General features: G+C 59.6%; 47 protein-coding genes and 3 pseudogenes. 26 read left to right on the top strand and 24 right to left on the bottom strand.

The features are described 5' to 3' along the window. Positions 1–110: 110 nt before the first annotated feature. Entirely contained in the window at positions 111–866 is a 756-nt protein-coding gene (gene istB / locus ABIE33_RS32900; protein ID WP_429132874.1) for an IS21-like element helper ATPase IstB, read from the top strand. A gap of 61 nt (positions 867–927) precedes the next feature. On the opposite strand, the gene ABIE33_RS32905 is transcribed toward istB, so the two are convergent. From ABIE33_RS32905 to ABIE33_RS32940, 8 genes are all read right to left on the bottom strand, one after another. Next, a complete protein-coding gene (locus ABIE33_RS32905) occupies positions 928–1,383 on the bottom strand; it encodes an ATP-binding protein (protein WP_429132877.1) in 456 nt (151 codons plus the stop codon). A gap of 12 nt (positions 1,384–1,395) precedes the next feature. Further along, positions 1,396–2,949 carry an IS21 family transposase gene (gene istA, locus ABIE33_RS32910; RefSeq protein ID WP_429132880.1) on the bottom strand — a complete coding sequence of 518 codons (1,554 nt, stop codon included), beginning with the start codon at positions 2,947–2,949 and terminating at the stop codon, positions 1,396–1,398. Between the two features lie 177 nt (positions 2,950–3,126). Next, complete coding sequence (locus ABIE33_RS32915) at positions 3,127–3,510, bottom strand: c-type cytochrome (RefSeq protein WP_429132882.1); 384 nt, start codon at positions 3,508–3,510, stop codon at positions 3,127–3,129. 57 nt (positions 3,511–3,567) lie between these two features. Next, entirely contained in the window at positions 3,568–6,033 is a 2,466-nt protein-coding gene (locus ABIE33_RS32920) for an arsenate reductase (azurin) large subunit (protein ID WP_429132884.1), read from the bottom strand. A 12-nt stretch (positions 6,034–6,045) separates the two neighbouring features. Continuing rightward, positions 6,046–6,552 (bottom strand): arsenate reductase (azurin) small subunit, encoded by a 507-nt coding sequence (locus ABIE33_RS32925; RefSeq protein WP_429132886.1) that lies wholly within the window; start codon positions 6,550–6,552, stop codon positions 6,046–6,048. 171 nt (positions 6,553–6,723) lie between these two features. Then, the gene (aioR, locus tag ABIE33_RS32930) at positions 6,724–8,055 is read right to left on the bottom strand and encodes an arsenic response regulator transcription factor AioR (protein ID WP_429132887.1); all 1,332 of its coding nucleotides are present in this window, start codon (positions 8,053–8,055) and stop codon (positions 6,724–6,726) included. Further along, complete coding sequence (locus ABIE33_RS32935; RefSeq protein ID WP_429132889.1) at positions 8,045–9,508, bottom strand: sensor histidine kinase; 1,464 nt, start codon at positions 9,506–9,508, stop codon at positions 8,045–8,047. Before ABIE33_RS32935 ends, aioR begins: the two co-directional genes overlap by 11 nt. Then, complete coding sequence (locus ABIE33_RS32940; protein ID WP_429132891.1) at positions 9,505–10,419, bottom strand: PhnD/SsuA/transferrin family substrate-binding protein; 915 nt, start codon at positions 10,417–10,419, stop codon at positions 9,505–9,507. Before ABIE33_RS32940 ends, ABIE33_RS32935 begins: the two co-directional genes overlap by 4 nt. Before the next feature lie 141 nt (positions 10,420–10,560). Here ABIE33_RS32940 and ABIE33_RS32945 point away from each other — a divergent pair, with 141 nt between their 5' ends. The 15 genes and pseudogenes from ABIE33_RS32945 (at position 10,561) to ABIE33_RS33015 (ending at position 21,850) form a co-directional block, all read left to right on the top strand. Further along, positions 10,561–10,914, top strand: a complete 354-nt coding sequence (locus ABIE33_RS32945) for an ArsR/SmtB family transcription factor (RefSeq protein ID WP_429132893.1) — start codon at positions 10,561–10,563, stop codon at positions 10,912–10,914. Continuing rightward, positions 10,911–11,438 (top strand): arsenate reductase ArsC, encoded by a 528-nt coding sequence (locus tag ABIE33_RS32950; RefSeq protein WP_429132895.1) that lies wholly within the window; start codon positions 10,911–10,913, stop codon positions 11,436–11,438. The genes ABIE33_RS32945 and ABIE33_RS32950 overlap by 4 nt, the downstream gene beginning before the upstream one ends. Beyond that, positions 11,435–11,866 carry an arsenate reductase (glutaredoxin) gene (arsC, locus tag ABIE33_RS32955; RefSeq protein ID WP_429132896.1) on the top strand — a complete coding sequence of 144 codons (432 nt, stop codon included), beginning with the start codon at positions 11,435–11,437 and terminating at the stop codon, positions 11,864–11,866. Before ABIE33_RS32950 ends, arsC begins: the two co-directional genes overlap by 4 nt. A 79-nt stretch (positions 11,867–11,945) precedes the next feature. After that, positions 11,946–13,025, top strand: coding sequence for an ACR3 family arsenite efflux transporter (gene arsB, locus ABIE33_RS32960; RefSeq protein ID WP_429132898.1), 1,080 nt, complete (start codon positions 11,946–11,948; stop codon positions 13,023–13,025). A 9-nt stretch (positions 13,026–13,034) separates the two neighbouring features. Continuing rightward, positions 13,035–13,790 (top strand): arsenical resistance protein ArsH, encoded by a 756-nt coding sequence (arsH, locus tag ABIE33_RS32965; protein ID WP_429132900.1) that lies wholly within the window; start codon positions 13,035–13,037, stop codon positions 13,788–13,790. A 91-nt stretch (positions 13,791–13,881) separates the two neighbouring features. Then, entirely contained in the window at positions 13,882–14,205 is a 324-nt protein-coding gene (locus ABIE33_RS32970) for a hypothetical protein (RefSeq protein ID WP_429132902.1), read from the top strand. A gap of 234 nt (positions 14,206–14,439) precedes the next feature. Next, entirely contained in the window at positions 14,440–14,805 is a 366-nt protein-coding gene (locus ABIE33_RS32975; RefSeq protein ID WP_429132962.1) for a copper chaperone PCu(A)C, read from the top strand. 133 nt (positions 14,806–14,938) lie between these two features. Next, positions 14,939–16,423 carry an alkaline phosphatase gene (locus ABIE33_RS32980; RefSeq protein ID WP_429132903.1) on the top strand — a complete coding sequence of 495 codons (1,485 nt, stop codon included), beginning with the start codon at positions 14,939–14,941 and terminating at the stop codon, positions 16,421–16,423. A 70-nt stretch (positions 16,424–16,493) separates the two neighbouring features. Then, entirely contained in the window at positions 16,494–16,925 is a 432-nt protein-coding gene (locus ABIE33_RS32985) for a hypothetical protein (RefSeq protein ID WP_429132905.1), read from the top strand. A gap of 6 nt (positions 16,926–16,931) precedes the next feature. Then, a complete protein-coding gene (locus ABIE33_RS32990; protein WP_429132907.1) occupies positions 16,932–17,603 on the top strand; it encodes an ATP-binding cassette domain-containing protein in 672 nt (223 codons plus the stop codon). Next, positions 17,600–18,817: an FtsX-like permease family protein gene (locus tag ABIE33_RS32995; RefSeq protein WP_429132909.1), complete on the top strand. Its 1,218-nt coding sequence runs from the start codon at positions 17,600–17,602 to the stop codon at positions 18,815–18,817. The genes ABIE33_RS32990 and ABIE33_RS32995 overlap by 4 nt, the downstream gene beginning before the upstream one ends. 113 nt (positions 18,818–18,930) lie before the next feature. Then, positions 18,931–19,130: pseudogene (locus ABIE33_RS33000) on the top strand (sulfite exporter TauE/SafE family protein); the annotation flags it as partial. 255 nt (positions 19,131–19,385) lie between these two features. Continuing rightward, positions 19,386–20,396 carry an IS30 family transposase gene (locus tag ABIE33_RS33005; protein ID WP_429132911.1) on the top strand — a complete coding sequence of 337 codons (1,011 nt, stop codon included), beginning with the start codon at positions 19,386–19,388 and terminating at the stop codon, positions 20,394–20,396. Between the two features lie 682 nt (positions 20,397–21,078). Further along, positions 21,079–21,291, top strand: a complete 213-nt coding sequence (locus tag ABIE33_RS33010; protein WP_429132913.1) for a hypothetical protein — start codon at positions 21,079–21,081, stop codon at positions 21,289–21,291. Continuing rightward, entirely contained in the window at positions 21,245–21,850 is a 606-nt protein-coding gene (locus ABIE33_RS33015) for a hypothetical protein (protein ID WP_429132914.1), read from the top strand. The genes ABIE33_RS33010 and ABIE33_RS33015 overlap by 47 nt, the downstream gene beginning before the upstream one ends. Before the next feature lie 53 nt (positions 21,851–21,903). Here the strand turns inward: ABIE33_RS33015 and ABIE33_RS33020 are convergent. The 3 genes and pseudogenes from ABIE33_RS33020 to ABIE33_RS33030 all read right to left on the bottom strand — a co-directional run. After that, a pseudogene (locus tag ABIE33_RS33020) lies at positions 21,904–22,029 on the bottom strand (DUF1275 family protein); the annotation flags it as partial. Positions 22,030–22,191: 162 nt separating this feature from the next. After that, a complete protein-coding gene (locus tag ABIE33_RS33025) occupies positions 22,192–23,790 on the bottom strand; it encodes an MFS transporter (RefSeq protein ID WP_429132916.1) in 1,599 nt (532 codons plus the stop codon). After that, complete coding sequence (locus ABIE33_RS33030) at positions 23,787–24,230, bottom strand: DoxX family protein (protein ID WP_429132919.1); 444 nt, start codon at positions 24,228–24,230, stop codon at positions 23,787–23,789. Before ABIE33_RS33030 ends, ABIE33_RS33025 begins: the two co-directional genes overlap by 4 nt. Positions 24,231–24,242: 12 nt before the next feature. Between ABIE33_RS33030 and ABIE33_RS33035 the strand changes: the two genes are divergently transcribed. Then, positions 24,243–24,407, top strand: a complete 165-nt coding sequence (locus ABIE33_RS33035) for a hypothetical protein (RefSeq protein WP_429132921.1) — start codon at positions 24,243–24,245, stop codon at positions 24,405–24,407. Here ABIE33_RS33035 and ABIE33_RS33040 read toward each other — a convergent pair. The 5 genes from ABIE33_RS33040 to ABIE33_RS33060 all read right to left on the bottom strand — a co-directional run bounded on the left by ABIE33_RS33040 (position 24,404) and on the right by ABIE33_RS33060 (position 30,112). Continuing rightward, positions 24,404–26,386, bottom strand: a complete 1,983-nt coding sequence (locus ABIE33_RS33040; RefSeq protein ID WP_429132922.1) for an amidohydrolase — start codon at positions 26,384–26,386, stop codon at positions 24,404–24,406. The genes ABIE33_RS33035 and ABIE33_RS33040 overlap by 4 nt on opposite strands. Continuing rightward, positions 26,386–26,673 (bottom strand): XapX domain-containing protein, encoded by a 288-nt coding sequence (locus ABIE33_RS33045; RefSeq protein WP_112853634.1) that lies wholly within the window; start codon positions 26,671–26,673, stop codon positions 26,386–26,388. The genes ABIE33_RS33040 and ABIE33_RS33045 overlap by 1 nt, the downstream gene beginning before the upstream one ends. A 66-nt stretch (positions 26,674–26,739) precedes the next feature. After that, positions 26,740–27,429, bottom strand: a complete 690-nt coding sequence (locus tag ABIE33_RS33050; RefSeq protein ID WP_429132925.1) for a hydrolase — start codon at positions 27,427–27,429, stop codon at positions 26,740–26,742. A 669-nt stretch (positions 27,430–28,098) separates the two neighbouring features. Then, on the bottom strand, positions 28,099–29,016 hold the full coding sequence (locus ABIE33_RS33055; protein ID WP_429132928.1) for a LysR family transcriptional regulator: 918 nt from the start codon (positions 29,014–29,016) through the stop codon (positions 28,099–28,101). 163 nt (positions 29,017–29,179) lie between these two features. Further along, complete coding sequence (locus tag ABIE33_RS33060; RefSeq protein ID WP_429132964.1) at positions 29,180–30,112, bottom strand: VOC family protein; 933 nt, start codon at positions 30,110–30,112, stop codon at positions 29,180–29,182. 118 nt (positions 30,113–30,230) lie between these two features. Between ABIE33_RS33060 and ABIE33_RS33065 the strand changes: the two genes are divergently transcribed. Next, complete coding sequence (locus ABIE33_RS33065; RefSeq protein ID WP_429132931.1) at positions 30,231–31,130, top strand: LysR substrate-binding domain-containing protein; 900 nt, start codon at positions 30,231–30,233, stop codon at positions 31,128–31,130. An 86-nt stretch (positions 31,131–31,216) separates the two neighbouring features. On the opposite strand, the gene ABIE33_RS33070 is transcribed toward ABIE33_RS33065, so the two are convergent. The 3 genes from ABIE33_RS33070 to traA form a co-directional block, all read right to left on the bottom strand. Further along, the gene (locus tag ABIE33_RS33070) at positions 31,217–31,828 is read right to left on the bottom strand and encodes a gamma-glutamylcyclotransferase (protein ID WP_429132967.1); all 612 of its coding nucleotides are present in this window, start codon (positions 31,826–31,828) and stop codon (positions 31,217–31,219) included. Positions 31,829–31,910: 82 nt separating this feature from the next. Continuing rightward, positions 31,911–32,747, bottom strand: coding sequence for an alpha/beta fold hydrolase (locus ABIE33_RS33075; RefSeq protein WP_429132934.1), 837 nt, complete (start codon positions 32,745–32,747; stop codon positions 31,911–31,913). A 1,163-nt stretch (positions 32,748–33,910) separates the two neighbouring features. Beyond that, positions 33,911–37,183: a Ti-type conjugative transfer relaxase TraA gene (gene traA, locus ABIE33_RS33080; protein ID WP_429132936.1), complete on the bottom strand. Its 3,273-nt coding sequence runs from the start codon at positions 37,181–37,183 to the stop codon at positions 33,911–33,913. 223 nt (positions 37,184–37,406) lie between these two features. Between traA and ABIE33_RS33085 the strand changes: the two genes are divergently transcribed. The 5 genes and pseudogenes from ABIE33_RS33085 (at position 37,407) to ABIE33_RS33105 (ending at position 40,288) form a co-directional block, all read left to right on the top strand. Beyond that, a complete protein-coding gene (locus ABIE33_RS33085; protein ID WP_429132939.1) occupies positions 37,407–37,700 on the top strand; it encodes a mobilization protein in 294 nt (97 codons plus the stop codon). Next, complete coding sequence (locus ABIE33_RS33090) at positions 37,697–37,996, top strand: hypothetical protein (RefSeq protein WP_429132940.1); 300 nt, start codon at positions 37,697–37,699, stop codon at positions 37,994–37,996. Before ABIE33_RS33085 ends, ABIE33_RS33090 begins: the two co-directional genes overlap by 4 nt. Then, a pseudogene (locus ABIE33_RS33095) lies at positions 37,947–39,275 on the top strand (type IV secretory system conjugative DNA transfer family protein); the annotation flags it as partial. The gene ABIE33_RS33090 and the pseudogene ABIE33_RS33095, both read left to right, overlap by 50 nt. A 126-nt stretch (positions 39,276–39,401) precedes the next feature. Then, positions 39,402–39,887, top strand: coding sequence for a ProQ/FINO family protein (locus ABIE33_RS33100; RefSeq protein ID WP_429132942.1), 486 nt, complete (start codon positions 39,402–39,404; stop codon positions 39,885–39,887). A gap of 146 nt (positions 39,888–40,033) precedes the next feature. Further along, positions 40,034–40,288, top strand: a complete 255-nt coding sequence (locus ABIE33_RS33105; RefSeq protein WP_429132945.1) for a WGR domain-containing protein — start codon at positions 40,034–40,036, stop codon at positions 40,286–40,288. Between the two features lie 116 nt (positions 40,289–40,404). Here ABIE33_RS33105 and ABIE33_RS33110 read toward each other — a convergent pair whose 3' ends face one another. Continuing rightward, positions 40,405–41,346 (bottom strand): ArdC family protein, encoded by a 942-nt coding sequence (locus tag ABIE33_RS33110; RefSeq protein WP_429132947.1) that lies wholly within the window; start codon positions 41,344–41,346, stop codon positions 40,405–40,407. Between the two features lie 391 nt (positions 41,347–41,737). On the opposite strand from ABIE33_RS33110, the gene ABIE33_RS33115 reads away from it, so the two are divergent. Beyond that, a complete protein-coding gene (locus ABIE33_RS33115; RefSeq protein ID WP_429132950.1) occupies positions 41,738–41,941 on the top strand; it encodes a cold-shock protein in 204 nt (67 codons plus the stop codon). Positions 41,942–42,395: 454 nt separating this feature from the next. Here the strand turns inward: ABIE33_RS33115 and ABIE33_RS33120 are convergent, their stop codons facing one another. Next, on the bottom strand, positions 42,396–42,623 hold the full coding sequence (locus ABIE33_RS33120) for a helix-turn-helix domain-containing protein (RefSeq protein WP_429132968.1): 228 nt from the start codon (positions 42,621–42,623) through the stop codon (positions 42,396–42,398). A gap of 146 nt (positions 42,624–42,769) precedes the next feature. Between ABIE33_RS33120 and ABIE33_RS33125 the strand changes: the two genes are divergently transcribed. Together ABIE33_RS33125 and ABIE33_RS33130 are read left to right on the top strand one after the other, a co-directional pair. Continuing rightward, positions 42,770–43,429: a hypothetical protein gene (locus tag ABIE33_RS33125; protein ID WP_429132952.1), complete on the top strand. Its 660-nt coding sequence runs from the start codon at positions 42,770–42,772 to the stop codon at positions 43,427–43,429. 54 nt (positions 43,430–43,483) lie between these two features. Next, positions 43,484–43,930, top strand: a complete 447-nt coding sequence (locus ABIE33_RS33130) for a hypothetical protein (RefSeq protein ID WP_429132954.1) — start codon at positions 43,484–43,486, stop codon at positions 43,928–43,930. Positions 43,931–44,081: 151 nt separating this feature from the next. Here ABIE33_RS33130 and ABIE33_RS33135 read toward each other — a convergent pair whose 3' ends face one another. The 3 genes from ABIE33_RS33135 to ABIE33_RS33145 form a co-directional block, all read right to left on the bottom strand. Next, positions 44,082–44,603, bottom strand: coding sequence for a hypothetical protein (locus tag ABIE33_RS33135; RefSeq protein WP_429132956.1), 522 nt, complete (start codon positions 44,601–44,603; stop codon positions 44,082–44,084). Between the two features lie 40 nt (positions 44,604–44,643). Continuing rightward, positions 44,644–45,186, bottom strand: a complete 543-nt coding sequence (locus ABIE33_RS33140; RefSeq protein ID WP_429132958.1) for a hypothetical protein — start codon at positions 45,184–45,186, stop codon at positions 44,644–44,646. Positions 45,187–45,275: 89 nt separating this feature from the next. Further along, complete coding sequence (locus ABIE33_RS33145) at positions 45,276–45,677, bottom strand: SyrB-like regulator (RefSeq protein ID WP_429132959.1); 402 nt, start codon at positions 45,675–45,677, stop codon at positions 45,276–45,278. Between the last annotated feature and the right edge of the window lie 317 nt (positions 45,678–45,994).

Genomic DNA, 45,994 nt, shown 5'->3' on the forward strand with positions numbered 1-45,994 from the left:
TCGCTCATCGCCACCCACAAGAGCGCACGGCATTCCACCGAACCCGCCGCCGTCATGGAGCACGTCAATCTGCGCGGTCCCGGCTACTTTCATTGAGGAGACACCCAACGATGCTGATCAACCCAACCATCGACATGCTGCGCGAACTCGGCCTGACAGGCATGGCAAGCGCCTATCAGGAACTCGAGATGCAAACGGAAGCCAGAAGCCTCGAGCATGGCGAATGGCTTGCCCTGCTTCTCGAACGCGAGGCGACCACCCGCCGCCAGAAGCGCTTCGAGGCGAGAGCCCGCGCCGCCAAGCTGCGCCACGACGCCCAGATCGAGAATATCGACTTCCGCGCCGCCCGCGGCCTCGACCGCAATCTCTTCATGAAGCTGGCCGGCTGCGACTGGGTCAGGCAGCGCCACAGCCTGCTGTTGATCGGACCCGCCGGCGTCGGAAAGAGCTGGCTTGCCTGCGCTCTTGGACACAAGGCATGCCGAGAGGACCTCTCCGTTGCCTATCATCGCCTCCCCAGGCTCTTTGCCACACTCGCCCTGGCGCGCGGCGACGGCAGATATCCGAAGGTCCTAAAGGCCCTGGCCAGGACCGACCTGCTCATCCTCGACGACTGGGGTCCAGAGAAGCTCAACGACGAGCAGCGTCGCGATCTCCTGGAAATCATCGAGGACCGCTACGAGAAGCGATCCACCATCGTCACAAGCCAGGTTCCCATCGATCACTGGTACGACATGATCGGCAACCCAACCATTGCCGATGCCATCCTCGACCGCCTCGTACACAATGCCTATCGCATCGAGCTCAGCGGCGAGAGTATGCGAAAACAGAAAGCCGTGACCACCGGTCAAGCAACCCAGGCTTGACCGCGAAACGCGGTTCAGGTCAAAAACACATACGACCCAGGGGCACGCCAACTGTCCGGCTTCAAATCGGAATCGTGTCCGGCATGAGATTGGAATACCTGTCCGACTTCAGATTGGAATAGCCGTCCGGCATCACCGGAATACGCACCTGTCGTGCGAAGGCACAAGCAATCCACGTCTTTCCGGTGCCTGTTTGGCCGGTCAGGATTAGGTTCTCGTTTGCCTTCAGCCATGCACCTTGCGCCAGAGATAGGACGTTTCGGCGATCAAGACCGCGGTGAGATCCAAAATCGATGTCTTCGATCGAGGCATTGGCAAAACGAAGCTTTGCTGTGGCGAGCCTGTTTGTCAGCCGTCGGTCCGTTCTCACGGCGATCTCTCGGTCGAGCATCAACCCCAGCCGTTCGTCGAAGCTAAGGTCGTTTCCATGCGCCTGCTCGATAAGCTCGCGATAGGCGGTCGCCATCCCGGCAAGACCAAGCGCATTCATCTGATCCAGTGTTGGATGTGTCAGCATCTGATGTCCTCTTCATTGGTAGTAGGTTTTGCCGCGGATATTGCCGTGCGGCGGCGTCGGCTTCACAGCCTCGCTCATGGCCGGAGCCTGATCGAGACCAGATCTGAGAATGTTGGCGACAGACGAATAGCTGAGCGCGTTGATGACCAGCGCCCGCTCGCAAGCCAGTTCCAGCCGATCGGATTCGTAACGGCGCGCCAGGGAAAGAACGCCTTGAGCAGATCGGTAGCCTTGCTCGGGATGTGGCCGATCGCACAGCAAACGTTCGATAAAAATCGCCGTGTTGGTCCCGACCTTTGCTGCTTCCTTGCGCAATGTATGGGGTGTCGTGTTTGCGTAGCGCTGGTGAGCCTTGGGCATATGTTCATTGACGGTAATGTGCCCCGAGCGCTGCGAGCTTCGGATGTGGCTGGCGACACGCTTGTGGTCAAAGAAGATTTCGACTGCCCGATACGTCAGCCTGATATCGACCCGTCTTCCGATGAGACCGTGCGGCACGGAATAGAACGTCTTGTCGACCTCGACATGGTAATCGGGATGGACCTTGGCGACCTTCCATTCCGCATACTCAAACGGCGTTGAAGGCAGCGGCTTGAGCTGGGAGCGCTCGACTTCATCGAACAAAGCACGCCGAGATTTGCCATATCGCCGCATCGTTCGGGTGTTGAGGTCCTCGATCAAAGCGCTGATGCGGATATTGAGATCGACAAGGCTGAAGAAACGGTCGTTTCGAAGTCTGGCCAGAACCCACCTCTCGACGATTAAAACCGACCCTTCGGCGGAGGGTTTGTCGCGAGGACGCCTCGGGCGTGCCGGCAACACCGTCGTATCGTAATGATCGGCGAAGGCCGCAAATGTCGCATTCAACGTCGGCTCGAACCAAAGAGCCTTGGCCACCGCAGACTTGAGGTTTTCGCAGATAGTGGTCTTCGTCACGCCACCGAAGTAACTGAAAGCCCGTTGGTTCGCTTCGATCCAATCGGGCAGCTTTTGGCTGAAGCTGGCATAACAGAACGTCAGTTGTGACGCGCTTAGCACCGCCACATAGATCTGCGCTTCGCGGATCTCGCCGGTAGACGGATCGATGATCGGGATCGTATGGCCGGCATAGTCGCATTCCATCGCCACGCCACCAACGTGACGGCTGCGATAGGTGGGCTTGGCTCGGCTTTCGTGATCGGCAAACCGGCAGCAAAACCACGTATAGCCATAGCCATCCGGATGGGCTTCCCGATATTCCTGCCATAACAGATTGAGCGTCACGCCTTTGCGCTTCACTTCACGCGCAACCGTCGGCCAATTCGGCTCATCGCTATCGCGCGGAGGTCGCCCCATTCGGCGGAACAGTCGTTGCTCGAGAACATCGTCCTCATCCAGGCCTGGTGGAAGGGGCCAGACCGCAAGCCCGGCTTCCCGCGCCCGCAGCAGATACGTCGAAACCGACGTCTTGCTCATCTTCAGCCGTTCAGAAACGGCGCGTATCGACAATCCCTGCTCGAACGTCAGCCGCAGGATCGATCGGATGTCCTTCACGTCGGTATGTCTCGCTTGCTTCCGTCTGCGCATCATGTCCTCGCTCAAAAACACGAGGGCAAAGTGCCAGATCGGCGCTCACGAAAATCGATCTAAATCCGCCGCTATGCCTGTCCGCGACTTAGTGAAATCGCTGTCCCGTACTTTGTGAAACCCGCAATTTGTCCGATGAGATGGCGGCCGCGTTTCGGCAGGGCCGCCGAACTCTGTTCAAGGGGAGGGAAACGTCTTCAGATAGGCGATGATGTCCGCGATCTCTTCGGGTTTCTTCAGGCCGGGGAATGCCATCTTGGTACCCTTGATGTACGCTTTCGGGTTGGCAAGGTATTCGGTGAGATGCGTTTCATCCCAGCTCCAGCCTTCTTCTGCTTTCGCTTTGAAGGCCGGAGAATAGTTGAATCCTTCTACGGCAGCCACCTTCCGCCCCAGGATCCCGTTCAGTTCGGGTCCGACCTTGTTCTTTGCACCTTCGCCGACCGCGTGACATGCCGCACATTTCTTGAACACTGCTGCACCGGTTTCCGCATTGCCATCGGCGAGGGCGGGCGTTGTGGACAGAAGACATAGGACTGTTACAGCAAGACGTTTCTGCATTGTTACTTCCATTTTGGATTGGAGGCGGCGGGCGGCTTTCGCCACCCGCCATTGGGCTCAAGCGGACTTGTATTCCTGCGATTTGAACGAGAGGTGAGCGACGTTCCGGGGGGCATCGGCGATCTTGCGGATGTCCCCCCATGTCTGCTTGTAGTTCGGCAGTATGAGCTCGTTGGTGCCCGCATTCACGACATTGCCCTGAACACCGGTCGGATAGCCGAAGAGCATGAAGGTCTCGCCGCGTCTGGCAGTCGGCGTGGGATAGACCATCGCCTGTGTCGCGCCAGCATCGTTGAACACTTCCACGAGGTCGCCTTCCTTCAGGCCTGCATCGCTCATGTCCTGCGGGTTCATCTGGATGAAGGGGTAGGGCCAGCGATCCATGACGAAGTCGTTCTCCTGATCGAGATAGGCCGATTGCCAGACGTGGTTCGCGCGGCCGTTGTTGATCAGGTAGCGGTACTTGTCTTTCTGCTCCTGTTTTCCAGGGGCCTGCAGACCGCGCCACTCAGAAACCATGAACTTGGCCTTGCCGTCCTCCGTCCCGAACTTCCCGTCTTCATAGAGCCGTTTGGTTCCGATCAGCTTGCCGTTCTCGAACCCCGTTGGCGGTTCCTGCACGCCATTGGTTCCCATCGCCTTCAGACGTTCATAGGTCACGAACTCCCCGCCATGGGCGACCTTGTGGAACCCATCCATGAACGCGTCTTCTTCGGTCTTCCAGTCAAAGCCCTTGAATTTGTCCGCATAGGTTGCGTCACCCATGTCGCGCAGCACTCGCTCCATGTGATTGGCGAGTCTGGCAGCAATCAGGCAGTCGGGCATCGATTGCCCCGGCGGGTCCATATAGCGCTCGGTCAGCCGAAGACGCCGCTCGCCGTTCATGGATGTGAGGTTCATCTCGCCTGCGGTCGCGGCTGGAAGGATCACATGGCAGGCCTGTCCGATCTTGGTCGGGATGATGTCAACATTGACCGCGAAGAGACCGCCTTTGTTGATGGCATCAACTATCGCTTTCACCATGGCATCGCGATCACCATAGGGAACCGCGCTCATCGCGTCTTTCACGATATCGGTGCGCTTCTTGTAGACCTTCTTGAACTCATGCGCGTTCAAGGTCGTCTTGTAGTGGTCACAACCCCAGATGTGGTGGACGCCGCCCTGGCCGCCGATCAACAATTGGTCGACATAGGCCGCAGGCTTACCCACATGCGCGTCGGAGGGGCGGGCATAACCCTCCTGGTGGCCGCCGAGGCGCACGCACCCGCCACCCGGCCGCCCGATGTTGCCTGTTGCCAGTGCGATGTTCACAAGAGCCGCGTTGGTGCGGTAGTTGTCGTTGCCCCAGATGAGGCCTTTCTCGTAGGGCAGCATGGAACGTCGCCGTTTGCCGTCAGCCTTGGGTTCGGCAATCCATTGGACGGCCTTCTCGATGTCGGCTGCTGGCACGCCGCAGATTCTCGATGCCTCTTCGAGGGTGACCTTGTTGCCCTTCACGGCTTCATCGAAGCCACTGGTGCTGGCTTCTATGAAAGCCTTGTCGACCCATCCCTTCTCTACGATGTGCGTGAAGATCGCATTGAACAAGGCGAGGTCGGTGCCCGACTGAATTGCGAGGTGCAGGACGTTCTCGGTACCCGCTTCTGCTTCGCAGGCGTTGATGGAGACAGTTCGGCGTGGGTCGACGAAGACGACTCGACAGGCTGCATGTTCCTCGCCTGGAATTTGTTCCTTTTTCTTGTCGACCGTTGCGCCCCGCATGTTCGGGACCCAGTGGTTGAGGAAGTAGTTCGTCTGGGTCTCGAGCGGATTTGCACCTACACAGAAGATGGTATCGGCCAGTTCTGCGTCTTCGTAGCAATTGTTCAGTTCGCCCACACCCATGTCGCGGGTGGCGTGGACTTCCGAATTGTAGGCGGGCCGGTTGTGGATCCGGATGTTCTTGACCTTCATCGCCTCGAAATAGAGCTTGCCCGTGCCCCAGGTGTTCTCATACCCGCCACCTGCACCACCATGGTCGTAGGCCGACACGTACAGAGCGTCCTCGCCTTTCTCCTTGACGACGGCAGCGGTGACACGTGCGACGAGGTCCAACGCGTCTTCCCAACTTGTCGGCAGCATCTGTCCGTACCGCCAGACGAGCGGGTCGGTGAGACGCTGCTGCTGAGTGTTGCGAGCCTCGGAGAAGCTCATCTCCGCCATACGAGCACCGCGCACGGAACCAAGACCCGAGTTCACGACGCATTCGTGATCCGGCTTGATAACGATATGAACGTCCTCGCCATTCTGCTTGACGAGGTTGTACATGGCAGGGGAATACCACGCGTCGGTTTCGGCCTCCTGCTGCTTGGCGAGATCGACACCGAAGATGTTCTTGCTTGCATCGGTGCCGCCCTGCTTGTTCACCGGCCAGGTGTAGGCATGGTAGCCGCAGCCGACGATGCAGAAATGGCACGTGACATTGTGTTGTTTCGCGTCTGCGGGAATGATCGGCAGACGGTCGATATGACGTTTGTAAGCCATCTGATCTCTCCCTCAGAGCACGTTTGAAAGGCGGCCGTAGAGCAATTCGTCCACGCCCTCGGCAAAGATGTCGCCATTGTCCGCGATCCGAAGCGCATACTGCGGAAGGTTCTGGGTCGACTGGCCCCAGACCTGCTGACCGCCTTTTTCCGGATCAAAGACCGAATAGTGGCCAGGACAGTTGAATGTCTTTTCTTCAGGTGAATAGGTGAGGGGGAATCCCTTGTGCGGGCAGATTGTCGAGAAGCCGACGATGTCTCCATCGGGACCGATACCACCTTCAACCCGGACGCCGAGCTTGAGTAGGACGCCTGCAGCGTCATCATCGGGATAGGTGACATTCAGTGGTTCGTTCACAACAAGGTCGGAAACATTGGCCAGGCGGTTGGAAGGATAATCGACCCGTGCGCCAGGAACGGCAGCTCGTGCTTGCGGCGCAGCTCCAGCAGCAGCAACAGTAGCACCTGCCGCAACCAGTGCGCTTCCGCGCAGAAATTGACGGCGACCGAGATCGACCATGTTTCGACAGCGTGACATTCAAGCCTCCCTTGTTCTCGTGTCCACGTGAACAGGTCAGCAATTCCCATGCCATGTCGGATTAAGGTCGGTTTTCCCGAACGACGTAGTCATCGTATGGTCGAACACACGCTCTGGTGTCCGGAATTGCGGACGTTTCGAAGCATCCGATGTTCAGTTTTCCGGACGTGCCGAGCTTTCGATACCGAACCGGGTCATCTTCTCCCACAGTGTCGTCCGTGACACGCCAAGATGGCGCGCCGCCCGCGATATCTGCCCGTTTGTCATGGTGAGAACCCTAAGTATCTGTCTTCGTTCGGCGGCGTCTCGCGCTTCCGAGAGGGTTTCCACGGGTGGTGCAACAAACGCTACACGCTTCTCGGGAAACAGGTCAATCGGCATCAGAAGGGTGTTCTCCGAAAGAGCTGCTGCACGTTCCAGGCGGTTACGCAGTTCGCGGGCATTGCCTGGCCACTGGTGTTCAAGCATGGCGTCCTCCGCGAGCGCGCTGATGCCGCGGACGGGCGTGTCGCGAACTTCGGTGATTTCCTCGAGAAAGCGCTGCGCTAGCCAAAGGACGTCCTCGGGTCGGTCTCTCAGGGGATGTAAATTTATCGGCAGGGCCGAGAGCCGGAAATAGAGGTCCTGGCGGAAAGCGGAGCGGCTCTCATCCTCGATCTCCTGATGGGTCGCGCATACGATGCGGGCCTTGAACGGAATCGGCTTTTCACTTCCCAGGCGATGGAAATGTCCATCTTCAATGAGACGCAGCAACTTCACTTGCAGAGGAAGCGGCATGTCGCCGATCTCGTCGAGGAACAGGATCCCGTCGCCAGCCCTTTCTGTATACCCGCGATGGAGTTGGTGCGCTCCGGTGAATGCACCCTTCTCGTGGCCGAACAGTTCGCTTTCGAGCAACTCTGCAGGGATGGCGGCGCAATTGACGGCCATGAACGGCGCGGTGGGCCGAGCCGAGGCCTGATGGAGGAACCGGGCGCACACTTCCTTGCCCGTACCGGTCTCGCCTTGGATGAGGACAGGGAGCGTGTGGGACGCATACCGCCGCAGGACCATCTCGACCTGACGCATCGACGGCGAAATGCCGAGCTCCCCGTCAATGGAAGAGCCTGAACTAGACCTCAAGCTGGAGGCGATCCTGTCCAGCAGCGTCGCCATGTCGAATGGCTTCGTGATGAAGTCTACAGCACCGCTGCGCATGAGCCGGACCGCCTGGTCGATGTCTCCATAACCGGACATGAACAGGAACGGTGTGGTTGTTTCCCGACAGCTCTGCCGAAACACATCTTCTCCATCCATATCCGGAAGGCGAATGTCGCATATCACTAGGTCGAAATCGGCCGTACTGCTCGACAGTCCCCGTACGGCATCTTCCCCTCGTGTCCACCATTGAACTTTGTGTCCTTCCAATGAAAGGCGCTGAACCAAGGATTCACCCATGATCGGGTCGTCCTCAAGGAGTCCAATTCGACCCGCGTCACGCTGCATGGCTTACCTCCAAGGTATCTGTGAGAGGCAGGTGCAATTCTACCAACGCCCCTGCAAAAATGCTCTCTTTGACTTCGATGCGCCCGCCTGCCTCTCCGACCATCCCTCGAACCATCCACAGGCCCAACCCGCTGCCAGCGCGATGCGCAGGCTCAATCTCGTTCGACGTCAGCATATCGAGGGCCGGCTGCCCTAAGCCCGGCCCGGAGTCGCCGACGGCTAGAACGAAGGCTCCGTGTTCAATCCGCGATTCGACAATCACGGTTCCATCATCTCCCGCAGCGGAGCTCGCATTGAGTGCTAGGTTTAGCAGCGCTTGTCTCACTGCGACGCCTGAAAGGGCCGCAAGGGACAGCGTGTCGGGACATCGACGCTCCCAGATCAATGTCTGATGACGCCTTGCTATCTCCGGGGCGATGAGAAGACGTACATCATCCAAATCCTGCAGGGTCACCGGCTTGCCCATGCGGTCCGGTCGATAAGTTGCCAGCGCAGCGCGCACCACGTCGCGTATTCCGGTTAGGCCGCGTTCGAGCAGCGACAGACTGCTTCCTCTCACCTCCTCGTCGCTCCCATGGCGCTTGAGCGTGTCTATGCAATTGAAGAGCCCGCCAAGCGGATTGTTGATCTCGTGGGCCATGCTGGATGCGAGCCTGCCCAAGCTGGCGAGCTTTTCTTCCTCGGCAAGCTTCAACGTGAGGGCGTTGCGTTCGCTTTCCGCCTGCACCAGTGCGTTGAAGCCGTGGAACAGTTCCGCAAATTCGCCCTCGCGCCTTGGAAACTCTTCCAACGCGATCGGTCTTGGTGTCGCGCTCGCGCCTGAGCGCATGTGATCGGCAAGAGTCTTGACGGGTTGAACCATGCGCTTGGCGAGGAGATAGCCGACCGTTGCGAATGCTACGGCAAGTGCCGCGTTCGTGGCCAGCAGGGTGTTCAATACTTGACGACGCTCAGCGATGAGGTGGGATATGTCGAAGGAAGCGTGTATCGCGCCGACCGTCTTGCCCTGGTACTCGAGTGCCCGCTTCCCGAAACCTGTGTGCGTCTCCCAGTCTATTTGCATCCCGTCCATCATGGGTGGCCGCTCAGAATAATCCGGGGGGAGTTCCGCGAGTGGTGCTATCGACTTCGGATCGCTTGAAGCCAGCACCCGTCCGTTACGTCCCGTGACAATCGTTTCAACAGGGGCGAGAGAGCCGTAGATCGATCGGGTCCTGTCCAGCACGTCATATGTCTCCCAAATATCTCCGCGGAGAACCGTGGGAATGAGCGCGGTGGACAGCCCGTCCAGATATGTGCCGACGATTGCTGCCATGTGCTGTTCCTGGGTTTCGTGCAGTCTTGTAAGGACGCGCTCCGATATGATGACGCTGATAACGATCATCAGGGTCGCCACCAGTGCGGGGACACGAAACGTCAGGGGGATGCGTTGATAGTAGGCGGCAAATCTCATCCGAGTCTCCGCACCAGCTCGATATTGTCAGAGATGCTGTCAAACGTGGATTCCGGCGCATCTACGAAGCCGTCGAGCTCCAGCCTTGCGAGCACCGACCGTCCGACCGGATCATAAGCCATGTTGAGGAAGGCTGACTGAAGTTGTGCAAGAACGGCCGTCCCCTTGATCCGGGCGGGAGCGGCGATCGGAGGAAACCCGTACCATGGCGATCGCAGGATCACCTTCGTCCTGGCTACCAGGTCGGGTTCGATATGCCGCATCACCTCCCAGACATAGCCATCGACGCTGCCCGAGTTTGCTAGGCCAGAAGCCACAGCACGGATCACGTTTCGATGGCCATAGGTGAAGAAGGTTTTGCGGAAGAACATCTCCTCGCTGAGACGCTGCGCCGCCAGGTACGCTTTGGTTACGAGATATCCGGAGTTGGAATCCGGATCCGAGAAGGCATGGAGGTCTCCTTTGCAGTCTTCAAGCCTGGTCACTCCACGGTCTGAACCAACGATAAGATAGGATTGATAAAGGGGCTTTCCCCGCCACACGGGTGTCGACACCAGCGCGAGTTCGTCCTGGAACTTTCTGTAGGGGTATCCGCAGATCCAAGCGGCCTCGAGGCTTCCTGCTACCAGCAGCGCGGTCACCTCCTGATAGGTTCGCTGAGTGACGAGTTGGACCTCATGACCCGTCACCCGTGTCAGATAGCTGCGCAGATCGTCCAACACTTCGAGATCGTTCGAGAGGAAAACGGGCGTAAGGCCGAAGCGAAGGAAACCCTTCTCGGTGCCGAGTTCATCGGCCACCACACTGAAGGGTGCAGCCGCGGCTGCAAGTATTCCGCCGACGAACGATCGCCGGCTCATGCTGGCGAACGTGCTCGCTCCCGCGAGATGCTCGCACACTTTCTTCGCCATAGAATCCTCCCGTCGGGCACTGCCCGGACGAGCTTTCCGTCTCCCGTCGGAAAGCGCTTTGGCGGAGCAGAACAAGTCTGCCCCGCCCCAAGACGTAGCACTTGCGCTTGACGTTGTCCATATTTCTAGTATTCTGGATATATGGAACAAGAAAACGCAATCCTCGCTCTGGCCGCGCTCGCTCAGTCCACTCGGTTGGATACATTTCGCCTTCTCATCCGACACGAACCGGAAGGTATGCCGGCGGGTGAAATCGCGCGGGCTCTGGCCGTTCCTCAAAATACGATGTCCGCCCACCTCAACATACTCGCTAGGGCAGGGCTGGTCTCCTCCGAACGCCGGAGCCGCCTCATCGTCTATCGTGCAGATACATCACGGCTGCGCGATCTCATGCTGTTTCTCATCAAGGACTGCTGTGGCGGCGACGCCAACCTGTGTGCTCCCTTGATTGCTGAGCTCAATCCCTGCTGTTTACCGGAAAAGGTGTCTTCATGACAAAATCCACCTTCAACGTAATGTTTCTTTGCACGGGCAACTCCGCCCGTTCGATCATTGCCGAAAGCGTCCTGAGAAAGGACGGGGCGGGCAAGTTCAAGGCTTTTTCCGCTGGCAGCCAACCGAAAGGCGAGGTGAACCCTTTCGCGATCGAGACGCTCGCTGGACATCACTACCCGGTCGAAGAGCTGCGCTCCAAGAGCTGGGACGAGTTTGCAGTACCAGGCGCTCCGGAGCTCGATTTCGTGTTCACCGTCTGTGACAATGCGGCAGGCGAAGCCTGCCCTGTCTGGCCAGGTCAACCCATGACAGCGCATTGGGGCATCGAAGACCCCGCGGCGGTCGAGGGCACTGATGCTGAAAAGCGCGTCGCCTTTGCAACGACGCTTCGCCACATGAAACTCCGCATTGCCGCGTTTGCTGCGCTTCCCGTCGAAAGTCTGGAGCGTCTGAGCCTGAAGGCCAAGCTGAACGAGATCGGTCAGATGGAAGGCTCTACGTCAAAGAGGTCCGACGTCGCATGAGCAATCCAATCGATATCGTCATCTACCACAATCCGGATTGCGGCACGTCCCGGAACACACTGGCCATGATCCGCAACGCTGGTATCGAGCCCCATGTCATCGAATACCTGAAGACGCCGCCAAGCCGAACGTTGCTTGAGCAACTCGTTGTCCGCATGGGCATTTCGGTCCGGGAACTGATCCGCGAAAAAGGCACACCCTACGAGGAACTGGGGCTTGGCGATCCATCCCTTACCGACGCGCAGCTCATCGACGCGATGATGGAGGAGCCGATCCTGATTAATCGCCCAATCGTCGTTTCTACGCTCGGCGTGAAGCTGTGCCGTCCTTCCGAGGCCGTGCTCGACATCCTTCCGCAAGAGCAAAAGGGCGCGTTCAGCAAGGAAGACGGCGAAGTCGTCGTCGACGCGAGCGGCCGGCGCGTCTAGCCGCCCATGGCATTACTGGAACCAACTGACGCGGCCTCCTGTGAGGCCGCGATGGACATTTTATTTCAAGGAGCACTCAATGCGTGCGGCTCAACCCACATTACGTCTATCGTTCCTCGACCGCTATCTCACAGTCTGGATCTTTGTCGCTATGGCGCTCGGGCTCCTCTTGGGCACGGTATTCACTGGTCTGCCTGCTGCGATCGACAGCCTTTCGATTGGAACGACCAACGTTCCGATCGCGATCGGGCTCATCCTGATGATGTACCCGCCGCTCGCCAAGGTGCGGTACGAAGAACTTCATCTGGTTTTCGAGGACAAACGAGTTCTGGCACTCTCGCTCATCCAGAATTGGCTGATCGGACCGGCACTCATGTTTGGGTTGGCGGTGCTCTTCCTACGCGACTACCCGGAGTACATGACTGGTCTTATCCTCATCGGTCTCGCTCGCTGCATCGCGATGGTGCTCGTTTGGAACCAGCTTGCCAGGGGCGACAATCAGTACGTAGCCGGCCTCGTCGCCTTCAACTCGATCTTCCAGATCCTATTCTTCAGCGTCTACGCCTGGTTCTTCCTCACCTTTCTGCCGCCTCTGTTCGGGCTTGAAGGAAGCGTGATCGACGTTTCCTTCTGGACGATTGCAGAAGCCGTGCTGATCTACCTCGGCATTCCCTTCCTTGCCGGATACATGACGCGTCGTTTTCTGACGAAGGCGAAGGGGAACGACTGGTATGAGAACACCTTCCTTCCGAAGATCAGCCCCGTCACGCTCGCGGCGCTTTTATTCACGATCGTGGCGATGTTCAGCCTGAAGGGCGCTGATGTGGTGCGTCTGCCGTTCGACGTCGTGCTCATCGCGATACCGCTGACAATCTACTTCGTCATCATGTTCACGGTCAGCTTCTTCATGGCCAAACTGATCGACACCGACTACCCGCGCACCACCGCCGTTGCCTTCACGGCCGCTGGGAACAACTTCGAACTGGCTATCGCTGTCGCCATCGCGGCATTCGGCCTGGCATCGCCAGTGGCTTTCGCAGCAGTCATCGGACCGCTGGTCGAGGTGCCCGTCCTCATCCTGCTGGTGCAATTCGCCCTGTGGCTCGGACGGCGCTATTTCAATGAAACGGCTCCGGCGGCCGTCACGTCGAAGGTATAGGAGACTGACATGAGACTACGCACCCTTTCCGACGTCAGACATATGCCGGCCCTCGATCCAGCCTACTTGTATCGCAATCCGGCTGAGGGGTTGGGACCGCTGGATCACAAGCCGCGTATCCTGCTGCTTTATGGTTCGCTTCGCGAGCAATCCTATTCCCGACTGGCGGTTGAGGAGGCAGCGCGCATCCTTGAGTACTTCGGTGCGGAAACCAGGATCTTCGATCCGTCGGACCTCCCGTTGCCGGACCAGGTGAAGGGCGACAACCATCCGGCTGTGAAAGAGCTTCGCGAACACGCGATCTGGTCGGAAGGCATGGTGTGGTGCTCGCCCGAGCGCCACGGGCAAATTACCGGCATCATGAAGGCGCAGATCGATCACCTTCCCCTGAACATGGGCGGCATCCGGCCGACGCAGGGACGTACGCTCGCGGTCATGCAGGTCTCCGGCGGCTCGCAGAGTTTCAATGCAGTGAACACTCTACGACTCCTTGGTCGATGGATGCGGATGAACACGATCCCTAACCAGTCGAGCGTCGCTAAAGCCTGGCAGGAATTCGACATCCATGGCCGGATGAAACCCTCCAGCTACTACGATCGTATCGTCGATGTGATGGAAGAACTGTTCCGATTCACCGTTCTGCTGCGACCGCACGCCCAGCATCTTGTTGACCGCTATTCTGAACGCAAGGACGCGGGCAAGCCGATCAATCCTGAGACAGATCTTTCGGCGATCGCCATCGCCCCGCAGAAGGGTGCGGCTTGAAGGCGGAGCCTCGGTCGAAGGTGACGGAGCGAGGCGAGGTTCGGCACTTTGGGGAGCCGTTTGCCGGAGGGTCGTCGCAACGGAGGAAGGGATGAAGTGGTTTAAGAAACGAAGCGGCCAGGAAAGGGTCCAAAGGCAGCGCCACTCGGATGATGGAGGGGCCGTGATCATCGTTGCGGTGGGCCTTATCGCTCTTTTGACAGTAATCAATCTGGGTACCTGGTTCGTTGGAGATTTCTTTGCCGGTGCGCAGGCGGGTTCGGTCGCTTTCCTGATCGGATGGTCAACATTCGCGCTCTATTCGGTCAAAACCCAGGGTACTGAGCGCGTGCGGCTGCTGCCTTCGTTTGAGACTTGGCTCAAGTTTGCAGCACCAATAGTCGCTGCCGGCGGTGTGATCTGGCTAGCTTCTTGACGCTGGGACTAGGATGGCGCTTGCGCAAGTGAATCCTTAACCCGCGTGGGCTGTCACACCAGTGACAAGGCCCGTTGCTATTTCGCAGGCAACGGGGTGGTCGGAATGCGAACTGGGCAAACACTCGGATTGGTAATTTGGGCTGCCGCAGTCGGCGGCGTTTCGTATGCGCTGGCGGAAGGTCACGACCGCCACGTCGCGTCCGCCGGCAGCATTCGCGTGATCCATCCATGGATGAGGGCGGCCGATGCAGATGGCTCAACGTTGGTCTTCATGGATATAGTGAACACGGGCTATCCCATCAGACTGACACGCGCCAGAACCGACGCCGCAGAGCGTGCAGACGTCGTGGGCATAACAATGAACGGGACTGAGCTTTCGACGGCCGCTGTTGGTGCGGTTGATGTCCCGGTCGGAGAGCTCCGGCTTGACCCAGGCGGACTCGCTATTAAACTCGATGGCCTGTCGGAAGAACTAGCGGTCGGAGAAGAAGTCGACATCGTCCTCACCTTCGAACCGGGCGGTGAATTGACGGTCCATGCCGAGGTCGAGCCTGCCGACGCAACCGAGCACCGCCACTCCGGCCATTCCCACCAGTGAGTGTCATATAGCTGAAATGAACCCTCAATAGGGTCCCTCCGCGCGGCACTTTCGGTGCCATGAGTTTCAGGTTCTTCGAGGGGTTCTACTGATGATCAGGACACTTTTTTCCGGCGTATGCTGTGCAGCTCTAATGACAGCGTATGTCAGCGCCGCCGATCTCCCGCAAGCCAGCGACAGCTATTTTACAGCGGCAAAGGCCGCACTCGAGTCGAAGCTCTCAGTTCAGCCCATCACGGGCAAGGCGAAGAACATCATCATCTTCGTCGGCGACGGCATGAGCGTGGCCACGGTCACGGCCGCCCGTATTCTTGAGGGCCAGAAGCGCGGCGTTGACGGCGAATCCAACGTCCTGACGATCGACACCTTCCCTTACACGGCGATGTCTAAGACCTACAGCCATGACGGACAGGTTTCGGATTCAGCGCCGACGGCCACAGCGATGGTTGCCGGCGTGAAGACGCGCAACGACATCATCGGCCTGAACCAGGATGCGGTTGTTGGCGATTGCGACGCCTCGAAGGGCAAGGAAGTCAAGACGATATTCGAGATGGCGGAAGAAACCGGCCTGGCGACGGGCGTGGTCTCCACCGCCCGCATCACGCACGCAACCCCAGCAGCCGCTTACGGCCACACACCCGACCGCGACTGGGAAAACGACAAGGAAGTCGGCGACGCGATCGCCAAGGGCTGCAAGGACCTTGCCGACCAGCTCGTCAACTGGCGCGCGGGCGATGGTTTCGAGGTCGTGCTCGGGGGTGGCCGCAGCAACTTCGTTCCCACCGAGACCGCAGATGCCGAGGACGAGGGCAAGACCGGCAGCCGCACCGATAAGCGCGACCTGACGGCCGAATGGGCGTCGAAGAGTAACAACCACCTCTATGTCACGGACAAGGCGGGCTTCGATGCGGCCGACCTTTCCTCCGGTGCCAAGCTCCTCGGTCTGTTCGAGCGCAGCCATATGGAATACGAGCTGGATCGCGCGAAAGATGCCAAGGGCGAGCCTTCGCTTGCCGAGATGACCGCCAAGGCGATCGAGCGGCTTGCCCAGAACGAAAACGGTTTCGTGCTGATGGTCGAGGGCGGCCGCATCGACCACGCCCATCACGCAGGCAATGCCGCCCGCGCGCTCGAAGATGCGATCGCCTTCGATCAGGCGATCAAGAAGGCCCTGGAACTGACCAAGCGCGAAGATACCCTCATCGTCGCAACGGCCGACCACGGCCACACCATGACGATCAACGGCTACCCGAAGCGCGGTAACCCTCTGTTCGGTCTCGTGGTGGATGTCGACGGCTCGGTTGCCAAGGCCGCCGATGGCAAGCCCTACACAACCCTCGGCTATGCCAACGGTCCAGGATCGGTGTTCCCCGCACTGGAGAAGGGCAAGACGGACGCTCCGCCTGCCGGCACGCGTCCCGACCTCAGCACCGTCGATACGCAGTCTCCCGACTTCTTGCAACCCGCCCTGGTGCCGATGGAATCGGAAACGCACGCGGGTGACGACGTGGTGATCTACGCCTGGGGGCCGCAAGCCCACCTGGTCTCGGGCACCGTCGAGGAAAACTACATCTACCACGTCCTCTCGAACGCCTCGGGTCTCGGCCAGCAGGACTGACGGTCCATCCGTCCAGATAATGCTCACGCAACCCGGCCTTGACCGGGTTGCCCTTTCTAGCAGGTGACGCATGCGACGGCTGATCTCGGTTGCTTTATTGATGTTCATCTCCGTTGCCGTTGCCGCGGGCGCTGCCGTGGCCGCGGCAAGCACGCTGACCTTCGCGGAGCTCTATGAAAAGGGCAGTGATCCGTCTGCGAAGACCAAAGCCCTAACAGGCCGCGAAGTCTCCATCGTCGGATACATGGCTCCACCGCTCAAAGCCCAGGCGCCTTTCTTCGTTTTGACCAAGATGCCCATGGCCGTCTGCCCGTTCTGCGACTCGACGCTGGACTGGCCGACCGACATCGTCCTGATCAAGACCTCTTCGATTGTCGAGGCCACGCCTTTCAATTTCCCGATCAAGGTTGTCGGCAAGCTCGAAGTTGGCTTCGAAAAGGACCCGGAGACTGGCTTTGTTAGCTTCCTTCGGCTCTCCGACGCCACTTTCGAACGGCTCTGAACCCCCATGGTCTCGCTTCAACGGATTCGTGTCGAAGTACCGGATACCCCAAACGACCAACGCGCGATTCTCGCCATCGAGGATCTGTCGTTTTCACCCGGAGAACTGACCGTGGTGGCGGGGCCGTCCGGATCGGGAAAGTCCACCCTCTTGAACGTCATTGCCGGAATCACGCCCATTACGAGCGGCTCCGTCACGGTTCTCGGGGAGAAGGTAACCGAGTTACAGGGAAGCCGTCGTGACGCGTGGCGGCGGTGGACAGTCGGCATGATCTTTCAGGACTTCAATCTGATCGGGGAGTTGTCGCCGCTTGCCAACATTCGTTTGCCTGAAAGCTTCGGCAAAGTTGCTGGCGCCGCCACGAATGCGAGCTCGCTCATGAAGCGGTTCGGCATCCCGGAAGATCGAGCGACCGTTTCGCATATGTCGCGGGGGGAGCAGCAGCGCGTTGCAATCGCCAGGGCACTTCTGTTTGATCCGCCTCTCATCTTGGCCGACGAGCCCACCGCCAGCCTCGACACCAAGAACGGCAATTTCGTTATCGATGCGCTGATCGAGGAAGCGGCGAAGGGGAAAACGGTCATTGCCGTCAGCCACGATCCGGAATTCAATGCGCGCGCTGCGACCACCATCCATCTCGATCACGGAAGAGTAGTCCGGAAGGATAGCGCGCGATGAACCCCTTTCCGATGGTCCTCGCGATGATGCGCGCGGACCGCCGTCTTAACCTGATGCTCGTGATCCTCATAATGATTGCCACGGGGCTGGGCGTCGCCATCATTTCGCAGGAGCGCGCCCTGAAGCAGGCGAGCGCGCAGGCTGTCGACAAGTTTGACCTGATCATCGCCGCTCCCGGAAGCATCACCGACGTAACGTTGAAGTCGCTGTTCCTGCGGCCTGGCTCGGTCGAGCTGCTGAACCCCGAGGTCGTCCGACAGGTCCTGGCCGAGAAGCGTGTGGCGTTCGCCGCGCCACTTGCCTTCGGCGATAGCGTCAATGGCGATCCGGTCGTTGGGACGACGCGCGACCTCGTTTTGCACCTGGCGGATGGCCGTTTGGCAGAGGGTAGGGGCTTTCAAAATTGGGAAGAGGCCGTCGTCGGGCAGGCTTCACCACTGAAAGTCGGCGACACGTTTCAAACAAGCCATGGCCATGGTCCGGAGGAAACGACGGGCGGTCTGGTTCACGCCCGTACGTTCACGGTGGTCGGCCGCCTTCCGGTCCAAGGTTCGCCTTGGGATCGTGCGGTAGTGATCCCGGTAGAACAGATATGGAAGCTGCACAATCTCCCGGCTGGGCATGCGCCGGAAGCGGGATCAGCGCTCGGGCCCCCTTTCGACGACGCTTATCTGACCGGAGTGCCGGCGATGGTGGTGAAGCCGGAGAATCTCGCTGCCGCATACGGCTTGCGGAACCTGTTCCGCACGGAAACGTCGACCGCGTTTTTCCCGGCGGAGGTTCTGGTCGGGCTCTACCAAGTGCTTGGCGACATCCGCTTGATGATGACAGCGCTCGCCGGCGGCACGCAGGCTCTCGTCGTTGCCGCAGTAATCGCCTGTGTGTCGGTGTTGCTGCGTGTCCATAAGCGTCGCTTCGCTGTGCTTCGGGCGCTTGGCGCGCCAAGAACCTATGTGTTCACCTGCATCTGGCTCTATGTCATGGCCGTCATAGCAAGCGGCGCAATCGCTGGGCTTCTCCTGGGATTCGCGGCTTCTCACCTGGCCGGACTGTTCGTTGCGAGCCAGACGGGCGTTTCCTTAACACCGTCAATAGGTCTCAGCGAGGTATCGCTGACCGCCCTTATCGTCGTAACAGGATGCGTGTTTGCGATAGTGCCCGCACTTGCGCTTTATAAAGACCGATTGGATCGCGCCCTGCAGACGGTATCCTGATGGGCCAGGCCTGCGGCCTACATCGGTTCAAAAACTCTTGGTGAGTGATGGGACACCCGCGGGTTCTGATCGGGGCGCATGCCTGTTCCAGATCCTGCGGCTGCAGAGTCGCCCGCTTCACCCGCTACAGCCGCGACCAGAGCTTTTCCGTTCTCGGCCGCAACAAGGCGCTCCTCCTGACGATGGCCGCAGGGTCGATCTTGGGAATGTTCATCGGCGGTCGGCTCCTCGAAATCGTGTCCAACGCGCTGCTGTTGCCGTTTCTGACCGTGATCCTGCTCATCTCGGCATGGAGGTCTGGCGACACAAATAGCAGCTGACGTCCTCTGCAGGGCCGAGGTCTTGCCGTTTGCAGGTGCGAACCGCACATGGCGCGGAACTCCGCCACTACCTTCGCCGCGAACTTCTCTTTGAAGTGGTAAGCCATGAACGCCAGGAAACATCCTCCAAACCGCCTAGATGTTCCATAATAGATTTTATGCAATTAAGCCATTGATTTCGGTGGGTTCAAGGATGAAGTGCGACTTGCGATAGATACCAATGGGTTGTCACTCGCAAGGAATGGCTCATGAGACGGACCTACTCCCAAATCGATATGGATGAACGTCGCAGGATCGCTAAGTGGCGAGCGGCTGGCCTGAGTGCCACTGTTATCGCCGAGAAGCTTGGGCGGCATCGCTCGACGATTTTCCGTGAGCTCAGCCGCAATGCTTTCGAGGATGCGCAAATGCCGGAGCTCAGCGGCTACTACTGTGTCACCGCCAATGAGATGGCACGTGAGCGCAGAGCCAAGCTGCGCAAACTTGCTCGGTTTGCGCATGTGCGCCGTTCAGTGATCGAGCGGATCATGCATGGCTGGTCGCCGCAGCAGATCGCCGGCCGCATGCGGCTGGAGCGTCATCCGATTTCAGTCAGCTACGAGACGATCTACAAATTTGCCTATTCGGCAGACGGCCAAGCGATCAAGCTATGGCGGCATCTGCCGGAACGACGTGCAAGGCGTCGACCGCGGCATGCCAGGCGGCGCTACGGCCGCCGTTTCAGCCCGGAACTCAACATTCTCCACCGTCCGGACACTGTCGCGGAGCGCAAGCAGTTCGGTCATTGGGAGTGTGATCTCATTCAGTTTCGCAAGAAGTTAGGCAAGGCCAATGTGACGTCGCTGGTTGAGCGGGTCAGCCGCTTTGCCGTATTCCTGCGCAACAACGACCGCCAGTCGCGGCCGATCATGACCGGGCTGATCCAAGCTCTCCAGTCCCTGCCCCATCTCGCCCGCCGGTCGATTACCTTTGATCGCGGCACGGAATTCACCGAGTGGCCCTATCTGCAGGCTGGCATTGGAACGCAGACATGGTTCTGCGACCCACAGTCGCCTTGGCAGAAAGGTACCGTTGAGAACACCAATCGTCGTGTTCGCAAATGGCTTTCGAGAGACGTTGATCCGCTTTCGATCACCGACGGTGAACTGAAGGACATTTGCGATCGGCTCAACTCGACACCGCGGAAGTGCTTAGGCTACCGAACGCCCGCGGAAGTCTTCCGGAAGAAACTGCTCGCGCAAATGCGACGTGTCGGTTAGCGTTGCACGCGCAAGTCGCAGTTAGGCATGAACTCACATTCATTGTTTAACTTTTCGAAGCCCTGAGCGTCGCCAGATAATTTTGGACTGTGGTCACGCATTCTTGGACTGTGCACCCATAATTTTGGCTTCATGCTCCCTTCTGCCCTAACAACCGTTCATTTCGAGGCTCCAGACGCCAATCGATGTCGTTGCTCCATGCTCGGCTGCGCGATTTCCGTCGATTTATTTGATCGTGTCGCTACTTTTTTCGCAAACTAATAAAGATGTGGTTCGCTGTGGTGCGTTGAAACTTAATACAATAGCCAAGACTATGTTCTATCTTCGTTAGTAAATATCGTATCGATAATAAGTACAGACACCCACTAAGTTATCGAACGCCATCCTCAAGGTCTCGTTTCGGTCAATTTGACCCTTGGAATAGCCAGCCACACGGTTAGTTAGGCTGTTGCACCCATCAAAACGTACCAATCCGTGCGCACCAAAGCGTACCAATGCGCCATATGGTGCGTACCATCCTGCGCCGCGCTCGGCCATCTCCTCTTCTGGGCGGCGCTCACGGTCCGCCCTTCGACCTGCAGGCCGCGAAACACATGGCTCAACAAGCAAGAGCCGTCGCTCTCGATCCTATTGAATTGCATTTCCCTTCGCTGCAAAGATGTCCCGGGGCGGAGGGAAATCGATGAGATCGCTGATAGTGCTTGCAATCGGAATGGTGGCGTTCGACGCCGCCGCCGCCGACTATCCCACCACTGGCATGCTCTATAACCAGCAGGAAGACGCTGACCTAAAACTGCACGCTTCAGGCGGGTCAGCAGCGTCTCAGGTGCGAGTTCATCCAGACAGCGGTGCGAAAGAAGGCGAAGCCAGCCGATCTGGAAAAGAAGCTCTATGAAGCCCGCAAGAACTATCCGGGTGCTGTGAAGGAATTCTCCGATCCCAAGGAATGCAACATGGTGGGCGCGTGGCTCGGCATGGCCACCGGTCAGATTTCAATTGATGCCGTCCTCGCCCGCAATCCCGGAATCACGACGGATGCCGCGAAGTTCAAGGAAGGCATGATCCGTCTGCAAGAGGACGCGAAGGCGAACCCCAGTATGCTCGACACGTTCCGCGCTCTCGCCGGCATGTGCGATCATCCGACCGAGGAGAACTTCCTAAAGATCACAAAGGCCGACCACGACAAAGGTCTTCGGACCTGCCAGGTCAGTTCGAATCCGTTCGCGCAGGAATTCGTCTGGGTTTCCGACGTCGGCAACGGCGGCGCGTGGGTGGTATCATCGCAGCCCGAAGGTCCATGTGGCGTCGTCCAGCTTTCGCGGTTCGAGAAGGACCAGTCCCACACCTCAGCCCTGTTCTGGCGGTACATTGCCAGGAAAGCCGCAACCAATCCGTCGGGCACTGTGTTGCCGGGACTGAGTTGCTCAGCAGTCGATCAGGGCGAATACGTCTAGTGCGAGTTCGTCGAGTTCAGTCCGATCTGACTAAACTGTGCTAAAACAAAAAAGGCCGGGGCGGTCACGAAGTTGCCTGTGACATGCGCAGTAAAAAGCCCTGAAAGAGCCAGGAAGCCGAGCGTATCGACGTAGCCGCCATTGAAACTCAGAAGGGTGGGAAGGGAGGGAAGCTTCATTTCTTGAGCTCTATTTCTGTTAGGTTCCGCGACGTTGCTCGCGACGTGGCTCCAGTTTTGACGCCAGATGCCGGCTTCAACAATTGCATCAATTGTTTCGAGTTCATTGCCCGTGGCGGCATAATGGGCTGGGCGGCTGAAGCCGCCCTGCCCAAGTCTTCGTTAAGCTGCACCTGGTCGAGTGATCGTCAGGAAATGGCGTACGACGGGTTTGTCCGGACCAACATGATAGGCCAGCACCTTGCCCTGCAGGTCAGCGTCCGCATTGGAGACCCGCTTGTGCTGGCGAAGATGTTCAGCCCAGGATTCCACCATGAACCATTCGACGATCTTCTCCGGATCAGCCGAGTCCTCGGTGACACCCCAGCCATAGGCACCATCGCGGCGGCGTTCGTTGGAAAGATGATCGATGGCGTGCAGGAATGCGCTGCGGTGCTGCTTCTCGACCTTGTACTCGATCAGGATCAGAACCGGACCACGGTCATGGGCAACGGGTTCCGCAACAAGCGGCTCAGGCCAGTGGTTGGACGGCACCATGTCGGCATCGCCTGCAGGAAGCTTCACGCGGTCCATGACGAACCCGGCCACAAGCAGTCCGGCGGCTCCGATGAGCAGGGTCGATTGGATGCCGACAGCCTCGCCGACCGCGCCCCAACCAAGGCTCCCGGCAGTCATCGCACCATTGAAGACGGTGAGGTAGACGGCGAGGCCGCGACCACGCACCCAGTTCGGAAGAACAGCCTGGGCCGCGCCGTTGAGCGTGGTCAGAGCAGTGATCCATGCCGCACCAAGGAACAGAAGAACGATGATGGCAACGATCTTCGGCGGGGCGAGTGACAGGACACCCATGATGGCAGCGGTGGTCAGCGCGGCGCCGAGAAGCAGGCCGTCAGAACTCAGGCGTTCGCGCAGCTTCGGCATGACCAAGGCGCCACCGATCGCACCAGCTCCGACCGCACCAAGCAGGATGCCGTAGAAGCTGGCATCACCACCCAGCAACTGCCGGGCGACGAGCGGGAGGAGCGCCCAGACGGCGCTGGCGAAGGCGAAGAAGATGGCGGCCCGCAGCAGCACGACATGCAGCGGTCTGCTGGAGCGGGTGTAGCGAAGTCCGGCACGGAAGGCACCGAAGAAGTTCTCCTGAAGCGCGTCGTTTGCATTCTTCGCCCGTGGCCACCAGACCAGAGCTGCGATCACCACGGCGTAGCTTGCGACATCCGCGCCGTAGGTGATTCCGGCTCCAAAGGCTGCGAGAAGCAGGCCGCCCGCAGCGGGCCCGATGGAGCGGGCAATATTGATGCCGAGCGAGTTGAGCGCGACCGCGCTCTTCACGTCCTCACGCTTCACCAGTTCGGGAACAATGGCCTGCCATGTCGGCCCCATCAGAGCAGCGCCAATGCCGCCGAGGAAGGTCAGACCGATCAGCGCGCTGACCGACAGCATGCCCGTCTGGGACAGGACCACCAGGGAGATGCTGACGGATGCCAGCAGGAGCTGGACGGCGATCAGGAACTTGCGGCGATCAAGGGTGTCGGTGAGAACGCCCGCCGGAATGGCAAGCAAGAAGACCGGCAGGGTTCCGGCCGCCTGGACCATGGCGACTGCGGCCGGCGATGCCGACAGATCCGTCATCAGCCAGGAGCTGGCGACGTCGCGCATGAAGCTTCCGGTGTTGCCAAGGATGGTGGCGATCCAGAGAACCGCAAACACAGGCTGTGCGAGTGGCGCGAAGGTTCCGCCGGATGCTTTTGCGGCGCTCATTTGCCTGCTCCCTTGGTGAGGTCGAATGCGGCGACGAAGAGGAATGCGCCAGCAAGGCCAACATGTTCAAAAAAGGCGTTGGTCGCCATCATGCGGTCCATGCCGGGCGCCATCTCCCAGAAACGGAGGGCGATGAGCGTTGCCATGAGCGTGAAGGCCGCGAGGGCCAATGCTCCAGCCCAACGGAAGAAGCCCGAGACCACCATGGCAGAAGCCGTCAGCTCGAACACCATGACGGCGACCGCGAAGAAGGCGGCTGGGTGGAGACCGAAGTGGTCCATTTCGGCCAGTGCGCCGTTGAAATCGAAGATCTTGGTGAGCGGGCCCTGGATGTAGGCGGCGCAGAGCGCAAGCAGCGACACGGTTCGCGTGACCGGAGAAGCGGCGATGCGTGTCAGACTGCTTCGGACTGGATTCGAAATATGGGATTGGTGGGTCATATCTGCTCCTGCATGTTCGCCGATCTGATCGAGCGGCTGCGTTTGATGGGGCGATATTGGCTGGTCACCGTCTTGCCAACAATTGCAGCAATCGTTTCGATTTCATTGCGGTTTTTGAAATTATTGGACGGTCGCTCGGGCGGCGACGTGGCCGCCCGAGCGCAAAGCTCAGTTTAGACCGCCCAGCAGGAGCAGCCGAGTGCGCCGAAGAATCCCTTGAGGTCGGCGATCGGAAGTTTGGATGTCCAAGCCCCGGCATGGTCGTGACCGTGCACGCCGCAATCGCTGGCGCATCCGCATGTGGAGATCGCCGTGCGGCGCAATGAACGAGCGCCCGCCCCTTCCGGTTCGCCCCAGGCGGCATAACCGCCGAACTTGCGGACAGGAGACCAGTCTGGCATCGCAGGCGGGATGTCGTTCTCGTCGAGCGTCTTGAAGTCGCCCGCGCCGTAGACGATCTTGCCACCGACCATCGTCAGTTCCGACACGAGGAAGGAGATCTCATCCTCGGCGCAGGAGAAAAAGTCCTTGTTGGGTACCACGAGGTCGGCGAACTGGCCCTTCTCGATACGGCCCTTCTTGCCCTCTTCGTTCGAGAACCATGTGACCTTTTCGGTCCACATGCGCAGCGCCGTCTCGCGATCGAGGCAGTTTGCACGCGGGTAGAGCTGCATTCCGCCGACTGTCTTGCCGGTCACCATCCAGGAGAGCGAGACCCACGGATTGTAGGAGGCGACGCGGGTGGCATCCGTACCTGCCGAGACATTCACGCCCTTGTCGAGCATGCGCTTGATCGGCGGCGTGGCTTCCGCCACTCCATGGCCGTAGCGCTCAACGAAATATTCGCCCTGATAGGCCATGCGGTGCTGAGTGGCGATGCCGCCACCGAGTGCGGCGATGCGGTCGATCGAGCGATCCGAGATGGTTTCGGCATGGTCGAAGAACCAGTTCAGCCCTTCGAGCGGAATGTCCTTGTTGACCTTCTCGAATACATCGAGGGCGCGGGAGATCGTCTCGTCATAGGTGGCGTGGAGACGCCAGGGCCAGCGGTTTTCTGCCAGTACGAGGACGACCTCTTCCAGCTCGCCTTCCATTTCCGGAGCCATTTCTGGACGGGGCTGGCGGAAATCCTCGAAGTCGGCAGCCGAGAAAACCAGCATCTCACCGGCACCGTTGTGACGGAAGTAGTCGTTGCCCTGCTTGTATTTGACCGACTGCGTCCAGTTCAGGAAGTCCTGTTTCTCTTCCTTGGGCTTCTGGGTGAAGAGGTTGTAGGCCAGACGCACCGTCATCTGGTTCTCATCGGAGAGCTTCTGGATGACCGCGTAGTCGTCCGGATAGTTCTGGAAGCCCCCGCCCGCATCGATCACGCCTGTCACGCCGAGGCGGTTCAGTTCGCGCATGAAGTGACGGGTCGAGTTGACCTGGTAGTCCAGAGGAAGCTTCGGCCCCTTGGCCAGCGTCGAGTACAGAATGCCCGCATTCGGCTTGGCCAGCAGCATGCCCGTCGGGTTGCCGTTGGCATCGCGCGTGATTTCGCCGCCGGGTGGGTTCGGCGTATCGCGGGTGTAGCCGACGGCACGCAGGGCCGCGCCATTCAGGAGTGCCCGGTCGTAGAGATGCAACAGGAAGACGGGGGTATCGGGAGCGATCGCATTGATCTCCTCGATCGTCGGCAGGCGCTTTTCGGCGAACTGATGTTCAGTGAACCCCCCGACGACGCGCACCCATTGCGGCGCGGGCGTAATCGCCACCTGGCGCTTCAGCATGTCCATCGCATCGGCGAGCGACCGAACGCCGTCCCAGCGCAGTTCCATGTTGTAGTTCAGGCCGCCGCGCACGACGTGGGTGTGGTTGTCGATCAGACCCGGCAGGACGCGCTTGCCCCTGAGGTCGACGATCTTCGTGTTGGCACCAGCCAGCGCCATAATCTCGCTGTCGGATCCGACTTCGAGAAACAGGCCATCCTTGATGGCGATCGCCGTGGCGTTCGGATTGGTCCGGTCGAGGGTCGTCACGCGGCCGCTGTGGAGGATCAGGTCGGGATGCATGGTGTCTACTCCGGTCTGGTTGGGATCGGCGGCTTTCGCCGGGGAGAAGAGGTTCGAGAACGCCAGGCTCGACGCGCCCCCAAGAAAGGATCGACGAGTCGTCATCAGCTCCGCTCCTCCGCTTTCGCCTCCGCCTGATGGGCGAGGTCGATAAGATCGCCGCCCTTAGGCAGGTGGCCGAACATGTGTGGCTTGATCTGATGAAGCCATGAAACGGCTGCTGGCTCCCTGCTCCACAAGGTCTTTGCGAAAGGGATGATCTGTTCACCGACGAGAATGCCGAGAAGGCCGACCAAGGCGATGACAGGCGGAGCCGGCGAGCGGACGTTCAGGAGGCTGTAGACGATGCCCACAAGCAGACCTGCACCGAGAGAAAGAAGATAGATTTTCACGGGATGCCCTCCACGGTTAGAGAAAGGCCGCTCCGACGGGGTTATCGGAGCGGCCTGATCAGCCCCTTACTCGGCGGGGTTCGGGCCGATGCGCTTGCCGTGCTTGACGCGTTCCTCTGCGCCGTGAACCATCGTGTAGGCGTAGTCGACGCCCATGCCGTATGCGCCGGAATGCTCCTTCACGAGGGTGGTGACAGCATCGTAGGTTTCCCTGCGAGCCCAGTCGCGCTGCCACTCGAGCAGGACCTGCTGCCAGGTGACCGGGATCACGCCTGCCTGAACCATCCGGTCCATCGCGTATTTGTGTGCGTCGGAGGACGTGCCGCCGGAAGCATCCGCGACCATGTAGATCTCATAATCTGGAACATCATGCAGGGCCGAGAGTGCGAAGGTGGTGTTGCAGACCTCGGTCCAGAGACCGGAGACGACGATCTTCTTGCGGCCCTCGGCGGCGTTCTTCGCCAGCGCGTCACGGACGTTCTGGTCGTCCCAGGAGTTCATCGACGTGCGCTCGAGAATATCGTTCTCCGGGTAGACGGCAAGCAGTTCCGGAAAGGTGTTGCCCGAGAAGGATTGCGTCTCGACCGTGGTGATCGTGGTGGGGACGTTGAAGATCTTGGCGGCCTTGGCGAGGCCGACGACATTGTTCTTCAGTACCTGGCGATCAATCGACTGGACGCCGAACGCCATCTGCGGCTGCTGGTCGATGAAGATGAGCTGGCTGTTCGCGGGGGTCAGGACTTCGAGCTTGGACATGAGATTTTCCTCTTCGGTTGTTTGGACCGCGAATGCGGCGGGTTATAAACTGGGCAGGGCCTGTTGGTCGGACACCATGTCCTGGAACACGGCTCGTAAGGCCCTGAGTGGGTCGAAACCAATGCTTCCATTCACTGGTTGCCTCGGCTGCTGAAAGGAAACGTAGTGTGGTTTGCGCTTGTGCGAAATTGGAATATTAATTGCGAATGAATTGCCTTTATCGCAATAATTACTCTGGCGTTCGGTTGACCTGCGAACGTCGCACGAGGCTGCGCAACGCGACCATTCGGTCCAAGATTTGCTCAAGAAAATTTCCTTCGGACAGGCGGCTCCGAGGTAGTTTGCAGTGTCACTGTTATTCGGCGTGGAGCGATTTGGCTGAATTCGATTGGGGCGAAACAGCCCGTGGACAACAGGGGAGCGGTGTGTGAGCCGCGAAATGCTTGGCAGTCTGCCATTGAGCATTGACGCGACTAGATGGTGACTACGCGGTACGCGCAGGGGTTCCATATCGCGATTACTTTGTCTTCTGCTTACTCTCAACAGCGTCGCCCACTCCGCGCCGTCTGTCCGACGATGGATCAAATCAGCCGGGGGAAATATCTTCAAAGGAGAGATGGGAGAAGCCCGTGATTGTGGAGTAACCATCCATGGACATGGACAAAGCCACTAGGGTGTGCCGGTATCATGGTCGTAGGCAGAAAACACGCCCGCAACCCAGTCTGCAAAGACCCGATACTTAACGCTCGGAAACCGGCCCGCTGGCCTTACTATGTGAACAGGATAACGTGGTGGCGCCCAATCGGTCATGATTGGGACCAGGGCGCCACGAGCGATATGGGGCTGTGCCAAGAATTCAAATGTCTGCCCGATGCCCAGTCCTGCTAATATTCCATGCAAATGCGCCGTCGCATCACTGGTGGAGAGCTTGATGGGGCTGTAAATCTCGATTTTCTCATCGCCTTTAATCAGTCGAACGGGTGCAGCTTTCAGACTACGTGCATAAAAGTACTGCACGAAAATATGATCACGCTGCAGATCCGATGGCGAAGCTGGCACGCCGTGTTTTTCCAGGTACCCCGGGGTTGCGCAGGTCACTATCTCAACGCTGCATAACTTCCTCGCAACAAGAGATGCGCTGGGCAGATCGCCGGCACGAATGACGCAGTCTATGCCCTCTTCGACAATGTCGGCCTGACGTTCTGTTACACCAAGATGCAACTCGATCTCTGGATAGAGCGCGTAAAACTCTGGCAACCGAGGGATCAGAATCGCGTTCGCGAAGGTCCCTCCTACGTCAACCCGAAGTTTTCCCCTGGTGGCTAGGCGCCCACGGGTCGCCTCATTGTTCATTTCGTCGAAATCGGCGATCAGGCGAATGGCGCGCTCGTAGTAAGCAACTCCCTCAGGTGTCACGGTGACTGAACGTGTCGTGCGTTCGAGCAGTTTGAGGCTCAAGCTTGCCTCGAGATCCTGAACAAGCTTACTCACGGTCGACCGCGGCGCTCCCATCGTGTCTGCAGCCTTTGCAAAGGATCCGGCCTCGACGACGCGAACAAAGGCTCTGATCGCTCCCAATTGATCCATTGTCATCTCTCCATCGAATGTGTGCGAATGCCTTGGGGCTCAGTTATCGATCAGTTGCAAAGGGCATCAGGCGTAAACGAATGTTTGAAGATCTTCCCTGCAAATACCCAGGGCGCGGCCGGGTAGACATGCGGCGTCCAAAACTCGAAATGCCATCAGTTTGTCAGGCACCCAATGGCTCGAGATTTGCCTGGATCTGATGGCGGAAAGCTTCATATCGGCCCGGTAGCTTGAGTGCTTCCCCAAGGTGAGCCGTGTCTTCGTCGCGATTGAAGCCCGGTTCATTGGTGGCGACTTCGAACAAAATGCCGCCCGGCGTGCGGAAGTAGATCGCCCAGAAATAGTCGCGGTCGATGACGGGCGTGACCTGATACCCGGTATCCATCAGCGCTTTGCGCACCTCAAGCTGCTTCTCTCGGTTGTCGACCGCAAACGCGATATGGTGTACCGAACCCGCACCCTGACGCGCAAAGGGCGTTTTCGGCAGCGATGCGAGATCGATCGTATCCGCTCCGTTGCCATTGGGGATGATGAAGCGAGTCACGTCGCCCTTCTTCTCGGCGCGCTGGTAACCCATGAAGCCGAGAAGCTCTTCCGTCGCTGCGGTGTCATGCAGGCTGAAGCGAGCGCCGGCGAAACCGCGGATGGCCGCATCGTCGGGAATTCCATCCGCCAGCCATGGCGCGCGGTTGTCGTCTGCGGACTCGATCAGCGCAAGACCGTCGCCATCCGGACCCATGAAGCGAAGACGGTTGGCGCCGAAGACAGTATCCTTTTCCAGACCGTCGACACCTTGAGCCGCGAAGCGATCCTGCCAGAACTTCAGCGAGCCCTTTGGAACCGAGAACTGCGTCTCACCGACCTCGCCTACGCCCGGACGCCCCAGCATCATGTTGGGGAACGGGAAGTAAGTCATGACCGTCCCGGCTGAACCGTTCTCGTCGCCGTAATACAGGTGATAGACGCTCGGGTCGTCGAAGTTGACTGTCTGCTTGACGCGGCGCAGGCCCAGCGTGTCGGTGAAGAAGCGGTTGTTCTGCCGCACATCCGATGCCATGGAGGTCACGTGATGCAGTCCCTCGATATCCTTGATCATGTCGATGCCTTTCATCGGGCGTTGGTGCTTCATGTGTTGATATGAATTTAGGCTGGTTGATCCTCGTCGAGAATTGCAATATTTCTTGTGATTGAATTGCCAATTTTGAAACAATGAGATGAACGACTACAAAGCCCTCCGAACCTTTCTGCTCGCCGCTGAAAAGCGGAACTTCGCTCAGGTCGCCCGCGAACTGGACATGACACCCGCCGCGGTGACACGGGCGATCGCCGCTCTCGAGGCGGAACTTGGCGTGCAGCTCTTTGTGCGCACGACCAGGCAGGTGTCCTTGACGACCGACGGGGCGATCTTTGCCGCACAGATCCAGCCTGCGGTGAAGACGTTGGAGGACGCTCGGCGCGAGGTGATGAACGCTCACAAGGCAGATGAGGGGCGGCTCCGGATCAGCGCGCCGACGTGGTTCGGCAAGGCCGTGCTCCCGCCAATCCTTTCAGGATTCAAGGAGCGCTACCCGAAGATGAGCTTCGAAATCTCGCTGTCGGATGGATTGGTGAACATCGTCGATGACGACTACGATCTGGCGATCCGCATCTCCTCCCAGCCGTCCGACAAGTTCACGATCTGGCGCAAGATCAGGGTGGTGCCGCGCATCCTGGTCGCCGCCCCCGGGAGTCGGTTCGTCGACATGCAGCACCCAAACGAACTGACACCCGATGACTGCCTCGCGTATAGCGGCGAAAGCCGGCGTGAGAACTGGGTGCTGTCGGACGGCGGATCGAGCATGACGATTTCGGCTGGCCGGGCCTTCAGCGCCAATAGTGGCGAGGTTCTGGCGGACATGGCCGCCGACGGTGCGGGCGTTTCCATGCTACCGGGGTTTCACATCGCCGAACACCTGCGCACCGGACGCCTGGTACAGGTCTTTAAAGGATGGGCACCCCCAGAGTTGTGGCTGACGCTTTATTATCCCCCATATCAGGCCCTGCCTCCCCGGATCGCATCCTTCTCGAAGTTCTTCGAAGAGCAGGTCCCGGCGCACATGGTCATGCTGGATTGACGCTCGGTTAGGACGACGACCTCAGGCTGCTTCTTTGCCTTGATCCGCTCGGCCACGAGCGCCTGCAGATGCCAGAGGTTTCGGTCTCAGATCCCCTCGGCCTCAAGATCAACGATCGTGTTGTGCAGATATTGCGCGCATGATCCGCCCTGCCCGCAGGCGTTTGCGATGAGCTCCGCGGTGGTCTGGATTGGCAATGGCTTGGTGAGGCCGGATCGTCTGGTACTTGCCCAGAACGTCAGGGCGTTCTTCATGCCTTCAGGCGTCTGCACGCGAACCCACCGGACCATGTCGGCGACTTCGTGGTACTTGATCTCGCGCGCCACGAGCGCACGGAGATCCTGGCGGCGACGCTCTTCCGACAACCGGAGTAGCACGCCATCACACCTCCCGCCGCGTTCGAGAGCCATCATCAGGCCTGGTTGTTCGCTGGTTGCCCGCCAACGTTCGATCCTCAGCGAAAACGATCGGTGCCATCCATATGCGGATGCTCGCATTCGGGCTGTCGGCTTGAACTCAGGATTCCAGATAAGGGAACCGTAAGCGAAGACCCAAATTGGTTCGCCGTCTACCTCTCGTTTAATCCTGTCCACGAGGCAGTCAAGTTCCGCCTCGGAGAGTGGTGTCCAGCCCGGTTCGGGGCCATCGTCCAGGACGTCTCGCAACGTCAGGGCAACAAGCTCTGGGGTCAACAGCATCATGGTCCCGTTCAGAAATTCGTTCTGTGTTCAATAAAAGATCGGAGCCGCGATTGCTTTCACATCGCGGCTCCGATCTTGTTTAGGCCTGAACGAAGGCCAGAAGATCGGCGTTCAGCACGTCGGCATTGACTGTCAGCATGCCGTGCGAGAAGCCTGGATAGGTCTTCAGCGAGCCGTTCTTCAGAAGCTTGGCCGACTTCAACGCCGAGTCCGCGATCGGAACGATCTGGTCGTCTTCACCGTGCAGGACGAGCGTCGGAACCGTGATCGCCTTCAGGTCTTCCGTCTGATCGGTTTCGGAGAAGGCCTTGATGCCGTCGAAATGGTCCTTGGCACCGCCCATCATGCCCTGACGCCACCAGTTCTGGATCACACCCTCGTGAACCGCCGCGCCATCACGGTTGAAGCCGTAGAACGGACCGGCCGGAACGTCGCGGAAGAACTGGGCGCGGTTGGCGGCGAGCGCCGAACGGAAACCATCGAAGACTTCGATCGGCAGGCCTTCCGGATTGTCATCGGTCTTCAGCATCAGCGGCGGTACGGCGGAGACGAGAACCGCCTTAGCGACGCGGCCGGCGGGCTGACCGTGCTTGGCCACATAGCGGGCAACCTCGCCGCCACCCGTCGAGTGTCCGATGTGGACGGCATTCTTCAGGTGGAGCGCTTCTGCGACGGCAAAGGCATCGGCCGCGTAATGATCCATGTCGTGACCATCGGCCACCTGAGCGGAACGGCCGTGACCGCGGCGGTCATGGGCGACGACGCGATAGCCCTTCGAAAGGAAGAACAGCATCTGTGCGTCCCAGTCGTCCGACGACAGCGGCCAGCCATGGTGGAAGACGATCGGCTGCGCATCCTTCGGACCCCAGTCCTTGTAGAAGATCTCAACGCCGTCCTTGGTGGTTACATATGCCATTGTCTTGTTTCCTTCGATTGGGTTGGTGGCGGGAGCAGCCGTGGCTGCGAAGCTGAGAGCGGGTGAAATTGCCATGGTCGCTGCGGCGGCGCCTGCGGAGAGCAGTGCGCCCCTGCGTGTCATGGAAAAAAGGTTCTGGGTCATCTCGCGTCCTGCGATTTCATCATTGAGAACTTCAGGCGACACTCAGTTCGTCTGAGGGATGGATAATGCGGCGGGATTCACGAACCTACAATTGCGATAATAGTTTCCACTTTATTGTCGATTCGCAATAATGCGCGTGGCTTCATATCGTGGGGTCCTGCTTCTGACCGGCGATGTGCTGGCATTGTGGTCGCTCTGGCAGTTACGTGCGGAGCTCGTGAAGAAACACGGATCCAGCGTTACGTTCGGCAGGTTAGGCTGTGATCGCTCGGCGGATACCAACGGTGACTGTTGCGAAACACGCTTCCCATGCCCGAAAGCCTAATCAGGAGCCCGCTGACCGCTCGTCGTCCCTCACGCTCGCGTCCAGCTCAACGAGGAGCGCGTCCGACTCTAGGCACCCGCAACAGATGCCGCACCCGTCTTCGTCGAAGTCGCTCACGCTTCTTGCCCGGCGGCAACAATCGCAGATGACGGTGCCGCGACCGGAACGGGCCGGTGCCAGAATCTCAAGTACTGCGCACGCCTTCCGATGCCGCGTGAGGATCTCTTTCGCCCGGTCAAGCTGCTCCTGCAGAATGCCATCGACCCCGCGCCAGCAGCCTTGGATCGAGATGGCCGAATCCCTCGAGGTGTCGTCGGCTGAGGTCTCCGTAGGAGGCAAGCTTTTCGCCCATCCCATATGATCGCTCGAGGGCAATCGCCGTCTTCGTCGCCTCGAAGAGATCGGACAAACGGCTTGTGACGCACTCAATCGTGGTCTTTGCTTGGAGCTGCGTTATGACGGCTTCTCGCGCATCGTCGAGGTTCATGCCGTCGGAACCACGAGGTATGGAAATGACGTTATGCGTGTTAGGCAGGTGCGAGGAGGAAGCAACAGCGGCGGTGATAAGGTCATCGCCTGGCTCTCCGATGCGAGATCTAAGTTAGACAATCGCGGCCCAAGGGATTGGTGCTGGTGCTCAATCGAAATCGTTCATGCCCTACTCGAGGCAGATCGTTATCACTCAAATCCCTAGTCAAATCCCTAGCCCTAGTCCCTTCTTCAATCCTCGGGAGAGCTCGTACTTTTGGCTCAGCTCCGCCCGGTGCGCCCGATCGACAATGCGAGCGACGTCGTTGATATGGTCGATCTTCGCTGCGTCGGCCAACCCGAGCCGGTCAAGCTCCTTCTTGAACGAACGTGGGTCCGAACTGCCGAAGCGCTGTTCGAGAGCACGGGCGATCCTCCTTGCCTCCTCAAGCGCCTCTTTTCCTTCTGGACTTCGGGCCAGCTCTTCCACGAATTGCGCCTTCTGCGCTTGCGGCAAATCGTCGAGCTCCTTCAGCATGCCTTCGCTGCGCGGAGTGAGACCGGGAACTTCGACGACGTCTCGCTTCTCCCGCTGCCAGGTCTCAGCGCCGCGCTCCGCATTCAGTCGCCGCGTCCAAGTCTCGGCCGCGGCTGCAACGTGGTTGCCAAAGGCGGGTGCGAAGTGGCGAGCCTCCTTGCGCTCCCTGCTCTCGCCAAACAACCCTGCCCTGCCCCTGAGCTCACTGAACTGCTCCGGGCGTCCGGCAACAGACTTCGCAAGCGCGTCGCCATTCATGCCCTTTTCGACAATGGCGAAAGCGATCTTCGCAGCGGCACCATCTGGATCTTGATAGATCTTGCGTGCGAGCGATCGCACCGTTGCAATTTCGCGGTCGAAGTTGGGTTTAGCTTTTTCGCGGGCAATGTCGTCGACGCTGCGTTCGTAGGAGGTGATTGCCGGGACAAGCGGCGCCACTGTTTGGCGCTCCCCACCTGGCCCTTCTGTCGACACTCGATCGTCCGTTGCCTTCGACAAACTTGCCTGCGACGTGAGCTCATGGACAGGCGTAATCTTAATCTCGCTGGGAATCCCAAGCTGCGCGGCCAGTCCCCGCCGTTCGGCAAAGGCACCGGTATAATCAAGCGTGGTTTCCTTCACTCCTGATCGTCCCATGCTGAGGCTCAGCGTCTTCATGTCTTTCAGCTCGTCGCGGCCGGCGTAGAGCTGGACCTCGTCGCGATGGCGCGTCATCGCCACGTAGGAAAGATGACGGTCCATGGTGCTCGACGCCATGACAAAGGCACGGTCGACCGTTGCCCCTTGAGACTTGTGAATGGTGGTGGCGTAGCCATGGTCAAAGCTCTGGTAACTGTTGACCGGTAGGGAGATGTCGCGGGCGCTCTTGCCCCCGCCAGTTCCGCCGTCGAGACATATTTGTAGTGCGTCCGGCTCGACGGCGATCACGGTCCCGAGCATGCCGTTCTTCACCCCGAGTTCGCGGTTGTTCTCGAGAAGCACGATGCGATCGCCGCGGGCAAATGAGCGCTCGCCTTCATTGGTCCGATAGGCGACTTCCTTCCCAAGCAAGACATGTCCTTCGACGCCCTTCGCCAACAGCCCACGTTCTTGAAGACCGGCGCGAATGTCGGCATTAATCGCCCTGACATCCACCCGCCGGTGGGCGAGTGCGATGCGTGAGCCTAACGGCCGTGCATCGTTGTCGACGAGATAGTCGCGCACCAGTGCCGCTCGCGCTTCATCACGAGTCTCACGAAACTGCACCGCACCGTGCTCATCATAAAGTGTAAGGCCCTCCCTCGTGCGATGTGTCGCAAAGGCGATCGATGCTTCGCGCTGCCAGGCTGTCTGTTGCCGGCGAATTTCCGAGAGTTCGACCGCGCCGACCTGTTCGACAATCGCGCGGAACGGCGAGCCGGCGCCGATCGCTTGCAGCTGTTCGTGGTCACCCACCAGGACGATTTTGGCGCCAGACACCTCGGCCTGCTTGACGAACCGCGCCAGCTGACGGCTTCCGATCATGCCGGCCTCATCGATGACGAGCACGTCGCTGCTTGAAAGCAGACCCTTGCCATTCTGCCAGCCGTATTCCCACGAGGCGAGCGTGCGGGCCGCAATGCCGGATGACTCCTCCAATCCTTCGGCAGCCTTGCCGGCAAGCGCGGCACCATGCACGCGGTAACCTTGGGCGGCCCACGCCTGGCGCGCGGCGGCAAGCATCGTCGACTTACCTGCGCCAGCAAAGCCGATCACGGCGGCAATCTGCTCAGAACCCGTGATGTGATGCACAGCAAGTCGCTGTTCATCGCTTAGCCCCTCACGCGCCATCGGTCCGTCGCGATCTACCGCTCGTCCACCCCCAGGTTGCTCCGACATTTTGGAACTGGACGCAGAGGCGTTTGCCTGAATGGCCGCGTCTTGAACGCTCAGCGCCCGCTCGACATGCGGACGATCGACCGGGTGCCTGGCCGATTGGCTCATGCGCGCCGCACCCGCCGCCATCGTGTGCTCGATTTCCACCATCTCACGGGTCGAATAGCGGGCAAGCTCGGTCTCGGTTTCAGGCTTCAGTTCGACAAGCGCCGACGATGCCATGACCGCGGCAAAGGCGTTTCTGAACCGTTCCGGATCGTCGATATAGCGATGCAGCGCGCGAGCCACGTCGTGACGATCGAACACGCTCTTCTCGCCGGTGATGATCGCCAGCACCTGCTCGGGTTTTTTGCGGATCAGGTCGGCATTTGATCGCGCCGCCTTCCGGTCAATCCGTTCGCGCGAGACGTCCAACCCGCGTCGATCCATCTGCGAGGCGTGAACGCCCATATGCACGGTCGGCTCGATCTCGAGACCACGTTCCAGATGAGAACGATGATCGACCCGAACGTCCAGTCCGAGCCGGGCCAGATGTCGGTTGGTGTGGTGCTCGAAGAGCTCTCTGATTTCGCGCAGCTGCATGTGCGAGCTCGGGTGATCGTTGTTCAGCAGCCATTTGTTCTCGCGCTCGAGCAGCGTCTTCTCACCTAGCCCCTCTTCCGTCGCCACCCGCGTCGTCATCACCACATGCGCGTGGACGTTTCGGATGTCGGTATCGCCCTGTGGCTGGTGAATGGAGAAGTCGACGGCGGCGCCATAACGGTTCGCGAGATCACGGGCAAAGTCACGTGTCAGCGCCAGGCGATCACTCGCACTCATCTCATGCGGAAGCGCCACTTCGAACTCACGAGCAACGCGCGCATCCTTGCGGTTCTCGGCTTTCTCCACCGCATTCCACAGCGCCGAACGATCGAGCGCCCAGGCCGCCTCGACCCCATCCGGCAGAACGATTTCGGAATGCTCGACACCTTGCTTGCGGGTGAAGTCATGCACGATGCCATCGCGCTCGTTGACGATCTTCGTCGCGGTGCGATAGGCGATGGCGGCAACCGCGCTGCGGCCACCACTTCTTGCGATCGGCTTCATGCTGCAATGGTAGATGGCCAAGTGACACCCTCCAAGTCGCACAACCATAACAAGCGCTGAGTTGCACAGCAACTCGTAAGTGCGCCCTTTAAAACTTCGTTCGCTCCGCTCCCTGCGTAGGGGATCATGCAAGATGCACCGTTCCCATGCCAATTCAGGGTTGTGCATTCCGCACTATCAAATACCTTCGGATACAACGCGCAATCGCAAAACTCTTCGCCGGTACAATCATGAGGAGGATCTCGTGGCCCGCAAATCGATCAACCAGCGCCTCGCCGAACTGGAAGAGCGCAAAAAGACGCTGAAGGCTCGGCTCGGAAAACAGGAACGTGCGCAGGACACGCGCCGCAAGATCCTGCTGGGGGCGTTGGTGCTGCATCGACTGGAGAACTCCAACGATGCCGAGTTCACCCGCCGACTGAGAGAATGGCTGCAACGAGAACTGCCCGGCTTTCTCGTGCGTGACGGCGACATGGCGCTGTTCGACGACATCCTCGGCGGGGCTGACAACGGGGTGAACACTGGGGCGGCTGAATGAAGATCACCGCGTTCCTGAATTCGCTGATGAAGGCACCCTTCCTTGCGATCATCGCTGCCATCCTCGGCTTCGTCTTTTCGGCGCTGATCGTGCTTACGAACTTTGTCGTACACTTCATCGCTGGGGCTGAACACGGCATTGCCAGTGACATCGTCACTGCCGTCGCCAAGCACCTTCCGATCGTGTTGGGCGTGCTTGGATTTTTTCGCTGCCTTCGTCGCGGACGACTTCGCCACGTCGGTCTTCGGAACGGCGCGTTGGGCGAGCGACCGCGAACTGAAGGCGCTGGTTGCTGAGGGGAGCGGCCTGTTGATTGGACGCGATCCGACGACAGGAGGGCTGTTGCGTTACGACGGGCCAGCCCACCTTCTGACGATGGCACCGACGAGAACCGGTAAAGGCGTTGGCACGATCATCCCGAACCTCCTGACCGCCGAGCGCTCGATCATTTGCATCGACCCGAAAGGCGAAAATGCTGAGATCACCAGCGAGGCCCGCGCGCGATTTGAACCCGTCCATATTCTTGGTCCCTTCGAGGCCACCGATCAGAAATCGTCAGCCTACAATCCGCTCGATATGCTCGATCCCGAAGGCCTCGATGTTGCCGAAGTCGCAAGCACGCTTGCCGATGCACTCGTCTATGACGAACCGGGTATGGGTGGCGAAGCGCACTGGAACGAAGAGGCGAAAGCGCTGATCGCGGGCTTGATCCTGAAGATCGTCGTTGCGGAATCTCCAGGGCGCCGGCACCTTGGAACCCTGCGCGAATATCTGACCCTGGCGCCCGAACGCTTCCTGGCGCTGATGGCACGAATGCAGGAGATGGACGAGGCCAACGGCCTGATAGCCCGGACAGCTAATCGCCATCTCAGCAAGTCGGACCGTGAAGCCGCGGGCGTGCTGTCGGCTGCCCAGCGCCATACCCATTTTCTCGACAGTCAGCGCATGACGGCGGTGCTCAACCGATCGGAGTTCAGCTTCGCTGATCTCAAGCATCGCACGGTCTCGATCTTCCTCGTTTTGCCACCGGATCGGCTTTCGACCTATGCCCGTTGGCTTCGGCTTCTCGTCTCGCAAAGCCTCGGTGCTATGGCGCGTGAACGCGCCACCCCTGCCCGTCCCGTGCTCTATCTTCTCGACGAGTTCGCAGCGCTCGGCCACCTCGCGCCGGTCGAGCGCGCCATGGGGCTGATGGCTGGATACGGCGTTCAACTCTGGCCGATCCTGCAGGACATCCACCAGCTGCGCGCGACCTACGGCCGCCGGGCTGGAACCTTCCTGTCGAACGCCGCCGTGCTGCAGGTGTTCGGCGTCAATGACATCGAGACGGCGGAACTGATCGCGCGCACGGTCGGCAAGACGGATGTTAACTACATCACCCAATCCTGGAGCAAAGGCGCCACATCCAGTGCCGAGCATATCGCCGCGCGCGACCTCATCAACGCCGACGAGATTTTGCGACTGTCGGGAAAGAAAATGATCCTGCTGCGCCAAGGAAAATTACCAGCCGTCGTCACCAAGATCCGCTACTTCGAAGACAGGGAGTTCGACGGTTTGTTCTCGCGCACGACATAGCATTGCCTGCAAGCCTTGTGTTCCGGCCTGCACGCTATAGATGCTTCGGAACTGGATTGATGGCGTCGGCTCATGATGTCGATGACGTATCTGGACGACGACATTTACGGATTGGCTTGAACTGCGATGGGTGAAAAACCAGCGACGACGAAAACTCCCCGAAAGGACTTCGGCCCGGTTCTCGCGCGGGAACGGGATGTCGCCAAGACCGAGGCGATCAACGCGCTTCTTATCCGGCCGATCGCCATCCTTCCGGCCAAGGTCGGCGATCCAATCCGACCATTTGCGCTTGGGCTTTGGAACGACATCCGCCCTCTCCTCAAACCCGAGATCAGCGTGACGGCTCTGCGCAAGGCGATGGCAACCTACGTGCACTCGCGGAGCTACCAGATCGCGGTCGCGCGATCCGGCTCCCTCCGCCATGACATCAATGGCCAACCTGTTGAACCTGTCTCGGATGTCGACCGACTGGATGCGCTAAAGAAGTACGAAGGCTTCAAGGCCCGGGATGGATCGAGCACTTTACCGCCGGCTTCTCCTCTCGCAACTTCAGCGTCAAAGCGAGGTGCGATCCGCGCTCACCTCCTCCGGCGGAAGGACGCTCCGCGCTGAACGCTGGAGCCGCTGGCCGGCGGAGCAGGCGCAACACGAATGCACCGGCATTCGCTTGGCCGCTCATCACGAAAATGAATCGATGGCGCGTGATCGATTCATAAGTGTCGTTGGACGGGCGCGTAGGAACGCGCGACTCTGGGCTCATGATCACGCAGCCCTATCGCCTCTACATCGAACGCAAGGATGCGACCCGCAACATGGCGCGATTCTATTCGCTCGAAATCGGCAGCAACCTGTTCGGTGAGGTTTGCCTCACCCGCCGCTGGGGACGTATCGGGACGCTCGGGCAGACGGCAGCCCATCAGTTTTCAAGAGAGGATGAAGCGATCCGCCTGTTCCTCGATCTTGCTCGCCGAAAGATCAGGCGTGGGTATCGGCCGCGGACAGAGGCGCTGTAGACGAGGCGTCCGCTTGTTTGGTCGCCCCGCTTGCGGGGCCGACTGCCAAAATTCCGCCAGGCTGGATCTCGCAAGCAAGACCCAGCCTGGAAGCAAACAGATGAGCGGCACCCTCTCTATGCGGCGGCTGGATCTCGCTCCGTCGCCGCGACCAGGCCGGGCTGCAATCCGTGCAGGTAAGCAACCGCGCGTTCGGCGTGAGCGGCCATCTGGAACACGGCGCGCTTGTCGTTCTTCAGGACCTTGAGCCAGGAAGCGATGTACGACGCATGGTCCTCGCGCGGTTCGATTGAAAGAGCCAGGTCGGCCGAGAGAAAGACGCTGCCGAGCTCGGCGACCAGTTCTTCCCGGGCATAGCCTTCGTCGCCCCACTTCTCGCGGCCAAGGTTACGGTCGAGACGCGTGCCCTTCAGCGTCCAGTGAATGCATTCGTGCCCAAGTGTCGCTGCATGCGCCTCGGCCGATACGAAGGCCGAAAACGGCGGCATTTGGATGAAGTCGCCGGCGGGGTGATAGAACGCCCGGTTGCCGCCATGGCGGATGTCGGCCCCGAGATTGCCGAAGAACTGGTCGGCGGCGTCGATGCGCTGTTTGTCCTCGCTATTGTTCGGCTCGGTCTGAATAGCGTAATAATGCGACGGCAGTCCATCGATCTGATCGGCGTTGAAAACATTGTACCCCTTCATGAACGGGATGCGGCGCTCGACCTCTTCGCCATCGTCGTCGGTCTCTTTGCGCTCAATCGCATTGGCATAAACGACGAGGGTGGATTTCTCGCCCTTGCGGACGTTCGCGCCCAGCTCCTGCGCCTGCCGAAACGTCATCCAGTAAGTCGAACCGTAACCGCGCTCGGCCGCCGTCATCCACAGCAGCACCGTGTTGATGCCGCGATAGGCAATGCCGTTGTGACGAAGTGGCCGAACCGGCGTGCCGCCGGCGCCCCATGGCTGCATCCAGGGTCGTGTGCCCGCCTCCAGCTGCTCGACAATGCGCGCGGTGATGCGTTCATAGATGTCACTGACGGTCGTGGTGGTCTCGGTTGCCTTTGCCTTGCCCATGTCCTTGCCCTTTCCTTGATCTCGCGAAGCGGGAGCCGTTTGCTCCTGCTTCCCGAGCTCGGGCGGACCAGCGGGGGATTGGGGTGCAAGCGGCTGCGCGGGGACCCGGCTGCACGGAACGCAACGTCAGTGGAGTGGAGGAAGCTGGGCGGCAGGCGCTTGAAGGGGCGAAGGGGGCGGAGCCTCCCGGCCCCTCCCCTTGCGTGCGATGTCGCGGCTGAAGCCGCGTCACCCGGGATGACGGCGTCTTCGAAGAGGTTGCTGGGCGGAGAGTTTCGAGATGTGCACTCGGCGGCCGCCGGCCACCAGCTCACCCGTTTGCGCGATTGCGGGCGACGATCGCGTTGAATAAGCTCCGCGCCATTGCGACGTCCGCACAACGAGGTTGATTATGGCAATTGGTACGGTGAAATTTTTCAATCACGACAAGGGTTACGGCTTCATCTCTCCCGAAAACGGCGGGACAGACGTGTTCGTCCGCGTGTCAGCGGTCGACGCGGGAAGCCTTCTTCGCGATGGTCAAAAGGTCATCTACGACATTGGCCAGGATCGCAAGACCGGAAAATCGAGAGCCGAAAACGTCAGATCAGTCTGAGTTGGCTGATCCGGACCGTGGTCGCCGATGGTGGGCGGTCGATCTTTTAGCAGTGAAGCGTCGCGATGAAAAACAGTTTCACCGCATTCACTTCAGGCCGCCAGGCACTCTTCGCAAATGCCACAACCGTCCACGTCCATTTTCGAGGCACGATGCTTCTTTTGACAGCACAGGCAGGTCGCGGTGTTCCGCTCGCGCCCGAGATCCCCCTGGGGCGGGATGAATTTGATGTCATGGTCGGAAAATGCGTCTGTCGGCGATTGATCCATCTCGAGGCTCCGTGTCGAGGATGGCCCCTGAGATAGGAAGCTTCGACGCGGACGCAAGTGTGTATGAGCGTTTCTCTCGAGGCATCCGTACACCCGTCTATGCTCACGGGCGGCAGCGCAACGTTCACTGGTTCGCGCAGCCTGGAAGGAGCATTCAGCCAAGGTGTCCCCCACAGCTAGTAAACTCATCCCGTCTTGTGAATTTGATCTTTTGGTTTGGAGAAGCGCACGCCGGCGCCGCCACCGTTTTCTGGGATGAACTCTATTCCAGCGACTTCGAAGGCAGCTCGTATCGCGTCCAAGGTTGCCGCATACCCGGGACGCCCAGCTTCAATCCGCGAAACGGTGGCCGCCGTAATATTGGCGCGATTTGCCAAATCGCGGACACCCCATTTTAAAGCGGCCCGTGCCATTCGGACTTGATCGGCTGTCAACATTATAACCTTGACATAATCTTTGAATGATTCAAACTCTGTGTGACGGTTCACTGCAGCCACGCACGGTGCTTGCGACACCTTGCGTGGCCTGACCGCAATTCAAGCTATAGGGAGCTCGGATCATGGCTGATTCTGAGATTAGCAGAACTTTGCCTGCAATTACGCGTAGAAAAGAACGCGCGGAGAACCACCCCCCGGAAAACCTGCCGCACCAGATCGATCGTCGGAACCTTCTTCCCGTTGCCGCCGGCCTCCTCAGCGCACGGATCGCAGAATTTGGCGGCGGTCCCAGAGAGAGCGGCCCCACTCCCGTGAGAGAACTTTGGCCCCAATGGTACGCGTGCCAACAGCATTGCGCGCGAGCCACTCGTCTTCGAAAGAAGCATGCCACGGAGATGCTAAAAGAGGTCGGCGGTTCTTCGGTCGGCTCTTTCGCTGATCGCCGCACGCGAGTCGATGGTGGACAACTGTCTCAGCCAAGGGCCGAACTTCGCGAACGTCGGAAACTATGGCAAGAGGCCGACCAGCGTCTTGGCTACAGTGCGGCAGCCGCCCTGGAACAGGAACTCGCGGAGCAAGCCGGGGTGTTGGGGCGGGTGATGTTGATCATGCGCCCCTCCTCGCTCATCGAAGTCACCGCAAAGCTTCATTGCCTGATTGTCACGCATGATCCGGGCCTCAAGCTCGAAGATCCTCCCTGGCCAGAGCTGCGAACGATGTTGAAGGATCTCATTCGCATTGCCGGGGCGCGCAGCTCAAAAGCATCTGCCTCGCGCGGCTGATGACGCGCGGACGAACCAAGCAGAACTTTCACTCGGACTGGAAGGGCGATCAGGATGGACCTTGTTTATTCTGGTGAGACAGCAAGCGTGCGAGAGATTCTAAACCTGGCGGCGCAATACAAGGACGCCGCCGTCAAACTTGGTGAGAGTTCATCGAAATCCAACCACATTCCGCGACGCCTCCTGGCTCTCCATGCAATCGAGCTCTATCTGAATGCTCTACTGCGCGCCCAAGGCGCTGATCACGAGACGATCCGTGACATTCGGCACGATCTTGGCGAGAGCACCCGAATAGCCGTGGCTGCCGGGCTTGTCCTGCGCAAACGTACGCTGGCGCACCTGGCAGCTCTCTCCGCAAGCAACGAGTACCACGTCATCCGGTATGCCCCAGAGCTGACAATCAAGCTCTCGCAGGTGAACCGGGTTATGGCGACGCTCGACGAACTCGCGCAAAAGGTGCCAAGGATGTTGAGGATCACGTCGCACTCGCAGAATGTCTAGATTCCGCAGTAGTCTCCTGGCATCCACGGTGCGCCTGCCGTTACGACGGTGGCGATCGGCGGGACACAATCACAGTTCAACAAAAGCCGTCTCGCTCCAAGCGGCCGCCGGTGGACAAGTACGGCGCCGCTTCGACCGGAGACCGCGTTGTTCACATGAACCGTTCGAGCATCCTTCGAAGCTGTGCATTCTCCTGTTGCAGCCGTCGCGCCAGAAGTCCTTTCAGTCTGCGGTTTTCCTCCTGGAGCGCGGCAAGATCGTCGACGGAAACTTGAATTGGGGTATCCAGGGTCTTGCTTCGTGCGGGGCGAACGCGCGCTGGCCGCGGGAGCTTCGAAATTTGTGGCACCGCTGTCGTCACCGGCCTCACATCAACGAGCGAAGCTTCTTCAGAAGGATCCGGCAAAACTGTCACCTCTTCCGGCGCAGTATTCGGGTTGAGGCGTGGGACACTATCGAGCGTGATTTCCTCCTGGGCGCGGACCTCCGCACCCTGCTTCGGAGCAAGGTCGACCGCTCGGCCGTCGATTTCAAACAGGTGCGGAGCCTCACTCTCAGCCTCGCGCGCAAGCGCCTTCAGATCGGTATCGCCCCAGATAGAAGGCGCTTGAACTGTCGAGCGTCGGCGAGACGATTTGAATTCGACGATAAACTTTCGCTGCTGTGGTTTCATCGGTATCCAATGGACAGGGGCGATAGGCCAGGGCATGGCATCAAAACCGCTCGAGCATCTTCTTGAGTTGGGCGTTCTGCGAAGACAGTTTTTCTGCCAGCTGCCGCCTCAGTTGTCTGATGTCCTCGTCCAGTGCGAGAACCTCTTCGGAAAAGGTTAATGGCGGCACGTGGACGTCGGCGTCATCCTGTCCATACTCGACGCCAGCGGGCACCGCAACATTCCGGGCGCTCGATCTCCTGGCTGGGGCTTGCCGCTTGATTGGCGGGTTTTCGGGCAGATCTTCACGTTCGCCGGCGGGTGTCCGATCAGCCGAAACGGTTGACGGCTCGTTGCTACCGACTGCTTCCTCGAAGATGGAAGATGTTTCGACGTTGCGATCGCTTGCGGCCAAATTCGACGCTGCCACCGCCGGCGCCGCGGCATCATCGGGCGAAACGATCGGCACTGCGTCAGGAGCTGCAGTCGGCGTTGATGACGCCTCGTCTAGCTTTGCGACCTCAGCGGCAGTCGCGCTCGCTGGTTGCTCGGCCGCTCTCCCTCGAGACGCCAGATCAAGCAAGAACTTCCATGGTGATTTCATGATACCTCGTCACCCCGGGCATGACCGCCCGTCCTAGAGATGTGATGACGAAGGCCGACCGCAGAAACGATCGGCCTCTCACGAAATGCTCAGGCAATTCCGAGCCGCTTGCGCAGATCGGCGTTCTCCGCCCGCAGTTTCTCGCCAAGCGCCTTGCGCAGCCGCGCATTCTCTTCTTCGAGCTGAAGGAGATCCGAGATTTCGTCCACGACTGAAGCCGGTGCTTCAGCCGACGATTTCGGCGCCGCGCTTTTTTCGCTGGCCTTTGCGACGCCCTTTGCCCTGGTCTTGGCAGCAGCCGTAGACTGTTCCGCAGCCTTCAGGTCGGTCGGTTTTTCCTTGGGCTTCCTGCCTCTCTTGGCCTTCGGCGGGGCACTTGCCTCTTCCGAGGCTACGTCCGAAGCGACTTTCTTCGCCCGCGGACCGCGCTTTTTGGGCGCGGCCGCTTCGGCGGCGACAGCGCTGTCGTCCGGTTTGATCTCGTCTGCCATGAGTTGTCTTTCCTCTCCAAGCCTACATACTTTTCCGATGGGCGAAGCGCGGAGTCAATGATTGCACCGGTCAACGCCGTCGAGACCTCGGTATCGGTGCTACATTGCGTGGCGCTGTCGCACACGAACGAAAACTGGGTTGGCGGCAGCACAGCCGGAAGCGATGGAAGCCAGGCGACGCCCCGCAAGGACATCGCGGAACGTCGCGTCTTAACGAGGCACGGTAATCCCCCCGTTTTCAACGGGGCTCCGCGGTAGAATTCACGCGGCGATTTTCAGTTTCTGTGCGGGCGTGATGCCGCCGATGCCCATATTGG

The organism is Ensifer sp. 4252 (genome assembly GCF_050434565.1).
Classification (GTDB): Bacteria; Pseudomonadota; Alphaproteobacteria; order Rhizobiales; family Rhizobiaceae; genus Ensifer.

Coding starts and splice junctions, on each gene's coding strand:
- istB (WP_429132874.1), top strand. CDS start 111: ATGCTGATCAACCCAACCATCGACATGCTGCGCGAACTCGGCCTGACA.
- ABIE33_RS32905 (WP_429132877.1), bottom strand. CDS start 1,383: ATGCTGACACATCCAACACTGGATCAGATGAATGCGCTTGGTCTTGCC.
- istA (WP_429132880.1), bottom strand. CDS start 2,949: ATGCGCAGACGGAAGCAAGCGAGACATACCGACGTGAAGGACATCCGA.
- ABIE33_RS32915 (WP_429132882.1), bottom strand. CDS start 3,510: ATGCAGAAACGTCTTGCTGTAACAGTCCTATGTCTTCTGTCCACAACG.
- ABIE33_RS32920 (WP_429132884.1), bottom strand. CDS start 6,033: ATGGCTTACAAACGTCATATCGACCGTCTGCCGATCATTCCCGCAGAC.
- ABIE33_RS32925 (WP_429132886.1), bottom strand. CDS start 6,552: ATGGTCGATCTCGGTCGCCGTCAATTTCTGCGCGGAAGCGCACTGGTT.
- aioR (WP_429132887.1), bottom strand. CDS start 8,055: ATGCAGCGTGACGCGGGTCGAATTGGACTCCTTGAGGACGACCCGATC.
- ABIE33_RS32935 (WP_429132889.1), bottom strand. CDS start 9,508: ATGAGATTTGCCGCCTACTATCAACGCATCCCCCTGACGTTTCGTGTC.
- ABIE33_RS32940 (WP_429132891.1), bottom strand. CDS start 10,419: ATGGCGAAGAAAGTGTGCGAGCATCTCGCGGGAGCGAGCACGTTCGCC.
- ABIE33_RS32945 (WP_429132893.1), top strand. CDS start 10,561: ATGGAACAAGAAAACGCAATCCTCGCTCTGGCCGCGCTCGCTCAGTCC.
- ABIE33_RS32950 (WP_429132895.1), top strand. CDS start 10,911: ATGACAAAATCCACCTTCAACGTAATGTTTCTTTGCACGGGCAACTCC.
- arsC (WP_429132896.1), top strand. CDS start 11,435: ATGAGCAATCCAATCGATATCGTCATCTACCACAATCCGGATTGCGGC.
- arsB (WP_429132898.1), top strand. CDS start 11,946: ATGCGTGCGGCTCAACCCACATTACGTCTATCGTTCCTCGACCGCTAT.
- arsH (WP_429132900.1), top strand. CDS start 13,035: ATGAGACTACGCACCCTTTCCGACGTCAGACATATGCCGGCCCTCGAT.
- ABIE33_RS32970 (WP_429132902.1), top strand. CDS start 13,882: ATGAAGTGGTTTAAGAAACGAAGCGGCCAGGAAAGGGTCCAAAGGCAG.
- ABIE33_RS32975 (WP_429132962.1), top strand. CDS start 14,440: ATGAGGGCGGCCGATGCAGATGGCTCAACGTTGGTCTTCATGGATATA.
- ABIE33_RS32980 (WP_429132903.1), top strand. CDS start 14,939: ATGACAGCGTATGTCAGCGCCGCCGATCTCCCGCAAGCCAGCGACAGC.
- ABIE33_RS32985 (WP_429132905.1), top strand. CDS start 16,494: ATGCGACGGCTGATCTCGGTTGCTTTATTGATGTTCATCTCCGTTGCC.
- ABIE33_RS32990 (WP_429132907.1), top strand. CDS start 16,932: ATGGTCTCGCTTCAACGGATTCGTGTCGAAGTACCGGATACCCCAAAC.
- ABIE33_RS32995 (WP_429132909.1), top strand. CDS start 17,600: ATGAACCCCTTTCCGATGGTCCTCGCGATGATGCGCGCGGACCGCCGT.
- ABIE33_RS33005 (WP_429132911.1), top strand. CDS start 19,386: ATGAGACGGACCTACTCCCAAATCGATATGGATGAACGTCGCAGGATC.
- ABIE33_RS33010 (WP_429132913.1), top strand. CDS start 21,079: ATGAGATCGCTGATAGTGCTTGCAATCGGAATGGTGGCGTTCGACGCC.
- ABIE33_RS33025 (WP_429132916.1), bottom strand. CDS start 23,790: ATGAGCGCCGCAAAAGCATCCGGCGGAACCTTCGCGCCACTCGCACAG.
- ABIE33_RS33030 (WP_429132919.1), bottom strand. CDS start 24,230: ATGACCCACCAATCCCATATTTCGAATCCAGTCCGAAGCAGTCTGACA.
- ABIE33_RS33035 (WP_429132921.1), top strand. CDS start 24,243: ATGTTCGCCGATCTGATCGAGCGGCTGCGTTTGATGGGGCGATATTGG.
- ABIE33_RS33040 (WP_429132922.1), bottom strand. CDS start 26,386: ATGACGACTCGTCGATCCTTTCTTGGGGGCGCGTCGAGCCTGGCGTTC.
- ABIE33_RS33050 (WP_429132925.1), bottom strand. CDS start 27,429: ATGTCCAAGCTCGAAGTCCTGACCCCCGCGAACAGCCAGCTCATCTTC.
- ABIE33_RS33055 (WP_429132928.1), bottom strand. CDS start 29,016: ATGGATCAATTGGGAGCGATCAGAGCCTTTGTTCGCGTCGTCGAGGCC.
- ABIE33_RS33060 (WP_429132964.1), bottom strand. CDS start 30,112: ATGATCAAGGATATCGAGGGACTGCATCACGTGACCTCCATGGCATCG.
- ABIE33_RS33065 (WP_429132931.1), top strand. CDS start 30,231: ATGAACGACTACAAAGCCCTCCGAACCTTTCTGCTCGCCGCTGAAAAG.
- ABIE33_RS33070 (WP_429132967.1), bottom strand. CDS start 31,828: ATGCTGTTGACCCCAGAGCTTGTTGCCCTGACGTTGCGAGACGTCCTG.
- ABIE33_RS33075 (WP_429132934.1), bottom strand. CDS start 32,747: ATGGCATATGTAACCACCAAGGACGGCGTTGAGATCTTCTACAAGGAC.
- ABIE33_RS33090 (WP_429132940.1), top strand. CDS start 37,697: ATGAAGATCACCGCGTTCCTGAATTCGCTGATGAAGGCACCCTTCCTT.
- ABIE33_RS33100 (WP_429132942.1), top strand. CDS start 39,402: ATGGGTGAAAAACCAGCGACGACGAAAACTCCCCGAAAGGACTTCGGC.
- ABIE33_RS33105 (WP_429132945.1), top strand. CDS start 40,034: ATGATCACGCAGCCCTATCGCCTCTACATCGAACGCAAGGATGCGACC.
- ABIE33_RS33110 (WP_429132947.1), bottom strand. CDS start 41,346: ATGGGCAAGGCAAAGGCAACCGAGACCACCACGACCGTCAGTGACATC.
- ABIE33_RS33115 (WP_429132950.1), top strand. CDS start 41,738: ATGGCAATTGGTACGGTGAAATTTTTCAATCACGACAAGGGTTACGGC.
- ABIE33_RS33120 (WP_429132968.1), bottom strand. CDS start 42,623: ATGGCACGGGCCGCTTTAAAATGGGGTGTCCGCGATTTGGCAAATCGC.
- ABIE33_RS33125 (WP_429132952.1), top strand. CDS start 42,770: ATGGCTGATTCTGAGATTAGCAGAACTTTGCCTGCAATTACGCGTAGA.
- ABIE33_RS33130 (WP_429132954.1), top strand. CDS start 43,484: ATGGACCTTGTTTATTCTGGTGAGACAGCAAGCGTGCGAGAGATTCTA.
- ABIE33_RS33135 (WP_429132956.1), bottom strand. CDS start 44,603: ATGAAACCACAGCAGCGAAAGTTTATCGTCGAATTCAAATCGTCTCGC.
- ABIE33_RS33140 (WP_429132958.1), bottom strand. CDS start 45,186: ATGAAATCACCATGGAAGTTCTTGCTTGATCTGGCGTCTCGAGGGAGA.
- ABIE33_RS33145 (WP_429132959.1), bottom strand. CDS start 45,677: ATGGCAGACGAGATCAAACCGGACGACAGCGCTGTCGCCGCCGAAGCG.